We start from the raw sequence: 55,124 nt of genomic DNA, 5'->3' as shown, positions 1-55,124 counted from the left end.
TGGCGCAGCTGCAGGGTAAACTGCGGGTCGGGATTATTGAAGGCGATATTGAGACGCCCCTGGATGCCGAGCGTTTGGGCGGTTACGGCGCCCAGATTTCGCTGTTGAATACCGGTCACGGTTTCGGCGGGGAATGTCACCTGGATGCCCCGATGGTGCATCATGCTCTGGACGACTTGGATCTCAGCCAGCTGGATTTGGTCATTATCGAAAACGTGGGCAACTTGGTATGCCCGGCCGAGTTCGATGTCGGTGAAACCGCGAAAGCTATGCTGTTCTCAATCACGGAGGGCGAGGACAAGCCGTTGAAGTACCCGGTCATGTTCCGCTCGGTGAAAATCGTGGTAGTAAACAAGATGGATTTGGCTCCCTACTTGAACTTCGACATGGACAAATTCCGTAGCTACCTCGAACAGGTCAATCCGGGCGTGAAAGTTATCGAAGTCTCTGCCCAGAATGGCGACGGTGTCGACGCGTGGGTTAAATGGCTGAAAGAACTTTGAATAAGTCATCTGAGCTTTGCGAAAAGGCATGGCACTTTTTGCCCGGTTTTTAGGCTCAACTGCGAAAACGCGGTAGGATAATAGCATGGACGTTGTTGTCCAAGTTCATTACTACTGAGGGACCGCATATGAGCTATGAGATTAAACCTTGGCGGGCGGGTACGCTCGCGGAAAACCTTGCCAGTGCCGGCGTGAGCCGACGTGACTTTGTCAAGTTCTGTGCCGGTTTGGCAGCTATCTTCGCGGTGGGGACTCCCGAACTGGCTCATGCCTCTGCAGCACGGACGGCCGGTGAAGAACTGGCTGACAAGCTGGGAGCCATCACGAAACCCAATGTGGTCTGGCTCCAGCTGCAGGAATGCACCGGATGCATGGAATCTACGCTGCGCTCCGGCGGCACCACAGTGGAAGAAGTCGTCCTGAATCTGCTGTCCGTCAACTACAACGAGCTGGTGATGGCAGCCTCCGGGGAAGCCGCTGAAAAAGCCTTGGATGACACGAACGCCAAGGAACACATCCTGGTCGTCAACGGTTCCATTCCACTCAAGGACGGTGGTATCTATTGCACCATCGGCGGTAAGACCACCGAACAGATACTGCGGGAATCCGCAGAGAACGCCACCATGATTCTGGCAGTCGGAGCTTGCGCGGTCTTTGGTTCAGTGCAGGCTGCCAAGCCCAATCCCACCGGTGCGGTTGGGGTGGATGAAATCATCAAGGACAGGCAGGTCATCAACGTGTCCGGCTGTCCTCCGATTGGCGAGGTCATCACGGCTTCCTTGGCGTACATCTTGACCCACGGCAAAGCTCCCGAACTCGACTCCGAGGGTCGTCCACTCTTTGCCTACGGTCAGCGTATCCATGACTCGTGCCCACGTCGTCCGCACTTCGACGCCGGACAATACGTGCGCAGCTTCGACGATGCCGGAGCCCGCGAAGGCTGGTGTCTCTACGATGTAGGCTGTAAAGGACCTTCTACCTTTAGCCCCTGCCCCATTTTCCAGTGGAACCTCAAGGCCGGTTGGCCTATCGGCGCCGGTCACCCCTGTATCGGCTGTACGGAACGGGATTTCTTTGACCGTTTCACTCCTTTCTACCAGAAACTGCCTACAGTTCCTGGTTTCGGAATCGAAGTTACTGCCGAAAAGGTTGGTCTGGGTCTGACCGGTCTCGTCGCTGCCGGGGTGGCTGCCCACGCTGGCGTGACCGCCGCTCGTGCCGCCGCTGACCGCAAGGCCACCAAGAACTCCCCGATGGCCGCATTCGGCGACACTCCCACCGGTTCCCCGAACCCGTCATCAACCGAGCAAGCTACTGAACAGAACAGCGAGGCTAAGTAATGGCAGAGAAAGTTGTTATTGACCCGTTGACCCGTATTGAGGGTCACCTGCGCATTGAGATGGAAACCGAAGGGAAGCAGATTAAGAAAGCCTGGAGCGTCAGCACGCAGTTCCGCGGTATCGAAACCATCGTCCAAAATCGTGATCCTCGTGATGTGTGGGCATTCGTCCAGCGTATTTGCGGGGTGTGCACCTCGGTACACGCCATCGCTTCCATCACCGCGGTAGAGGATGCGATTGGCTCCAACCCACCGGAAAATGCGCGGTTGATTCGTTCCTTGGTCCTAGGTTCGCAAGAAATCCAAGATCACGTCATTCACTTCTATCACCTGCACGCCCTGGACTTCGTCAACGTGGTGAACGCCGCAAAAGCGGACCCCCAGAAAACCGTGGAGTTCGCTCAATCCATCGGCTCGAAGTGGCGGGGCAACAACCTGAAACGTTTCACGGAAGTTCGAGACACGATTAAACAGATTCTCGAGTCCGGTCAGCTGTCGATTTTCACCGGCGGCTACTGGGATCACCCGGACTACCGACTGCCTCCCGAAGCCGACCTGATGTGCGTGGCGCACTACCTGGACGCTCTGGAGTTCCAGCGGTCCATGATTCGGATTTGCACGGTGTTTGGCGGCAAGAACCCCCACCCCAACTTCCTGGTGGGCGGCATGGCTTGTTCTATCGACCCGAACTCGTCAGAGTCCATCAACCAGGTACAGATGGATCAAATCAAGACCTGGATTGACGAAATCATCGAGTTTGTCAATGACTGCTACTACCCCGATGTATTGGCGATTGCCGGAGTTTACAAGGACTACTTCGATATTGGCGCAACCCACCCGAACTACCTCGCGGTCGGTTTGGCCGGGTCCATTTTTGCTGGTGATCCCAATAAGTCCCGTATCTCCTCTTCGCACACGGCCATTAAGCCGGGGGTCATCATGGACGGAGACATCAGCAAGGTTCTCCCCTTCGATCCACACAAGATTGAAGAGTTCATCAGCTCGGCTTGGTACGAGTACTCGGTGGGGGACGATAAAGGTTTGACCCCGGACAAGGGTGAAACCACCGTCAAGTACACCGGACCCGAGCCGCCTTTTGAATGGCTGGGTGACAACGATAAGTACACCTGGTCGAAAGCGCCCCGCTATGACGGCAAACCGATGCAGGTCGGTCCGATAGCGCGGATGATATTGGCGTATGCGCAGGGGTACGAGCCAGTCAAACAGATACTTGACCAGGCTATGGCAACCCTGGGGATTACCCCGGCACAGCTCAACTCCACGATGGGTCGGACGTTCGCTCGCGCCGCCGAGGCCAGGGTTTCTTCCCAGCTGCTGTTGGAGGACTACAACGCCCTGGTCGACAACATTAAGGAAGGCCGGATTGACGTTTTCGATGCCAGCAAGTGGGAACCGTCCAGTTGGCCGGCAGAATGCCAAGGTTACGGGTTCGTTGAGGTCGCCCGCGGTAACTTGTCCCACTGGGTCTCCATTAAGAACAGCAAGGTCGAGCGGTACCAGGCGGTCGTACCGACCACGTGGCTGGCCGGTGGACGTGATGCCAACGGCGTGACCGGCCCTTATGAAGAATCCTTAATGGGTACCGGCACGCACCCCCTGTTGGATCCGAAAGCGCCGCTGGAACCGATGCGCACCATCCACTCTTATGATCCGTGCATGTCCTGCGGGGTTCACATCCTCGATCCAGACGGTAATCTGGTTGGCGAGGCGGTGACCTCATGAGTACCGAGAGCACTCCTGCCCCGGAGGCGTTGACCGGAGGCACGGCCACGGGAACCGTGCAGGCCAGCCCGGTTTCCGGCACGTCCCCGCAGGGACAAAACCAGATTCAGTTCTTTGCGGCGGACAGCAACCAGGCGAACGGTATCGAGGTTGGCGGCGGATTCAGCTGTTCTGACCTGTCGATGCGTCGTCTCTTGGCGATGGCTGCGGTATCCCCTGAGGGCAGCACCGATCCGGTAGATGTCGCTCTCAAGGAATCTCTGCGCTATCGCTTCCGCCATGGCGCACCGAACGTCGATATTCCCGAAAAGGATTTCGACCCCCCGCGCGATCGCCGCTATTCCCTGGCGCGTATCTCTGACATGAAACGTACCAAGACGGGCGAATCCAAACAGACCGTGATTGTGCGCGGCGACTTGGAATCCGTCATGAACGTGGCGCAGCCCAAACGTGCCCAGCGCACCCTGTTGCGCAAGAACGCCCAGATGGCGGGCTCGCGTGGCTACCGCTGCTTGGGAGTCGCCACCGCTACCGTGGACGAAAACGGTGAGCTAACTCCATTCCAGATGGAAGGTTTCGTCAACGTCCGCCCGGTCGGCACCGGCTTGCAGGGCGACGAACTGACCCCCACCACGGAGGACTGGGTCCGCTTGAGCGTATGGTCTGCAAGTCTGCGTTTCCTGCACTGGCTGAACGTACTGTTGATTGTGTTGCTGTCCATCACCGGGTACTACATCATGGATCCGTTCTTTGGTGACACGTTCTTCCGTGGTGTCGAAATCGGATACCTGATGGGGATTATGCGGTTCATTCACTTCACCGCAGCTTTTACCTGGATGGCGGTCGGCGCGGTTCGGGTCTTTATCGCTTTCGTTTCCAAGGACCGCTATATGCGCTGGGAAACGTTCTGGCCGTTAAAGAAAAAACAAGATTGGAAACACCTGGGCGAGACGTTGGGGTTCTACCTGTTCCTGCGCAAGGAAAGTCCGCTGTACGTGGCACACAACCCGCTGCAGCAGCTCACCTACACGTCCATTTACGTGCTGGGCGCTTTCCAAATGGTAATTGGCCTGGCGCTTTACGCCCTGCCACACCGTAATGAGAACCTGTTCTGGCAATTAATGGCTCTCCCGAATGACTGGATTGGCATTCAACAAATGCGGTTGATTCACGCTGCCATTATGTTCATATTCTGGGCGTTCGTGATTGCGCATATCTACCTGGCTTTCCGCGCGGATTCCCTGGAACGTCACGGTGGTATCTCGGCTATGATTTCCGGCGGCGTGTGGATGCGCCGCACGTCAAAGCCGGTTGACGCCCCCGAACTGTAGAAAGGTTTTGATGGCTCAAAAGCCTGCCGCGATTACTCAAGCGGATCGTTCCGCTGAGTGTTCCCATTCACCAGACGCCCCGGACCAGCTTGATGGTCAGGTTCCGTTGCCGGATATTTCCGACGTCGATGCCACCGGCTGGGCCGGAGCGCGTTTTACCGTCCTGGCGGTGGGTAACCCGATTATGGGTGACGACGGTATCGGCCTACAGATTTTGGCCGGCCTCCAGCAGCTCCTACCGACCCGTCCTGCCTGGCAGGCTGCGCAAAAGGTCGGGGAGTTGGCTCTGCTGGAGGGCGGCACCGGCGGTATGGAGCTGGTGCCGGTGGTGCAGGAATCAGAACAGCTGTTGATTCTGGATTCGGTGGCTCCCGGCAACGGACGCGCTCCCGGTCAAGCCCTGCACCTGAGCGGGGACCACGTCCCGCGCCTGCTGTCCATGAAAATGTCGCCTCACCAGGTCGGTTTGCTCGACATTTTGACTTCGGCCCGCCTGACCGGCAAGGAACCGCGCGTGCTCGAAGTTGTCGGGGTGGTCAGCGAACACGTGGATTTGTGCCTGGGTCTAACCCAGAGCGCCCAAAGCGGTATTCCTCGCGCGGTCGAACTCGCAGCGGAAGTCCTCGATTCCTGGCTCAGCTGAAACCCCTACGCGGACTACGCGAACTACGCGGACGAGGATTCCGCGGCGTGGCTGGCGTCCGCCGGCTCGGTATCCCACTGCACCCAGGCAATTTTGAACTCACGCCCGTGAGTCAAGTTGCCGGTGGGCATCCCACATTCCGGGCAGGCCAGGGCGAAAAACTCATCAATGGGCACATCCCGCGCGCACCGCGAACAGTACACGCTGGCGGGAATCATGGTGACTTCCAGTTCTGCTTCGGCGCAGATACTGTCCTGCCGGGCAATGGGCCAGGAACCGTAGAGAGCCTCTGGAATTGCCTCCGACATGGTGCCCACATCGAGCGCAACTTTTTCAACTCGGGTAACCTGGGAATCAGCCTGAGCGGCCGCATTTTCGACCGCTGCCACCACCGAAGTTAACAGCCCAAGTTCATGCATAAACTAATTGTCTCAGGAGAATCATGAAAATCAATCTTGACGAAATCATCGACCCGATGGAGGGACGCATCGTCGTCACCCACGATTCTTCCGGCCACCCCCACGCCCGCTTTGACCTGCAGGGTTTGCCGCGGGTGGACGCCATGTTGGAGAGCCAGACCGCGCTCGCAGCCCTGAAAATAACCGAGCATCTGTGCGGGATTTGCCCGGTGGCGCATCACCTGGCCGGGACCCGGGCGCTGGACGTCTTGAGCGGTTTGCCTCCGATTGCTCCCGCGGCGCAGCTCACCCGCCGACTGCTGCACTACGGGTCGATTGTGGAGGCCCATTCGCTGCGGTTTTTAATGCAGGACCGTGACGCCGGGGTGACGCTGAAACGGGTGTCGAAAAAGATGCTGGTCGCGGCCGGTTCGCCGGGTCATTTTCCGGCGACGGCAGTACCCGGCGGGGTCAGCGTGTGGCCCACTACCCCGGCCTTGTGCGACCTGTCCGCAGACCTCGCCACCGCACGGGACGCTGCCGCAGCCCTGTGCGATGCGGCTTTAGCATCCTCCCCCGAAGCGGCTGGGACCGGCGACTTTACCGGAGCGGACGTGGCTCTCATTGACGCTGACGGTAACCCTGACGTGTTCGGGACCAAGGTCAGAGTGGTGCGGGGTACCAGCACGGTGGACGAGTTTGATTTTTCGCGGTGGAATGAGCGGGTCACGGAGGAAATTCCGGGCTCCCCCGCCCCGCGGCCATACTTGCGAGCTGACGGACCTGAGAACGGGCGATACCGGGTCGGTCCGGTCGCCCAGCTTTCCATCGGTACTTTGCCCACCCCGCGGGCGGCGGCGGCACAAGCGCGGTGGCTGGCTGGCGCACGCGACGCTGCCGGGGCGCGGGCCATCATTACTTTGCATGTCTTGGAACGGACCGAAGCCTTGACCCAGCAGCTCACTCAACTCGTGGAAAGCTCTGACCTGAGAGAACTCGTGGACCCGACGACCGTGCAGTTCACTCCCGGTAGCGGGACCGGACTGGTGGACGGACCGCGCGGCATCCTTGCCCATACCTATACCATCGGAGCCGACAGCACGATTCAAACGGCCCGTATCCTCACCCCCACCGCTCAAAACGAACCCTGGCTGGCGCAACTGCTGACCCAGGCTTATGCCCTAGACCAGGCACAACAGGCCGGCGCTTGGGAACAATCCATTCGCGAAGCCGACCCCTGCCTACCCATCAGTTCTGCCCCTGCCGGCCAGATGGGACTGAAAGTCGAAAACGTCTAGAATAGGGAGAGCGGGAGCGGTTCGGCTACCGATTCGCGTCCCCCGGCGGAAAGGATCCAGTCATGTGCGTAGGAGTGCCCTGCCAGATTTTGTCGATTACCCCCGGCGTGATGCCGATGGGACGGATCGACGTGGCTGGTCAAGTGCAAGACGCCTGCATGGCCTACGTTCCCGAAGCGCGGGTGGGTGATTATGTCCTGATTCAAAACGGGTTCGCGATGAACCTGCTGACCGCTGAGGAAGCTCAGGAATCCCTGGACACCTGGCGGGAACTGGGCATGATTTCCTAGCGTCTTCCCCCAGTTCACCGATATTTTCCGCTGAGTGGTTCATGTGCCGGTGCAATATGTTCCGATTTTTTATCAAACCTGCGAGACACGCTAGAATGAATGCTAGGTTTTATCCTCATATTGAAAAGGACTCATAATGGCATGTTTTCTTGTTCCCACCGCTGAAGCTGTCGCGGTGACGGCTGTGAAAAAGCATCTCGCTCACAAGGCCGCGACTGGCGAAGCCTCGGAAAAATCCGCCCGTACCCTGGTTTTGGTTCGCAAACTGAACTGGCTGACGAACCTGCTGTGGGGCGGGGCTGTGCTGTTGATGTTTGAACACTTCTGGCATGGCGAAGTCGTGCCGTATTTCCCCTTCCTCACGGCGGCCGCCAACCCTGACGATGCGCGACAAATGCTCTTTGAGATGAGCACTGTCGGAGTCGGAATGGCAGTGCTGGTGACGGTCGTATGGGCAGTCGGACTCGCGGTCATTCGCGCCACCGAGCGCCGCAGCGTCTCCGAGATGAACCCGAAAGCGTAAGGAGCCAGACATGACCCTATTAATTACTCTCTTTGCCGCCATTGCCTCGACCGCGTGGTGGTATTCCCACGCTCCGCAATCCAAAATGCGGGTAGACCTGCTGTGCTGGATGTACTGGGGCGCTTCCCTGATGTGGATTGTGGACTTGATTTCTGAATACATCGCAGACGGTGTTGAGGTGTTCAACCCCGAGCCTCTCGATATGCTCAATGATGCCTACTTGGGCCTGTTTGTGGTGGCCTTGGGCGGCATGATTTGGGCGGTTTACTTGATTGTCAAGGATCCGCGTGGCGTGCGTCCCCCGCTGGATGCCCCGGTCACTACGGAAACCCCCGCAGAAGTTGCGGATTCGGTTTCTGTCGGCTAGTTTTCACTAGAGAGACTTTCCACAAATTCGACATTCTCCCCGGTCAAGCACTTTGACCGGGGAGATTTTTTGTCACAAGGGCGGGGTCGGGGTTTCCACCAGCGTTGTGGTGCTGTGCCCGCGCCGCCGCTAGTTTTCGATGACCTTGTCAGCGTCGCCGCCCACCGCGACTTGAATCTTGCGCGGCTTGTTCTCTTCGGCGACCGGAATAGTCACGGTCAGGACCCCTCCTTCATACGAGGCGGCAATCCGATCGACTGCCAAGCCGTATCCCAAGGTCAGCTGGCGAGCAAAGGTCCCGGCGGGACGCTCGCGGTTCAACCAGTGCAGGTCCTCACCCTCGGTGGGTTTGCGCTGGGCAGAGATAGTCAAGGTGCGGTCCTCGACGTCGATGTCAATAGTCGCGGGGTCCACTCCGGGCAGATCCACGCGGGCGACGAACTTGTCACCCTCCCGGTATAGATCCAAGGGCATCGCCGGGGTCGCCGGCGAGTGCATCGCGGTGTTGAACATGCGATCGATTTCAGCAAACGGGTCACGATAAGTAGCCATGATTTGTATCCTCCAGTTAGTTTTTCAGTTTCTCGTTTTCAGTTTTCGGCTGCGGTTCCGGTTTTTCCGGTTCCATTCAGTACAACAACCAGATTAGCACTCTTATTCCCAGAGTGCCAGCTAAACTTGATACGCCTAGGCTCAACTTTGTATTTTTTGACACGTATGTGCTGGTAGAAGGTATAAATTAAGCTGAGGGAAAATCCGGCAAGGGCCGCCGCAAAACCGTTAAAACCGGTAGTCGTGGATGAAATCGACCAGCCGGTGAACCTCGGCGGGATCCGATTCTGGATCCAACCGGCCCGCCACGTTGAAAACATGAGCAGGCGCACTCAACCCGGATTCCAGCACCTGACGCGCTGCGTCCCGCACCTCATCACCACCGAGCAAAATAAGGTCCGGGTCGAGGTTACCCTGCAGGACTTTGCCCGGCGCGATTCTGGCCGCCTCCGCTAGGGTCAGCTCCTCGCCGATACCCAGCACATCAACGTAAGGGACGACCGATGACAGCAAATGTTCAGCGCCGAGGCTGCAAGAAATCCTGGTGATGTCATCGTCAAACTCATCGAAAATTTCTCGCGCGTAAGATTCCGCTAGGCACGCATACTCCCCCTCGGTCAGCGTGCGCACCCACGGATCGACCATCTGGATGACTTCGGCTCCCCCCCGCACTTGTGCAGCCAGGAAATTCCGCACCAGGCTCGAAGTCCAGCCCATCAACCGCTCCCAGTTGCGGGGCTGGGACTGCATGAAGATGCGGGTCTGCAGGTTTTGCGGGGCGTTGGCGGAGCCTTCCACCAGCAACGACGACAGTACGAAAGGCGCTCCGGCGATGGCGATGAGAACCTTTTCCGGCGCGAGCTCGCTGCGTTGTGCCCGGCTGACAGCCTCGATCCGCGACCAATCGGGGTCGGGCAGAGCCAGAACTCGATCCACGTCCATAGTGGAGCGCAGGGGCCGCAGGGGCTCGCCGTTGGGATCAATCTGGCGCGCCAGGTCAAAACCTACCAGCCGCAAGGGAAACAGCACGTCAGAAGTGCACAGGGCGGCGTCAACATCGAATTGCTGCACCGGGGTCAGCGCGGTGTTGACCCCAATTTCAGGGAGCAGACAATAATCCACCTGTTCGCGTCCGCTCAAATCCTGCCAATTGTCAGGGTGCTGAAACACGGACTGCCCCAAGAACCACACCGGGGTGGAAGCAGGACGTTTTCCGCGGTAAGCCTGGCGGATAGGGGCATCGATTGTTGCCGCCGTGTGAGCTGCTTCTGTCTCGTTCACAAGGTGTTCCTGGTCACTTTCCACGGTCGTTTTTCCCCCTCTTTGTGATTAAGTGTAGCTCTCCGGGCCAAATTCCACGCTCATAATCGAGAATTTATACCCTAAAATGCTGACTCTGTTTGATGGGGATAGTCACGCGATTAAAAACCATTGGCGGGAGCCTCACTGGAGGTTCCCGCCAATGGTTCTACCGCAGAGAGCCAGTCTCTCGGTTTATGCAGTTATGTTCAGCTGATTACTCCTGGTCGAGCTTGCGACTGCGCAGGCTGAACCACGCGCCCAATCCCAACAGCAGAACCGCAAAAGCGATGCTGGAGGGTACCGAGTTCACGCCCGTGCGAGCCAAGGAGCTAGGCATCTTTGGCTGAGACGGAGTACCCGGAACCAGGGACGGTGTCTCGGTTACTCCGGCTACCGGGGGCTGCGGAGCTTGCTCGCCACCGTTTGCATTCGGGGCAGGCTGCGGATGCTCCTGGACACCAGCCACCGGGGGGGTCGGAGTGGTCCCACCAGGACCAGCAGGACCAGCGGGACCCTGGGGGCCAGTCGGGCCAGTCGGGCCAGTCGGTCCCTGCGGGCCGACCGGGCCGGTCGGGCCGGTGGTGCCGCCGGGCGTGGTGATGGTGATCTTGCCGGTCGAAGGTTTCGTCGTCTTCGGATTATCCGGGTCGGTCGGATCGGTGTAGGTTAGGGTGACCTTCACTTCTCCGGTCTTTGACTCAGTCGGGGTTCCCGAGATGACGCAAGCCGTGCCTTCCTTGTTCAACTTGATGGTCAAACCAGCAGCCAGACCCTCCGCGTGGCACACCAGGTTGGTGGTCTTGCCGGGGTTGCTCACCGGAACTTCGACGGGAGCGATAGGCTTCCCGGTTTCTCCAACCACATCCGGGACATTACCCACAGTGGGGACGTTGTCCTTGATGTACTGGTTGCCAGTGCCGGGATCAGCGGTCTTCGGCGTGTTCGGATCGGTCGGATCGGTGTAGGTTAGGGTGACCGTAACCTCGCCGGTCTTGGACTCAGTCGGGGTTCCCGAGATGACGCAAGCCGTGCCTTCCTTGTTCAACTTGATGGTCAAACCAGCAGCCAGCCCCTCCGCGTGGCACACCAGGTTGGTGGTCTTGCCGGGGTTAGCAATCGGCACCTCTATCGGGGTGATGGGCTGGCCTTTCGTTCCATCCACGTCCGGGACAGTCCCGACGGCCGGGGCTACGGAGCAGCCGTTTTCGTCAACCTTGGCGCCAGCCGGGGTGCCCTGGCAGCGATCCTCACCGTTGCCGGGGTTGTTCGGGTTGATTGGATCGTCCACTCCGTCGCCGTCAGAATCCTTACCCTTGATGGTGACATTACCGGTCCTGTCGAAAGAGCCAGCCGGATTATTTTGATCCTGCGGGGTGTAGTTGACAGTCACGGTGTAGGTGGTGCCAGCCGGAACCTTCACGGTCGGGGTGCCTGAAATCACGCACCCACCCTTCGCTTCGTCATAGGCAACGGTCAAGCCCGCCGGCAAATCATTGGATTCGCAGGTGATATTGGCCTTGCCGAGGTTGGTAACCTTCACCACCACCGGGGTGATGGGCTCGTTTACTGTGCCATTGATGTTCGGGGCCGGACCGACGGTCGGGACTACGGAGCAACCGTTGTTGTCAACATAAGCGCCAGCCGGGGTGTCCTGGCAGTGGTCCTCACCGTTGCCGGGATTGTTCGGATCCTCGGGATCGGGCACGCCGTCTCCATCGCTATCGGGTTTGTCAGAGATAACGACGCTGCCATTGCTGGTGGCGGAACCGCCTTTGTACGCAACATCAACCTTCAGGTCGTCCTGGCTGAAAGCACTGTCGGGAACAGTGGCGGTGCTTACCACGCACTTATTGTCTTCCCACTTGGCAGTCAAGCGCAGGGGCAGATCCGTCGAGGTGCAGTCCGTAACAATATTGTCCGGGTCAACGATGGCAATCTGAACAGGGTTGATGACCTTGCCCACAGTGCCGCGCACTGCGAAGTCGCTCACAGTGGGGATGGCACAACCGTCTTCGGTCACCTTGCCCAGGTATCCATTCGGGGTGTTCGGGCACTTGTCCTTGCTATCCTTCACGCCGTCGCCGTCTTTGTCGCCATCGGTAGCGATGAATTTCGCGGGGGTTTTCGCACTGCTCTTATCGCTGTAGGTGACGGTGACCTGCACTATATTTGTGCCTTCCGCAGTGGGAATGAAGGTGATGGCACCGTTCGGGGCAGCTGTACCATCCTCAGGTTCGAAGTCCGTTGCGGAAGCCTTGCCGTCCTTGCCCAGTCCGTTGTACGGCTTGTGTTCTACCTGCGAGGTTGTCACGTCGTCAAACGTGGGAGGCTCTGAGGTAGCGGCCTGGCCAACTTTAGCCCGAGTGTCGGTGTAGTTCGGCTTGTAACGCTGCGCCAAGGTGCAGCCATCCTCGTCCACGACAGAATTAGCCGGGGTATCGGCGCACTTGTCCTTGTCATCAGGCACACCGTCACCGTCGGCATCCTTCGTCTCGGGAAGAGCGGTGAAGGAATCCACCCGCAAAGGCGTTCCCTGGCGGGCTCTGCCATCGGCGCTAAACCCGTAGAGGTTAGCGACGTAAACGGTCTTTTCCGCCAAATCGTCTGGAACAGTGAAGGGGCAGGAACTCAGATTGCCCGTGCTGTCCGGAAGTTCAGACAGGCAGGTCTTGACAACCTGGTTGCCTGTTGTCCACTCGATTTGGTAGCGGGTGCTGGCATTCCAGGCACCGGGCAAACCAGAAGTGGTGGTTTCAGCCGTATCGCCGCGCTTAGCCAGGTTATCGGTGTCATTATACGGGGTCACATCGAATACGATCTGGCCGGGGTACAAGGCAAAGTTGACTTCTTGCAAACCATTTTTGTGCTTATTAAGAGCCCACTTTTCTGTCCAGTAGGTGCTGGGATCGCTCTTGAAGAACGGGCGGTAGTACGGAGAAGTCTGGACAATTCCGTCGTGGTTATCGATGGAGACAAACACCCAATCATCATTGATGTGTTTATGGTCGCACCCGGCACCAAACTTCCCGTCAGCGGCAGAAGCGGCCACGGTATGCAGCAAAGCCTTTTGAGCGGGCTTGCATTTATTGTCTTTGCTGTAGTCGGGGTTGCCCCAGGTGCCGCGGAATTGCAAAGCATAGGTGCCGTCGCCGCGCGTGGTCGTGGTGGCAGTTTCTGCAATCCACTTGTCCGCGCCTTCACTGGCGATTTTCTCTTGGATCCAAGCCTGCATCTCGGCTTCGTCCGCCGGGGTCCATTTCCCCTTCCGAGGGGTCTTCCCCACCGTTTGGTACTTCGCGGTGATTTGCTGCACGGCGTAATCGCTCAGGTAGGAGCCGGTCACCTTGACGCCCATAATGGGAATGTCCTCGTAGCTCTCGTAATGGTAACCATACTGGGCGAGATCCCGCCATTCGCCGCCGCCGTTGAAGAAAAGATTCCAAAAGACACGGCCTTTCACGTTGCCAGAATTCAGGGCTTTGCCGTTGTCGCGCTGGTCGGCGAGGTGAAGCTGGGAGGAATCGAAGCGTTCGGCGTAAACGAAGCGTAGGTTAAATACCTTCGTGTCGAGAACCCGAGCGTGTCCGGCCGCATCCATACCCGGCTCAATCGGGGCAAAATTGTTATGTCCCCAAGACCACAGCAGCTGGTACTTTCCGCTGTCCGGGTTGATGGTCCACACGCGGTACTTTTCGTGATCCTTTCCAGCATGTGGCTTAGCGTCAAACTTAGCGATTTCACCATTAGCTTTGGTGAATTCCTTCATTCCCATGTGGAAACTGCCGTCCGTGCCGGTGGTGGTGGTGTAGATGGGAGAAAGACTGCCATCTCCTTCCATCCACTGACCGTAGACCCTCACACCCGGCATCGGCACGCGAATCGCGTGGGGATCGGTGTAGTTCTTGGTCTTGGCGACGACATTTCGATCCGCAAGATTCGGTACGTCGCCGTCGGCTACGATGTTGCCGACCTTCTGGTTGTAAACCCAACCGGAGATGGTGTGGCCGGCAGAAGCGTCCGTGGTGCTCTCGATAGCCCCACTGATTGGCCCCGGATTGTCCGCATATGCGCCGGCGGTGCCGGCAACCAGAGTCGAGAAAGCCAAAGCAGCTGCGCCAACATAGGCGAGTGCGGCTTTCGTCATTTTTGCTTTACGTATACTATCTTGCCTTCCTGTAGGAACATGAACTCGGAAAACGTTATCCCTGATACGATATTACTCCAGCTATTACTCAGAATAAAAACAGGATTTGATAAGTGTTACCTTACCCCGCATTCACCCTGGTAAACTAGATTTAAACCGTGCTATAATGGCTTTATTTGTATATACAAACCTGTAAAGATACTGGAAAATTCGTTTCTCACCTGAAAATCCCCTGAGAGTTCCGGCCGCGCCCCCACAAAGGGCTTGTGCACCAGCAAACCCCACCACCGCGCTTGTGACCCCGAAAAGCGAAACCCCAGCCAAACCAGGGCGGTCCCCTACCGCACCCTAAAAATCAAAGTCCCCGGCCCGCCACAAACGCGGCGAACCGGGGACATATTCAGTTAATACTCCTGGTCAAACCCGGGGGTCGGGGGTTCCCTCCGCAGCAAACGCCTGAGAGGGAAATCCCGAATCAGCCCTGAGAATACTCAGTGTTTCTTTTCCTCGCGGCGGCTTTGACGAACGAACATCAAACCACCGGCAACCATTACCAGCGCCACCCCAAGGATCACCGGGATTGCAATCGCACCGGTACGCGCCAGAGCCTGCGGCAGACGCGGCTGACTCGTCACCGTCAGCGGAGCAATCGTGCGCGGCGCTTCGTTCACACCCGCCACCGGGGGCCTACCGGGCTGGGCAACACCCGCCTTGGGCTTTTCCGTGACTCCGGCAACCACAGGGCTGTCAGGGTCAGGCAGTCGGTCACCCGGGTCGATGGAGCCGATGCTTCCGCCAAAGCCGCCCGGTCGCGGTGCCGGTTTGATGGTCGCGCTACCCTTGCCCTCCACGGTCGCCGGCTCGTTCTTGCCGTCGTCCTGCGGGTCATAGGTTACGGTCACGGTGTAATCCACCTTTTCGGTCGGCTCGGTGGGAGTGCCGGAGATGACGCACGCCTTCTTCATCGGGTCGTAGGCGATGGTCAAGCCCTTGGGCAAGCCCTTAGCTTTGCAGGACTGGATTTCCGCTCCGCCATCGTTGGTGACGGTAATGACCACCGGGTCGATTTCCTGATTCACCTGACCCTTGATTTCCGGCAGGTCGGCAGGAATGCTCGGCTTCACAGAGCAGCCATTCTGGTCAACTTTCGTACCTCCAGGAGTGCTGGGGCACTTGTCGAGGTCATCGTTGACGCCGTCGCCATCGCTATCCTTCGGTTCAGGTTTCGCGATATTGATGGTGTTCTTTGCCGCCGGAGCCTGCTTGTATTCCTTCTTGCCGTCATCAACCGCGTTGTAGGTCACGGTGACGGCGTATTCCCCGCCCGCTTCCTCAGTCGGAGTACCGGAGATGACACAGGCTGTCTTGTTGTTGACATCGTTCCACTTGACGGTCACGCCCTTCGGCAGGCCGGTTGCCTGGCACTGACCCAGAGCAGCCTTGCCGTCGTTAGTCACCGATACGGTGATTCCCGTAATCGGTTCGCCAACCTTGCCGGTAATAGCGGGAGTATCTCCCAAGCGCGGAGCTACCGAGCAGCCGGTTTGCTTATCGACCTTAGCCCCTGCCGGAGTGTTGCGGCACTGGTCGACACTGTCGTCCACACCGTCCTTATCCTTATCGGAGTCAACAATGCTCACGTCGCCCTCACCCTTGACGGTACCGGTAATGTCGCTGCCGTCATCAACCGGGTCATAGACGACCTCAACAGTAACCTTGTTGGAGGTTTCCTCCGTGGGGGTACCCGAGATGACGCACGCCGTGCCCTCTGCGTTCAGCGCAATCTTCAAACCGTTAGGCAAGCCCGCAGCCTTGCACTCCAGAATCTTGTTTTGGCCCTCATTACTGATGGGAACCACAACGTCCTGGATAGGTTTGTCAATTTCACCATTCACATTAGGAACCGTATCCACCCGAGGTTTCACGGTACAGCCATCTGCGCCGACCTTGGCTTTAGCAGGAGTGTTGGCACACTTATCCTTGCTATTGGGAATGCCATCGTTGTCGTCATCTTTATCGCTGATGGTGACCTTGGCTTCACCAGAGGCGTACAAGTCGCCCTTCTTGCCGTCGTCAACCGGGTTGTAAGCCACGCCTACGGTGTACTTGCCGTCAACCTTTTCGGTAGGCGTACCGGAGATGACGCACGCCGTGTGCTCAGCATTCCACGCCACCCCTAGTCCTGCCGGCAGACCTTTGGCTTTGCAGTTCTTCAGGACAGCCTTACCCGGATTTTCTACCTTCACGGTGACATCGCTGATAGGTTTACCAACCTCACCAGTAATATCGGCAACACCGGAGATAACCGGGGCTACGGAACAACCCTTATTGTCGACCGTGGCGCCAGCGGGAGTTCCCGCACACTTATCCACATCATTGTTGTAGCCATCTCCATCGTCATCTGAGGGAGCCGGCTTCGTGATGTTAATGGTGCCGTCCTGAGAATCGCTGCCGGTCGAGCCGTTATCGACGGGCTCATAGGTCACCGTCACGGTGACTTTCCCGCTAATCGGATCGGTAGGTGTACCGGTGATTTCACAAGACTTGCCATCGGCAGACACCGCGATGCTCAGCCCCTGCGCCAAACCGGTGGCAGAGCAGGCAAACTGGGTGTGGTTCGGGTTATCCACCGGAATCACCACAGGAGTAATAGCCTGATCAGTTTTGCCTTCAATGGCGGGGACGGCTCCCACGGTCGGAGCTACGGCGCAGCCCTTCGCGTCAACCTTGGTACCGGCTGGCGTACCCGGGCAAGCATCGTTGTCATCGTTTACACCGTCACCGTCACTGTCTTTAGGTGCCGGGGGTTCTGTCGGTGTGGAAGGTTCTGCCGGTGTAATCGGATCCGGAATGACCTCACAGCCCGGCTGTTTATTCGGGTCGGTGCTGTCTGCCGGATAGACCAAGGTGCCTTGGGGGGTGCCGGGGCACTTATCAATGTCATCAGTTACGCCGTCGCCGTCCTCGTCACCGGGCTGGGGAGGCACAATGGCGATTTCTCCCTTGACCGGATTAGTGACCTTGCTGTCATTAGTACCGTCATCGACCGGGTTATAGGTTACGGTCACTTCGACCTTGCCCGTAGCTTTCGTGGTGGGGGTGCCTGAGATGACGCAGGCGTGTTCTGACGCCACGTAATCAATCTTTAGCCCTGCCGCCAAGCCCGTGGCGTGGCAAACCAAATCGGTTGCCTGACCGGGGTTAGCCACCGGAACCTTGACCGGGTCGATTTCTTCACCCACAGTGCCAACTACCTTCGGGAAAGAACCGACTTCGGGAGCGACGGTACAACCCGTATCGGGGTTGACTTTGGCTCCGGTAGGAGTCCCCGTACACTTGTCCACATTGTCAGGCGTGCCATCGCCGTCCGTATCGCCATACTTGACGATTTGCTGACCGGAGGTTGAGGCGCTGTCTTTCGGTTCAGACGCCTTGTTATCCGGGGAGTCATACTTCACGCTGACATTGACTTCCACCGGGTCGGTTCCCGCGGTCGGTTCGGTCGGAGTACCGGAAATCACGCACGCCTTGGCGGTTTCGTCCCAAGCAATCGTCAGACCAGCCACCAGACCGGTAGCCTCACACGAGACGATGGTGTTGTTGCCGTCGTTGGCCACCGGAACAGTAATCGGAGTAATTTCCTTGTCTACCGTCCCCTCAATCAGCGGAACCTTGGTGACCACCGGAGCCTTGGCACAACCCTTTTCGTCCACCGCAGTGTCCTTAGGGGTATCCGCGCAGGCATCGTCCTTGTTCAACACACCATCGTTGTCGTCGTCGTCCAGGCCCGGGTCGTGAATAAACACGGTCCCGTCGACCTTAAGTTCTTCTTCAGAAGTGCCTGGGGTCGCGTCAGCACGCTTGTCCGCGTTGTACTTGACATAGACGGTGGCATTGATGGGGGTGTCCAGCGCCACATCGGTGGTTCCGGAGATAACGCAGGCGCTTTGAGCCTGATCCCATTCCACCTTTAAGCCCTTCGGCAGTCCAGCAACTGTGCTTTCCTTAGGTTCAGCGAACACGCCCACACCTTGACCGGACGCCGGAGTCACGGGTTCTACCGCCGGGGCAGGTTCGGGTGCGCTCTGGGTCGTGGTCGAGTTTGGTTCGGCATTGGATTCAGCAGACTCGCTGGACGCAGTACTGCCCGCAGGTTCTTTGCCGGCACTGGTGGGTTCGCTGGTCTTTGTGGTTTCAGTCGGAAGGGTGTCCCCACCGATGTAGGTATCCGCTTCACAGCTGGTGATGGTCAGATTGCCGGTATTATTCACGGGAATAATCACTGGCGTGATGGGTTGACCTTTAATACCGGTTACCGCGAATCCCTTGCCCTGCGGATCGTTGATGGTAGGCGCAATAGCGCACCCATCAGCGTCTACTGTCGCACCTTTCGGGGTGTCAGGGCACTTGTCATCGTGGTTGTTGACACCGTCTTTATCGTCATCACCGGGTTTGGTGATGTTAATCTTGCCCTCAGCCGTGACAGTGGTGTCTTTACCTGCCTTATCCAGCCAAGTGGCGCTGACGGTATAAGTGCTGTCGACGTCTTTCAGTTCCTCAGGCACGCCCGAGATGACACAGCCACCCTTGTCCGCGTTATAGAAAATTTGCAGCCCCTTGGCTAAGCCCGTAGCGGTGCAAGCGACTTTGAAACCATCAGGGTTATTGAGAGGAACGACCTTTTCCGCAATGAGCTCATTAATGACTCCCTTAATTTCCGGCGCCTCTGCGGTGAAGCTCGGCGCGACCTTTTCGGGCTCTACGAACTCAAAAGAGTCCATCGCCATCAACGTGTCGCCCAAGTACAGCGATGCGGTGTAGGCGGTGCCGTCAACCGCATCAGCAGGAACTTCCATGGCACAGCTGCCGGAACCGGGTTCCACGCCGTCACAAGTTTTAACTACTTTACCGGCGGGATCAGTCCACACGACTTTGGAGCCGCCAGGGTGGACAGACTTACCGGTAGCGAAAGCAGTCACGGTTTCTCCGACCTTATTCGCCACGTACTTGTCCAGATTGATACCCACGTTGTAGTACGGTGTGACCGCGAAATGAGTGTTGTACCAGTGAGTGAGGTTGAAGGCCGGCGAAGCTGTTGGAATCGCAGCGGCAAACTCGTTCGGGGCATTCCACGCATTGTCGGTAAACGCAGAGTACGCCGGCATGACGGAACCCTGCGGATCGGTCACGTAGCCATAGACAAAGTTGCGCTGCGCGTCACTAAGTAGGTATGTCTTGCCGTCTACCACTACCTTCTTCTTCGTGAAAGTATCCTTGGAGAACTGGGCGACATAGTATCCGTCTTTGTCTACCGTGGCGGTGGTAGTTTCCTGGATACAGCTCGGATTTGCGGTAACCAATTCTTTCGCGGCTTTCACCCGCGCAATGTTGTCCGAGCCGGCTTCCTTAACACTCTGTTCAGCTTTGATGGCGCATTCCGGGGTCAGCACGGAGAAAACGACCTTGTAGCCAACAGCAAGGGTGTCCTTCCCGTCATAGTCTGGTCCAGAACCTACCGGAGAACCTTGCATTTCCAGCCAGACCCGGCCTTGAATGTAATCCCTGAACTTACCCCGTTCCTTATAAGGCGTGTGGCTGACCGTTTGCCGCTCCAGAGGAGCAATCATATATTCGGCAGGCATCTGGTAGCCGAACAGGGTCACGTTGCTGAAGTACTGCAAATCCACATATTGCGCACCCGCCCCCGTAACGGGCGTTTTCTTGTCATAGTCACCCATCACCCGCGGGTTACCACGAGGACCGGCGCTGGCATCACGAACCAGGACGACCTGTTCGCCAGTAATCGGGTCATTGAAAGGTTCAAACCACACCTTAATCTTGGGTCGCCTCGCCGCACCCGGAAGCATTACGTGATCTTTGCCCGCAGAGTCAGTCCACTTGGGCACGCTGAAAGCATAAGCGCCGTCGGCGGCACTGGTGTAATTGTTGTGAGTGGTGGCGTAGTAAATGGGTGAGACTTGACCATCCGTGTCCTGCCACCGCATATAAATCTTGGTTCCAGCAGGGACGGCGGTGTTTCCACCATTGTTCACCGCATTGGTGGACTTGTCCATAATCACCGCATAGCCAGAAACACGCGCCCCGCCCACACTATCCGTGGTGCCAGAGGTACCTTCTATGCCACCCCAACTCTTTAGGGGCCACGGACCATTGCCTTCAATAGCATCGGCATTGATGGCGGTAGCAACGGTAGTACCTGGTTTGGTGTAATCGGCTTGAGCAGCCATGTTGAGTGCTACTACTGCACCCAGACCGAGAGCGACCGCACTAAATACGGATACGCCCTTCTTTGTGTGTGTCACCCCGCGGGTAACACTTCTCGTAGCTGAACGACCCATTTTTATAACCTCCGTGTTAAATAGGCGACAGATTGAAAATCGCTTTGCTTATATGGTATTTGTTATTTTCAAGAAACTGAATGCCTTTTTTGAGAAAATTTAAATCATTGGTATAGAACATTGAAATAGCGCGGAAGAGTCGGCATTTAGACAAAGTGCAATTGTCCTAACATACTCTCTATGGAGAAAACATTTCAGGTGACAAATAATATCTAACCTGAGTTAATCCAGATAATAGATTTAGAAATGCTGAAATTATTTATGAATAAATGCTGAATGTCTCACAGGATTCATGCTAACGCCGATTGTCTATGAGTAAAGGCTGAGTAAAAAGCTGAGTACTCGCCCCATTTCGGCGTGTCCGGCTACGCAAGGAGAGACACTCTGGCAACCTCACCACCCGGACTTATGCCAAAACAAAACCGCAGCAAAGCCGTGGAGTGCGGCAACCACATTCCCCGCTACGTAAAGGGAAATGTCTGGCCCGGAGTTTGTCGAGCGTAAACTAACGGGGGCCTCCACGTGGAGGCCCCCGCTGGCACGAACCTCACTCCATAGGTTCGCTGCGCATCTGGAATTTCAATGGGCTGGCGCCCAGTTTGAGGTTTTCAATAAACTTTGGTGCCACAACTGCCGCAGAATTGCCCGTCTACCGGGGCATTACAGGCGGGGCAGTTTGTCGGGTGTGCGCCCTGAGCTGGTGCCCCGCCCATCTGGGCACCCATGCCCTGCGGGGGAACTGCCCCCATCTGGGGCTGGGGCATCGGCATAGCGCCAGGCATCCCGGGCTGCATACCCGGCTGCGCCATACCTGGTTGGGGCATACCCATGCCCCCGGCCATCATGCCCCCAGCCATAGGAGCCATGCCCGGCTGACCCATCATGCCCGGCTGCATACCCGGCTGCATCGTCCCAATCGGCTGGCCCATCGGAGCCCCCATGCCGCCAGCACCGGCGCGGAGCTGGGCGAGGGCCTGAATAGTCTGCTGAGCTTCTTGCAACTTTTGCATATCGTTACCCACCCCAAAGAACGAACCGCGCAACCGTACTTCGGGCCAGAACCGGTTGGTGGTGCCCACCACCATGGTGATGTCCGTGACTTCGGAAGGCATTCCCGCATCGTTCATTTGATCGCCGATGGAACGGAAATACTGAGCCATTCCCGAACCGTTGACGAACATATTGGCTGATTGGGAGTTCAGTTCGCCACCCATCGTCCCCATCATTCCCATGCCGCTGCGGAGCGAACCCCGAGAATCGCGATCATACTGGTCGGGGATACCGTCGTTGTCCTCATCGTCCGCGAAAGAATCGTAATGAATTTCCGCATAGAAATTACCCAGTTCGTTAAAGGCAAATACTTGGGCGTTGCCCTGCTGGTAGTCGCGCCCAATCTTAAACCGGAACCAGCCGTGGGTGTCGTCAAGTTCCAGGCAACCGCCGGTCCCAATCGAGCGGGTGACTTGGAACTGGGCGGCACGTTCTTTGTTTGCCTCGCGTAACGCCAGGTGTTCGTTCACGTCCGCAACAGTGCGTTGCTTCCACCCCGAGGACAGGTCGGATAGTTTTTTCTTGCAATCCCCGCACAGGAAGCCGTCTTGTAGCTTTTGTTTGGTGAGCATTCCGGCCTTTTGAGAACACAGCGCGCATTCTTTCGCATCAAATAAACCCATGATTTCCTCCTTGGTATTGACTCCCACTGCGGGATTCTCCACCCCTATGTTTTCAGCGCCACCGCCCAAAACGAACACCCAAATGGGTGAAAACCCGGACGCACCGCCCTTGTGACCGCTCAGACCCCTCCTGAAAAATGCCCGGTCGACACGAAACCGGCTGAGTTTTCACCCTTTTGGGTGTTAAATCGTCTAGATTTTTAGTGAAAGCTGGAGACGAATCAGCCGGGTTGTCAGCGAGGCGACCTGAGCGGACTGTTGAAAACACCGACATTAGGAGGAAAACATGGGCTTGATTCAGGCGGCAGCAGGCGCTATCGGCGGAACACTTGCGGATCAGTGGGTGGATGCCATCGCCGCTCAAGACATGGGGGAAGGTATCGTCTTTACCAAGGGCGTCCAGATGCGCCAAGGCGGGCGCGGGTCTAACAAGCGCGGCTCCGAGGACATCATCACTGACGGCTCTAAGCTGCTGGTTTATGACCGTCAAGCCTTGCTGGTTACTGATTCGGGCAAGATTGTGGACTTTTCCACCGAGCCGGGCGCGTACACGTTTAATTCCGGTTCGGCGCCGTCGCTGTTTACCGGGAGCTTGGGCGATGCGCTGAAAGAGACGTGGAATCGTTTCAAGTTCGGCGGCACTCCTTCCGGGGCACAACAGGCCTTTTACGTCAATCTGCAAGAGATTAAGGGCATCAAGTTCGGCACTCCTAACCCGGTGCAATACTTTGACAACTTCTATAACGCCGAGCTGTTCCTGCGCGCACACGGCACCTATTCCATTCGTATCGTCGACCCGCTGAAGTTCTATGCCGAGGCAATTCCGCGTGATGCCACGCTCGTACACATCGACGACATCAAGGAACAGTACCAAAACGAGTTCCTGGAGGCGTTGCAGGTTTCCATCAACCAGATGAGCGTGGACGGAATCCGCATTTCCCAGGTCACCTCCAAGATGAGCGAGCTGTCGAAGTATATGCGCGACGCTTTGGACGCCGAGTGGCTGCAACAGCGCGGTATCGAGGTTCAGGCCGTTGGTATTGCTTCGATTTCTTACGACGAACAGTCGCGCAAGATGATTGATATGCGCAATCAGGGCGCGATGCTCCAAGATCCCACGATTCGCGAGGGGTTTGTGCAAGGCTCCGTGGCGCGCGGTATCGAGAACGCCGGGTCGAATCCGGCGGGCGCGGGTATGGCCATGATGGGTGTCGGCTTGGGAATGCAGGCCGGCGGCGGTTTCATGGGGGCGGCTTCCGCTTCGAACCAGGCGCAGATGCAGCAGCAGCAGGCGGCGCAGCAGCAGGCGGCGCAGCAGGCTCAGCAGGCCGGGGCGGCGGGTGCTGCGGGTGCGGCCGGCGCGGCTTGGGCTTGCGATTGTGGGACGCAAAACACCGGCAAGTTCTGTTCTAACTGCGGTAAACCGCAGCCGGCGGCCCCGGCTGGGGGCGCCGGAGGCTTTTGCTCGAACTGCGGGGCAAAACTCCCCGACCCGAAACCAAAGTTTTGTGCAAATTGCGGAAACGCATTGGGTTGAGGGTGGAACCCTCAACCCAAAAGAGCGTTTCCGTAACAGCGTGAGACCGGCATAAAAGCAATGTCCAGTGGACATTGCGCCGGTCGAACACCAAACAGAAAACACGCATTGAGCTAACGGCATCCGCCGTTAGCTCAAAAGAGCGTTTCCGTAACAGCGTGAGACCGGCAAGCCGAGCCCTACCGAGCTTCTGCCCCTCCGGCCTTGTGCCAACGCAACAGGCCCTGAACACCGGACTCCACGACCGCCAAAGTGCGATAGAACCCGTCCTGGTTGCCATACCAGGGGTCGGGCACGTCCGCGTGACCTCCGGAAGAATACTGGTCGGAATACCCTGGCGACGTTTGCAGATAATCGCTGATGGAGCCGAAAGGCACGGTGCCGTCGAACTCCCGCCACAGGTGCAGTTTGTCGGCGCTGACCCCGGCGGAGACCATCATGCGCCGCAGAATGCGGGCGTGACCTGTGGTCATTGCTAGCACAAGGTCGGCCTCGCGTAGTTCCGCAGGGGTGGCGCGGTGGGCGAAGTGGCTGGTGGGCAGGGTATAGCCGGCTTCGCGAAGGACTTTTGCCGCACGCCGGTCCAGACCGTGACCGTGCTCTTCGTCTGAGGTTCCTGCTGAATATACGCGCAGGTCAAGCCCTTCTCTGGCGGCGGTTTCGCGCAGGACGATTTCAGCCATCGGGGAGCGACAGATGTTGCCGGTACAAACGACGAGGATATTCACGGGTCGATTGTATCGAAAGCCGCGAACGTGGCACTCTAGGGGCGACTGCGCCACCTGGGCGATGCTTGCCAGTGCATGGCAGTTTCTGGTGGGACTCATGGCGCGACGCGGATTTTCGGACCGGTCGCGATTTCTGATATTTCGGTTCATCTGTATAATTGAGGGGTTGCAAAACGCACGGGGTGTGGCGCAGCTTGGTAGCGTGCTTCGTTCGGGACGAAGAGGCCGCGGGTTCAAATCCCGCCACCCCGACTCCGGTCAAGGTAAGCACCTTGACCGGTTTTGTTTTGCCCGCGAAGCGGGCTAGTTGCGCGACACAGCCGCGTCGCAAGCTTGCTTGCGTAAGTGAGCTGGGCCGCGCAACGTAGCCGCGGACGCAGTCCGCGGCAAAACAAAACCGGAAGGTATTTGCCGCTTCGGCTAAGGGGCATGCAATCGCGCAGCGATTGCGAATACCCCGACAGGGTGTGAGCGGAGCGAACCCCGACGAGAGTACAGAAAGCCCCGGCTAAGGGGCATGCAATCGCGTAGCGATTGCGAATACCCCGACAGGGTGTGAGCGGAGCGAACCCCGGCGGTTAATCATTCGTACTTGTATGCAGGTAGCTTAGCGTTACCCCAGCAAGGCGAGGGGGACGATCACGATGCCGTCAGGGCAGCGGCGATACCGGGGTAGATAGTCCTCGGGAGCGTCAGAAATTTTCGTGAGCATACCGGGGTTTTATCAGCCTATTAGTCGTTTTGCCGAGAACCTATCGGTCGTTTTGCCGGAAACTTATCGGTCGTTTTGCCGAGCTGTTACCCAGTACTTTGCCGAGATAGCGCTGGTCGTTTTGCCGGTTTCATGAGGTGCCATTCGATATCACCGACGCTGTCTCTGAATTTGAGCTTTCTCGCATCTTGTGGACATTTAGCCAGTGAGCCTTTCGGTGCTCAGCAGGGCACAAGCGTGAGGCGGGAGACGAAGCCCGACAGGGGATGGCGAACCCCGAATCGGGAGAAAGCGCAGCAAGCCCTGGCAGCGGGGGGCATCGCCCCCATGTTTTATTGCCGTAACGGCCTAAAACGCCGGTGTACGTGAGAGAATGGACCCGATATCGAAGGTTTCCTTGTCGGTGTAGTTGAGGCACCTTTGCATACAATCCAAGTAGAAAGCCCACTTTCATGAATCGTAAATTTGTCGCAGTAGTATCTTGTCTGGCTTTGGCGGGTACGGGTGTGGGGTTGGCGCAAGCCGCCCCGAAGACGGATCGCATCGGCGGTATCGACCGTTATGATACGGCGGTGCAGATAGCGGCTCGTACTTTTACGGGTCATCAGGACACGGTTTATATCGCCCGTGGTGACTTGCCTGTAGATGCTTTGGTGGCGGGTCAGCTTACCGATGGTCCGGTCTTGTTGTCCCCTCTCGGTCAGGTAAACCCCCGCACCATGCAAGCCCTCCAGGGGTATTCCCCTAAAGAAATCATTTTCTTGGGCAAAGCCTTTCCGGCTTCTACTATCAATGCTTATAAGACTCCAGGCGCCCAGGCGTGGGTTATGGGCGGGAAAGACCGTCAGGAAACTTCGGCTTTGATTGCCGGACGGGCTTTCAATGGTAAGTCGTTGTATCACTTGTATGTGGCTGCCCCTGATGGGGTAGACGCGGTTGCTTCCGGCGCTTTGACTGATGCGCCAATCGTTTTGGCTTACCCTGACGGGCGTGTCCCTAGCGTGGCGGGTCTTCCCGCTGACATGGCACGGGTTTGTATCGGTGCAGCCTGTAACTATGTGTCTGCTAAGGAACGTGTGCAGGGTAAAGACCGTTTCGAGACGGCTGAACTGTTAGCGAAGCGGGCTTTCCCTAACGGTTTCACAAGGGCGTATGTGGGGCGTTCGGATAACTTTATTGACGCCGTGGTCGGCGGCACTTTGACTGACGCCCCGATTCTTTTGGTACACCCCTCTGGGCATGGTAATGACCGTATCAACGCTTTGAACCTCGCCCACGTCACTTTCCTAGGCGGACCTGGAGCGTTACCCGATAACGTCCTTACCCTAAAACCTCAACCCAAACCTACCAACGGTCTCGGCTTACCTTGGGCAGGCAAAATCAACCCGCTTTTCGCCGGTACTGGAGCATTCCAGGGCTGGAATTTCAATGAATACACGGAAGTCTATGATTGGGCTAGCGTAGCAGCGTTTTACGGTGCTCCTCGTGATATTCAGGACAATGCTGTGGTTGACTTTTTCCAAAGTAAAGGGATTATCCTATTTGGCACGAACCTTGTTTCTAGTGATGACTATAGGGTAGCTACAGTCATTTTCAACAAGAACTGGAAATTTCAAGATGATAACGGCACTAAGACCAACGACAATTGTCAAGGTGAGTTGTGTGGTATGACACCTCAACAGAGTGCCTTGTACATTCAGGCGCATATTGATGAGTTTGAAGTAGCTTTGGAGAATGCTATTCAGAGACGTTTACCTGAGTATCGTTTGAACCTTGACCGTAACCCTGAGCTTATTGCTCAGTATCGGGAATGGGCTTCGGGTATGCCTCGTGATGAGCAGGGATGTCGAGATTTGGGACAGGGTTCTTATAATTGTATTCATCATTTCTCAGGTCTTTCTAAAGAAACTATTACTCAAATCATGCCCTCTTATAGAGGTTCGGGTGTTTATGAAGGTATCATAGCTTCTATGAGTACGTCTGCGGGTAATTTCACTACTATTACAGGTAAACAAGAATATATTGCCAGCATTAAAGATATAGCAGATGTTGTCGCTTATCAATTTTTGAATTCTTCTAAAGGGCATTGGGCTTGGGTAGAGAAAGCCGGTCGTTCGGGTAAGTCTTTTGCATGCGGTGCTTCCGCTGTTGCTACACATGGTCCATGGTTCCGTCCTGATACTAACGGGGTTATGGTCGGAGAGGGTGATGTAATGATTTCTTGCGGTTCTTTGGATATGACTCGCGTGACCGTTTACCACTAAAATTTCATACCGTAAAACTCCCCTATCTCCCTATTCGGGTTGATAGGGGAGTTTTATTTGCTTTTTTACTTGTTTGCTCATCACAGTGTTCAAGATAGGAGTAAATGTATGAGTTATTTAAAGTACGTGGCTTCGGCTACGTTATTGTTGTCGTTAGCTGGTTTAGCGGGGGCGTCTCCTGCGCTAGCTAACACCACGGATACCCCACGGGGTACTGCTACCGTTAAGCATTTAGGCAGTGACACTTTTGATGTGGCTCACTCGATAATGCCAGGATATTCCAAAGTTTACTTAGTTGACCGTTCGGAGGTAGCTAAGTCAGCTGCGGTAGGTAGTTTTCAAGATGGCGTCAAGCTGATAGTGGATTCTAAGAATCCTCAGTGGCAGCAAGTCGAGCCATTGCGGCAGGTGATTGCGACATCTCCAAAGACTGCCAAATTTTCGGCAGCCAAGGTTACGGGTCAGGTAGCTGCGGACACTGTTAGTGTAAACGATGCTATCTATCACGGTAAGCAACCTACTGGGGATGTGTATCTTACGTCTGCTGCGGTAGATACTATGCTTACCCAGGCGAACATCAAGGGTAGCCCGATTATCCAGATGAATTCTGATGGTACTATCCCAGCTAATTCGTATACCAGTTCAGCTATTAACCTGTATTGCGTGGGTGCTGCCTGCAATTACAAGTCGGTGCAAGCCCTTTCAGCGATTCCTTTGAAGGGTCTGACTCGGTATCAGACCGCTTTGTACGTGGCTAAGCACGCCTATCCGCAAGGTTTTACCAGTTCTTACCTGGTTAAGGGTAATGATTTGGCGAGTTTGATGGAAGCGACCGCTGTTTCGGGTAAGCCTGTCCTGCTTTATAACTCGACTTTGAAAGACGCGTCTTTCAAAGAACCGCTTTCCAAGGTGGATTCGTTCGTTACAGTAGGTTCGCCGCAACACTTTGAAGAATCTCAAGTACTGTCCATGAAAGAGGGCGGAATTTTCTCCAATTCTGACCTGTTCGTAAAAGGTGTTGACTCGTTAACTGGGTTTACCCTAGACCTTCCGCATACTGCTGAGGGTTCAGTAGGTTTTGATAATTATTCATTGATGCGTGATGGCTGGGTTAATACAGGTCTGTTGCAGATTGCGTCTGACGGTAAAGCTACTTTGCTTTTCTGTGGCTCAGACATATTTGGTAACTGCACTAAGACCGATGCTGACTGGGTACGTTCCATGTTAGCTAAACTGTCTATCCCAGTGACCGTGTTTGGATAAGGGGTATTAACAATGACACAAACGATTTCTAAGAAACTCATTGCTCTTATTATTGCATTATCTGTCGCCCTATCATCTGCTTTGATTGCGAGCGTAGCTATTGTCAATAACCAGTCCACGGCTAATGCCGGTAACGTTATGATGACCCCTAAGATGCGTGTTGGTTGGCATGGGACTACTTACCGTTCCACCGATTGGTCGATAGGTGCAGCGTATTGTTCTCTTATGGACCACCGACCTGGTCCTGGTAATGGTTCTAGCCCCTCAGCTGTTCCTTACACAGCACCAGCTCCAACTAACTCTATTTACTTAGAACCAGACGGGACAGCCCCCAAGACTATTACCGACCCCAACATTATTAAGCAAATTGGGTACGCGATTGCCGCTTTTGGTTATGACCCGCCTGCTAATGACCCCTATCGTGGTTTAGCAATTAAACAAGCGATTTCTGTACTTACCGGAACTCCTTGGCGGTATGCTCAAGGTGGGCAGGTAAAAAATTTTGTTGATACAGGTGTTGTACATAGTGCTAGGCTTTGGGGTACTCAGACTTTGAGAATAAATAAACCCACTCTTAATTGGGATGGAGGTAAAGATAAAGGTGTTGTTGGACAAATGGCTTCTCTTTCCGCCCCTGGTGTTATAGGTGATAAACCTGGGGTTTACTGGATTCCTTGGGTCGGTATGACTACACACCCTCCCGTGGTAAAAATAACTTTAACAGGCGACATGGCAGTTAGCGCCCCAGGTAAACCCAAGGTATGGGAAATGCCGTATAACGAGCATTATCACCCAGATACTCCTATCGGGTTTGTGCGCACGGGTACGGGTCCATGGTCTTATAAGGTTGAGATTTCTAATGTTCCTGACAACACTTTGTTGGAGCAGTACCCCTTGTCTAAGGGTCGCCATTACCAGAATTTGCTTTCTGGTCGCCTAAAGAACCTCTCCACCGACAATCGTGGCGATGTACCCAACATTCCTCCTACTACAGACGTTTCCTTGGAGTTTTCCTCTGACATTTCGTCTAAGGTTATCGAGCCAGGCACTCCTTTCCACGACACTGGTCACGTTACCGCGAAGTCTAACGACCCTGCTGTGCCGGCTACTTGGCCTCAGCGTGAGTTTAACTGGCGAGATTCGGACGGCAATGCGCATACTTCATCGGAGCCGGTGCCTTTCCGTATCAAGTTCCATCTTTGGGGACCTTCGCAGACTCCTATCAAGGAGGGTGAGAACACTGGATTGAACAGGCTTTTTCAATTTGTTTCTCAGCACCCCGCCAGACACCCCAACCCATTTTTTGTCACTGGCTGAGGTATAATTTTGTATGCAATGCAGTCGTTGCATTCAAGGGGGGTGCGATAATGACAATGCTCACAGTGCGAGATTTGAATGAAGAAGACAAACGCCTGTTGCGCATTCGCGCGGCGAGCAATGGACGCTCTATGTCCGCAGAAGTCCGTGCGATTATCCATGACACTGTGCGTAAACCACTTCCGACCCCCACCCCACCACAGAATGAAAGCTGACCAGAGCACATGCTGGAACTGGGTCAATCCGTGGGTGGCGTAGAACTCGACATTCCACCACGAAGTTGACTCTCGAAATCCTGTCCGCCGTAGTAAACGCCGAGAATTTCAACCCTTCGGGCGACTACAGCAAAAGCGACATTGACTCGTCTGCGGAATCCAACTACTCTCAGTCCTGGCCTGAGGTCATTTCGCTGGATACCTACTTGCGGATTATCAGCAAGATTGTCGCAAAAACTCGATGATGGAATCGACAAATGCCTCGGCGCGTTCCGGAAATCCTGACCTCGTCTCAACCCAGGACCATATGTCAGCGAGCTGTCTTTGTGCCTGTGGAGAATACACAACCGCGTTCATTGCGCGGCGGCCATTTTCTGTTCTCTGGCCTCTTTTAATTGTTTTCTCAATTCCGCAGATGTGATGGCTTGGTCGGGATTGGCTCTCAATTCGTCGTAGGCTTCTACCACCTCAGTACGTAGCCACTGCTCCACTGCCGCATCGCGGGCGAACAAGGCGCGCAGTCCGTCTCGGATAACCTCGCTCTCGCTGGCGTATTCCCCGGAATCGACGCGTTGTCGTAAAGCCTCAGCCATGCTGTTTGGCAAGGTGATACTCAGTTGTTTGGTAGTACGCACCGCAACCCCTCCTTCAGTATGATTCAATCATATCAAGAAAGCGTTTTCGTCACATTCAAAACCGCGTACCCCCCGCGTACCCCCACGGCGCAACACGCACAAACCCCTGCAACAAAAACCCAAATCAACAGCCAAAAACGCACCATTTTCAACTGCCACCGACAACCTGAAGCATCCTGGGTTTTGTTCCTACCTGTTTTGAGAGGATTTGGGTATCGCCAAGTGGTATTCGTAGGAGTTTAAGGATCGGGCGGTGCGTATGCTCGTAGATCGCTTGGCTAGAGGGCTAACCCGCGGGGCTCCACTCGTTCTAGGGCGACTTATAGTAGTAATCGACAATATTCGCTAACCACGCGCATATACTGGGCGCGACTTCGAGCTATTTGGAGTCGCGCCCGTTGCGTGTGCGACATCAACGGAGCTAAGCACTATATGGCCGGTAAAGTCCTGCGCTAGTTCAAGGGTCTAGAAAACGCGTGTATCGTGTTTTGTAGGAGAGGAGGACAAGTGAAGCTGTACCGCTACGCCAGCAAGCACCCCTCTTTTTCGCGAATCGTTTTGGCTCTGTTGATCGGAATCACCGGAGCGATTGCCTACCTCGTATCCCAACCTCCTTCAGGCGCAAGTCAGATTCTCGGGCAGATTCTGGTTGGAGGAGCCCTCGTCGCGCTCGCGGCCGGTTACCCAGTAGCGCTGACTGTCAGCCAAATAATCCGTGCGGCCAAAGCGGGGAGTGGTAAGGATCTGCCGGTTCTCGATGCGGGTCTGGACGTTTGGACCCTGTGCGTCTCAGCAGTTTATGAGTTCGGATACCTAGGGTTCTTCAAAGAGGTTGTGCCTACTGCGGACTGGCACGTTCAACTGGTAAACTATCAAACTCATGCGCCGATTTACACGCGGGCATGGCCACACGTGCTGTTCATCTCGTTACTGTTCGTATTCGGGTTCCTCATTTTGCGCTTCAACGAGGCCAAGCAGTTGCCGCCCCTCGTAGTTGTGATTGCGATTGCGGGGCTCTATTTGGGTGTCGCGTTCGGCCTGGCGTGGACTATTCAGATCACAACCTTTGAAAAGGGCCTAGACGCGCTGTTAGTTCTACCTTTGCTGGCTGTGCTTGCGATTGTGGTGAAAATAGTTGCAATCCAAGTTCGAGCCTACGAAGCTGATGAAGACAGACGAGGCCGCATTGATGGCTCCTCTATATTGAGCAAACTGGATGCAATGGTGGCTGATGCGAAACGCTGGCCCCTTCTGGGGTTTGTAGCGACGCTCCCGCTACTTGCCGTGCTGGTCGGGATTCTAGCTTTGTTTGGCCAATCGCCGAGCTTAGTGGTGAGGGCGTTTACAGAGACCAGTGATTGGAACCTGTCACAGCAGGTTGCCCCGCAAAACGTGTATTTTGACGAACACTACCTTTGCACCGTGGCGGCTGGCGGACACCGAACGGTGGTAAAGCCGATTCGCATGGGATTACGTCATGGACGGCCGGTAGTTGTCAATCGCCAGTTGCTTGTGGCAAATGCGTTTGAGCAGATGCTGGAAGAGCGTGTGCCCAGAACCCATCGGGTTATTCGGCGCTTATATGACACGTATGGCTTCCCGATTGCCAAGCTGATCAGATCGCAGTGGGCGGCTGATGCTGTGTGGTTTTTGATGAAACCAGCGGAGTGGTTCTTCCTGGCCGTCCTCTATCTGAATGATCGTCATCCGGAAGATCGCATAGCCCTCCAGTACACGGCCTAACGGAGCCGTACACTTTTAACGCCCGTGTTTCGTGACCCAAGCACGGATTGAGCCAGGTTTCGGTTACTGGCTTTCTATGATCTTCCTGTTGGTTCAGCAATGCTGATCGGTTGTGAACTTCAGTAGGCAAGGCGGTCAGATACGGGTCGCATGACTGTAAAAGAGCTAATGTTTGAAGCCGCCACCCAGTTTTCTGGGAGACGGCTTCAAAGGGTGAAATGCTATTCGCTAGACAGTCCAGTAGGAATCCTTACTGGCGCGCTTTGCGGATACGTGAGCCGATCGCTCCCACCGCAAGGCCTACGAGTGCGATCGCAAGGTAACCCCAAATATTATCGCCACTGGTTTGAATGTTCTCTGGCGGTGCAGGAGTGTTTTCTGCAGTTAGAACGCTTTTGGTGTCGCGGCCAGAGATAATGTTGTCGATCCATTCGGCGGTGCCTGCAACTGTGGTGATTGCAGCACTAGGGGAGGGAAGGTCCGGATCCCCATTGGCAGTTCCAGCGGTAGCAAGTCCCGCAAGCTTTCCGTCGACAAAGAACGGGCCACCAGAGTCACCGCCCTGCATGCCAGCTCTAGAAACTGACTGCACATCCAAGATAGAGGTTTCGATCCTAGGCTGTATGGAGTTGTCGGCGGGGACTTCCGACATCCCCTCAGGATTAGACTCGGTTTGGCCAGTTTCTGTCATTCCAGGTTTTGACTGTGGAGCCTGTGGCGGGGCAGTCTCTGTAGACGCATCAGCGCCGGTAGGTGCCTTGGAATCGGAAGGAGTTTCGGGAGCACTCGGCGTGTCAGAACCGGAAGGTGCGCCACCTAGTAGCTCTTTGACAACCATTTTGGCCATTGGTAGCTGTCCAGATCGTGCCATTGACGAGCTGCTACTCCAACCGTAAAGAGTTCCCGTCTGCCCTGGGGCTGGAATATCGTGGGAGATTTTTGCGGGGGTTGCGTTAGTGACTTTTTCAGTCAGGTGAAGTAACCCTGCGTCAGATGTGGGCGAAAGAGCCCAGGAATCAGCGTTGTAGACCTTTCCAGCGATGCGTGCCTGGGTTCCTTCATTGTTGACCGACTCTAGACAGTGGCGGGCTGTGAGTACCCACTGGTCGGCAACGAGTGTGCCCGTGCAGTCACCAAAGCTACCGATTTTGCCCATTTTGAGCGCAGCAACGGAACTGCTTTCCGCATTATCGGGCGCCGGATCTCCATATTCGAGCGCGAGAGCCGGAGTGGCAGTCATTAGAAGGACGCCGCTGGCAATGGCAGCGACCGAAAAATGTGATTTTTTCACGGTTAATTCCCTTTCCTAGAAGGAACAATGGCCTTGATCGTGGTGGCAACGAGTTTCTCAGCAGGACCCTGTCCTACAAACTTCTTCCAAAGGCTGGCTGCGACGAGGAAGAATACGATGAAACCGATTGCTGACAAAGTGGAATGCAACGCGACATTTTGCTGCCAGTAGAAAGCGGTGAGAATGTGCAGAATGTAAATGGTTAGCGACATTGTTCCCATGGCAGCGAAAGGGTAAACCAAGGTTGAAGAGAGATCGCCTATGAGCACACATAGGTGGATCACTACGGCTGCAACGGCAACGGAGAGGATAATCTCTCCGGCAACACCGGTGTGACCGGTAAAGCTGAGCCAGCTAGGAATGTCTGGGTCAAATCGGAAGTAGATGCCGATACCAGCTATGACAACGCTGATACCGGTTACGATCCAGCTCAGTCGAGTGTTAGGGTTGCTGTTCTCATCGGGGTTGCGCTGTAGTCGGCCGCGCAGGTACACATCGAAAAGAAGCATGCCACCGATGAAGTATGCAATCCATGCCAATAGCGGATAAATCTGTGGCAGTTCGATGGGGGCGTAAACGATTGTTGCGGCGATTGTGGCGGCAATAAATAGACCGAGCCTCCACCACGTTCCCAATGCGGGCATCCAGAAAACTAGGATCATTACCAGGCCCATTACGATGAGGACCACTTGAATCTGTCCACCCACGGGCAGTAGTGCCAGGCCGATGAGGATGATTAAAGCGCCTCGGGCTATCAGCCGCAAGAAAGTGGTGCTGGTGTAGTTTCGTCCAATAATCATCATCGTCGCGCCGGCGATGATGGCAAATAATGATGCGGGTAGGCCAGAGAGTATTACTTTGGTACTCCAAAGTAGCGAGGCCATGTGGATAACTATCATTCCGATGATAGCGAGTGAGCGCGCTACATCAAGCCCCACGATTCGTGAAGGTTTAGACACTCAGTTTCCTCCTTTACTAATACTGAAGCGTACTGGGTTTTGTTTCGTTTCTTATACGGGGGTCAGTGAGCTGACCCGGGTTTGATTATACATATCGATAATGTCGGCTGCAGTGCGGAATCCGAGCGCTTCGTGTAGGCGCTCATTGTTCCACCAGTGCACCCAGTTCAGCGTGGCGAACTCAACCTCTGTCAGTGATGCCCAGGGGTGGGAGTAGATCAACTCAGCCTTGTATAGGCCGTTGATAGCCTCGGCTAGCGCGTTATCGTAGGAATCACCCACCCTCCCCGTGGAGGGCTTGATCCCGTAATCAGCCAGTTTCTCGTTATAGGCAATACTCGTGTACTGCGAGCCATGATCGCAGTGATGCGTAAGATTCACGAGAGTTTCTTTCGCTGCCTGGATGGCTTGCTCGAGCGCCTCCAGCGGTAGAGCCTCGGTTTTCATTGAGGATCGCGTCGCCCAGCCTACAATCTTTCGGCTATAAACATCGGTTACGAACGCTGTATACACGAACAATCAGCAGCCAACCGATCAGAAAGCAACCACACCGCCCGATCATTAAACCCCTGAGAATACCTCTTAGACATATCCCTAATCCTCTCAAAAACAAGTAGGAACAAAACCCAGTACGCTTCAGAACAATGGAGACAAGAAAACACGGTCAACGCTTAAACCACGTGGACCTAATTCTTAGGCCGCCCCAGCGTCAACCCAAACTTTGTCAGAACGGCCTGACACCCCGCTTGCTATTCCGTCACTAGGGTAAACGATCTACTTGTGGCGCTCGACTGCCCCGGACTTACACCGCCCACCGATTCATGCTTCACAGGTTCACGAGGTCTTGCTTGGGGTAGATGATGGCTTTTTCGATAAATTCTGGGGTGGTGTGAATCATGTCCCAGAAGTCTTGGATGGGCGGGGGTGAACCCGCCGTTGCTGGTGGGACGCGAGCAAGTCTTGGCAGATTTCGAGCCAGGCCAGCTCAATGGGGTGGATATGCCGCAACGTTTCAGTGGGTGACATGGTGGAACAGAACCAGGAACGGGGTGGCATATCAGGGTCAAGCACTTCCTCTCCGGCTTAATCACGATTTTGGGCATCAGGACCGGTGCCCAGCACTTCGGTCGGTAGAGTCAAAACACGACCAGGGTTTAATGGTTTCGCACTCTCGGGTCACGGTCGGTGCCAATGACTCCAGTTCTGTTCTCAATTCGGTCCGCTTGTATCACAAAGATTTTGGGTCCCGGGTCCTTACTTCGGCGTTGGATAGCCTCTAGCTGAGATGTCAGAATCCCGGCGAGTTTGGCCATAGTCATGTTCGCGTTTGAGAAAGTAAAATACACCAATCGGTTACGCACTACGGCATCAAATTCCACTGCATTCCGCATAATGCGGGAATCCTTGGTTAATACAACCCAGCCTTTCTGACCACACAGATTCATCCACTCTACGTCGGTAACGGTGGATCCCAATTTTTTACCGTAGTAGTCGGAAAGATACACGACATCAAGCCCTGAGTCACCCAATACATCCCTGATAGTCTTGGCTTCTAAACAGCGGTCTATGAAAAAGGTGGGCATGAGTCAGACATTCTCTTCATGCGCACATAGCGAGCTGTTCAACCAAACCTGGATCAAGGCCGTATTCCGCAGCAACTGAGGCATATGTTTCCCCGGCCTCTAAGAAACCCATGAGAGTTCCCACTGCCAGACCGGAGTCTTTCAATGTTGGGACCCCGCCGTTAACCTGGGGATTTACACTCACGTGCACGCCACCATAGCGCAACGTTAAATCAATCTCTTTCGGGGTGCGGCATTCATCAAAGAATGAGATGCGCTGCAAATATGATTCAATGACTTCCGTCATCACGGTTTGACCATTGCGCGCAACAACGAGCTTCATGGCCTCCCCGTCCGCATGCTCAGCGTATTCGTAGAGAATCTCGGCACCATCGGTATAGAGGCGTTCTGAAAGGAGCGCATGATCATCATTTAGCTTCTGACGCAACGCCTGTACCGCAGGTCGTATTCTCTGCATACTCAGACCGGTTTTACGAAATGCCTTTAACATCGTGGCCTCTGCAATTCCCACAAATGGAATTGAAGGGGATCGGCGCGGCCGATTCAACCGCGTCACAATAGGTTGGGTCTGATCCAAGGGAGAACCCCACCGGACAGTAGTGTTTTCAGGTAATCCCACATAACGGTCGACCTCAATAGGGAGGTACAAGCCCGTTCGATAAACGAGCTCTTCAAGATTCACAGTTTCCATCATTTCCCCCCTTTTCTCACGTTTCTATTGTAACGGTACCAGCCTATGCACACTAGGTTGATTATCAACGCTTCAGCGGGCGAAAATGCGCCGCAGAACCATTTTGAACCCCCTGCAGGAAAACCCCGATCCCCGGGTCGGCATTGCTGGCGCGGCCTAACGGCCCGGTAGTCAAGCGGCACGTGGCTCGGCGGCTCAGGGGGCTAATGTTCTGCGAGTGCAGCCTAGGCGGCGACCAGCTCGACGATGTAGGCCACCGGCGGGCAAAATACGCGCCAGGGGGTGAAAGGCGAGGTCCCCAGGCCGGGGCTGACGCAGACGCTCATGCTCGCCCGGTCCGGTTCCCCAGTTTCGCTTTCGCGTCCGGGGTGTGTATCGGCTTGCCACTCGAACAGGCCGGAGGCGAACTGGGGATCCAAATCACAGTTCGTCACTAGGGCGTGACCGCCCGGCAAACAGACCTGCCCCCCGTGCGTGTGCCCACAAAACACCATGTCAGTGCCATCTGAGAGGAACTCATTGAGCACTCGCGCATAAGGGGCGTGGGACAGTCCCAGGCGGACGCTGCGACCGGTGGCCCGCAAGTATGCATTGGAAAAGCCGCCCTCACCGCCGCTTGTGACCCCGGCTCTACCCGACCCACTAGCGCTCGCCCCGCCCTGGTGCGGTCCGTCACCGCTTGTGACCTCACCACCCGCGACCTCGCCGCCTTGACCGCTCCGGCCCACGGCAACGCTCGAACCTAGTGAACTCGAACCGCCGGCCTCAAAACCAACATAACGGTCGCGGCGCCCGTGCGGGTCGTTGACCCCGCTAAACTCCAGGCGCACCCCGCGCACATCCAAGCTGCCGTTCGCGTTATTGAGGTCCAACCAGCCGGAATCAGCCAACAGTCGGCTGAGCCGATTGCCCTGACCAGGCTCGCCGATTCGTTTGACGCCCGCGGGGCCCGTCCCGGAGGACTCGCTGGTACTCCACAAATACTTCAAAGGATTACCCACGCGGCTAGCAAAGAAATCATGATCGCCGAACACGTAGGCTCCCGGCACTCCCGAATCAATAAACGGCTGGAGCGCCGGAGTCACCAAATATTCATCCCCATAACTCGACGACAGCATATCCCCGGTCAAAACCACCAGGTCAAAGTCCGTTCCTGCCCGTTTAGCCAGTTCCCGCAACCAGCCGACTAAGTCCTCGCGGCCGCGATAAAAATGCGTGTCCGACAGGTGCAAAATCCGCAACCCCGGAAACTGTGGCGTGCCCGCCACCCCGAAACGCGGCGCTGTTGCCTCCGCCTCCGGCGCAGCTACGGAACGCAAAGCCCGTCCGGACACGGGAACCGTCACATGACGCAGCTGGTAGGAGCGGGAAGCACGTGCAGCAGTCCACGCCACGGCTCCTGCCGCCAGCGCCCCGACTTTCATTACGGTCCAGGTCCGCGTCCACGAGGAGGAATCCATAGGGTCTGCCTTCACTTTCCTTGTGCGCCGTTTATTTTGTTAGTTATTGTGCCGGGGGTGCGGGCTGGGCAGGAGGCACCGGCTGGGCGGGCGCTGGAGGCTGCGGGGCAGGTGGCGCCGGAGAGTTGGCGCCCGGATTTGCTCCGGGGTTCGCCCCGCCCTCGCCGGGGGTGGTTCCCGGATTACCTGCGCCGCTTCCGGGGGCCGCCGGGCTGGCCGAATCTGAAGGCGTCGGAGTGGGACTCTCCTCAGTCTTGGGCTTGTAGCCCCCGCCCACAAACACGCCGGTAGAGCCCAGATTCACTTTCGGCAGGGGCTGGACCGGAACTCCCTGCAAGGCGGCCGTCATAAAAGTTCCCCAGGTCGGGGCAGCGATGGAGGAACCGTAGAGGGAACCGTAGTAGCGTCCCCCGATAGTTTGGTAGCCCACCGGGATATTCGCGTTCGCGTGCCCGACCCACACCGCGGCCGCCAGTTGGGGAACGAAGCCCACGAACCAGGTGTTTTCGTTATGGTCGGTCGTGCCGGTCTTGCCCGCGGCCGGGCGGGGAATAGCAGCGGACCGCCCGCCGGCATGCAGAACTCCCTCCAAGGTCGCAGCCACTTTATCGGCCACGTCGGGGGTTAGAACCTGGTGACAGTTCGCGTCTGGCACATCGTAAGATTTCCCGGAGGAATCCGTGACGGAAGTAATGCCGATGGGATCGCAATAGACTCCGTGGGCGGCAAAGGTTGCGTAGGCATCTGCCATCTGCAGCGGGGTAGCGGAGCCGGCACCGATAACGAAAGAGGGGTTTGGCTTGAAGGGCGAACCGTCAGGTTCGTTCACCCCCATCTTGGCGGCAGTTTTCGCGATGTCGCACAAGTCCAGTTTGCTCGCCATGTTCGCGAACACACCGTTAATGGAGTTCGCGGTGCCGGCGGCAATCGTCATCGCGCCTTTCTTGGAGCCGCCGGTTTCGGAGAAGGTCCAGGTGTTGGCCAGTTCCGGAGCGCAGGAAATCTTCCAGTCTTTGGCGGGTATGCTGTAGCGTCCCCCGGCTTGGTCATAGCCGCCGTATCCATCGATATACCACTGGGTCAGGGTAAACACCTTGAAAGTCGATCCGGTCATGAAACCGGCAGAACCGCCGTGAGCGTAGTCGGCATTGTAAGAGTTTTCAGTCACCGCGTTGTTGCCCGGGTCGACACCGTAGTTGGTGTTTTGGACCATGGCTTTGATTTTGCCGGTGCCCGGTTCGACGCTGGACAGGGCAATCTTCACGTCAGAAGGGTCGCCCACCGGGATGCGTCCGGTAATTGTGCTGTAGGCGTCATCTTGAGTTTTCGGGTCGAGGGTAGTTTTGATGTTGAGCCCGCCGCGCAGCAGCAAGCGTTGGCGTTCCGCATAGGTGGCGCCGAACTCTGAGGAAGAGAGGATTTCCCCTACCACCCAGGAGCAAAAGTACGAGGCGTTGCCGGCCAGCCCACACCCCTGCTGCTGGTTCGAGACATGCAGCAGTTCTGAAACTGGTATTGACTTGGCTTTTTTGGCCTGTTCCGGGGTGACGTATCCGTCGCGAGCCATCGCGTCCAGCACCAGTCCCTGGCGTTTGGTGGCGGATTCGGGGTGCGCAATGGGGTCGTGTCCGTTAGGGGACTGGGGAATTCCCGCCAGCAGGGCAGATTCGGCGAGGCTGAGGTCTTTGGCAGGCTTGGAGAAATAGTGTTGGGCGGCCGCTTCTACCCCGTAGACTGAGGGCCCGAACTGGGCGATGTTCAGGTAGCCCTCCAGGATTTCGGACTTGTTCATCTTTTGTTCCAAGCTCATGGCCAGTTTGGCTTCCCGGGCTTTACGTTCCAAGGTTGCTTCACTGGCGGATTCAATCATGTCCGGATTCCCAGCCACACGGCCCTGCTCGATGAGCAGGTTTTTCACGTATTGCTGGGTCAGGGTCGAGGCGCCCTGTAGGTCGTTGCCGGCCAGGTTAGACAGGATAGCTCGGCTCATACCCTCAATGTCGACACCCTGATGTTCCAAGAAACGCCGGTCCTCGATGGCGATAACGCCTTGTTGCAGGGTTTTGGCAACTTGCGCCAGAGGGACGACGATGCGGTTTTCCGCATAGAACTCGGCAATGGGGGTGCCGTCAGCAGCGGTGATGATGGATTTCATGGAGGGTTGCGACGTGGTGAAGTCGGCGGGCAGGTCGTCGAGGGTTTCGGCACCTTTCGCGCTGACGATGGCAGCGGCGCCGACCACGGGCAGGGCCAAACCAGCGGTGAACACGCCCGCGACCGCGCTTGCCGCCACAAAAGCTACCAAAAGGGCGAGTACTCGCGATTTACGGGTCTTGGACAGTGCGGAAGTTGTACTGGCTGCGTCATTTTTCCCCATAGCTCAATTCTAAAGGTCGGGCACGGTTCTTTCTAAATTAAACTCAGGCAGCACGACCTGAAAACGTCACCTGACCGCTTTTGGGCAAAGGTTTTTCACACCCTTGGTGATGGCAGGAGAAAGACTCATTATGCTCAGGGTAAAATGTGTCCCGGAAAATTTACAAAAAATCACCCTTGAAATTCCTTTGACCGGCGGCTAAGGTGTTAAAGGCAAGCTGGCTTTCGAGAAAGAAAGATTCATATGTCAGTCAATGGAGACCAAACATGGGCAGCTAAAGCACTGTGTGCAGATTGCCCTCCGGATCAACTTTTTGTCCAAGGTGCAGCCCAACGTGAAGTCCGTTCTATGTGTTACGGATGCCCCGTCCGCTTGGAATGCCTAGCCGATGCGCTAGATTCCCGCGCTTCTTTCGGGGTTTGGGGCGGTTTGACCGAACGGGAGCGTCGCGCCATGTTGCGCCGTTATCCCGAGGTGCGTTCCTGGGAAACTTGGCTGCGCGAAGCCGATGATGCGCTAGCGGCGGAGCTGCGCACGAAGCACGCCCCCCACGTGCTGGCTCACGTTCGCGCCTCGCGCCGTCCAGCAGCGCTCTCAAAGTAGCTTTCACCAGTGTTTATGTTCCAAGGGTGAGGCGGCCGGTTTCCGGCTCGACCCGCCACGGTTTAGGCTGAGTTCATGACGAAGTGGGAATACTTGACGGCACCGGTGATGGTGCACAATACGAAAGCGATTCTGGACCAATTCGGCGCGGACGGTTGGGAACTGGTGGCGATAGTGCCCGGGCCGGGCGGCGGGGATTCCCTGGTCGCTTACTTCAAACGCCCCTTGGCGTAGCTCGGCGTCGTCTGCGAGGGTGCCGCGTTTGTTCTACGAGGCCCGATACCGCAGCCGCTCCTCATTCATAATGATGATTGACCTGCGCTTTTGAATGATCCAGCCACGGGCGATAAAGTCTGCCAGCACCTTGTTGGCCGTCTCTCGGCTGGCTCCGGCCATTTGTCCTAACTCCAGTTGAGTCAGTCCGTGCGGTAGCCGCACCCCGCCGACAGGGAAGGCGGATCGAGGCGAGTTTCCGCTGCTTGTGACCGCGAAGGAAGGTGCCATTTGTCCTGACATTTGCCCTCCGGCGGGGCTTTCCTCGGTTGGTCGGGGCTGGTTTGCGGTTTCGGCTTCCAACGGTTGTCCGAACCGCTCCATCAGTTCCAGCAGCGCCGCCGCGATACGTCCCGGCACGTCCACGTCCCGCAGAGCCATAGTGCGCTGGTAGAGCAGCTCGGTTTGCCGGTTCAGGGCGCGCAGCAGTTCCAGGTGCAGTCCCTGGTGTTTTGCCAAGTATTCCCGGGCATCCGTCACTAAGACCCAGTCCAGGTGTACCGGTTCCAGGGTGGTCGCGGTGGCAAACCAAGTTCGAGCTGCGGTTTGTCCCGCTGGACGGTGGGTACTGTGAGGATTCTCATTTCCCGATTCCCTGGGCTGTTTTGCTGCGGCGGCAGAGCGCTGGACAGAGTCGGAATCGTCAACGTCCTCCACGGGGTTGTCCGTGAGGGCGTTGAGGCCGAACGTGTCGGTTGGTCCTAGGACTTCCAGCAGGTGATCACGGCCCATCGTAGTCGCGCGGGTCAGCTTAACTTTTCCCGAGTGCAGGTGAAAAATCCGGTCTTGGACGCTGCCCTCGGCGGCCAGGCGAAAACGTGAATCCAAATCGGCCTCACGCGCTCTGGCGCCCAGTCCCGCCACCACCTCGGCCCATACTGCGCCAAGGCCTGCTAAACCGCTGTTTTGTGCCACCGAAGACTTCCTCGTCTAAACTCTGGATTGCCGCCTGGGGCTAGGCGTTTTCGGCGCGAGCCAAAGCCTTGTCGGCGATTTGGTCAACCCGGCCCTTGCGGCGGGCGGTATGTCCCACCACGCCAATCATGATGAGCAGGACGCCAATCACCAAGAATTGTCCCGATGCTCCGGCCGATTCAATGAGGTAACCCAGCACCTTCAACGCCATCACCGGGCTGTCCTGCATTCCCTGCAAACTGGTGCCCACCGCACTTTTCATCGCTCCCGGAACCACCACGAAGGCGCCGCCCAGGAGGGTAAATAAAATTCCCGACACGAACATTCCCAGCGAGGACAGTCGCACAAAGCTCCCGATGACTATGACCGCCGCCAGACCCAGAATCAGGAAGGCGAGCCCTTCCACAGAATATTTGCCCGTGTCCCAAGCAGAATGGTTTGAACCGTAGAGCAGTCCTCCCGCGTGGCGCAGGAATGCCCACGCTAGGGGCACCCCGATGAGGCTAATCAGCAAGGACCAGGCGTGTGCCCCGGCCCGGCTGATTTTCGCCGGTTTGATGGAGGCTCCGGCCAGCATCGTGGATTCATTGAGTTTTTTGTCTTCGTTACCCAAAAGTTCTGGTTGACGTGGTTGCCATTGTGGGTCGACATCTTCCGGGATTTCGTTGGCGGCGTCTGTCGGCGCCGCGCCTGCCAGAGGGGCCGCTTCGGGTTCTGTTCCCAAGAGGGATTTGCGACGCACCACCGTAGTTTCCAGTTCCTCGGCGGGTTGCGCAGGCGCCGTATCTGGAACATCAGAGTCAACCACGTCAGCAGGAGAATCTTTAGTTTCCGCCATAGTTTCTTCGTTCAAGAACGAGGACCAAGCCTGAGTGGAAGTGTCACTAATCGAGTCAGGTTCCGGCTCGGGTTCCGGCGCTGGGGCGTCTCCCTCCGGCGCGGGAGCCTGCGGGGTAACCAAGTTTTCGTTGTTATCTGAACCAACGGTGGTTGACTGACCCTCGGGTTCGCTGTCCTCAACCGAGTCGCTCACTGGTTGCTCGGCAATTGGTTCAGTCTGCGGGTCTGCCTCCGGGTCGATATCGGAGTCTTCGCCGGACTCAGCAAAAGCCTCAGCCCAAGCCTTGGCGGCATCAACTTCCTCGTCCAAGGTTTTATCGGCGTCCTCGGACGCGTCACGCAGGTAGTCAGGCAATTCTGCCGGCTGATTTTCTTCGGTCACGGGAGTCTCCCTTCGTCAGTCACCTCGAAAAACACGTTAGCGCACGAACCCGGCCAATCTCACCAGGCGCGCTGGGGAAAACCGAAGAAAGCAACGAAAAAACCGGGGCAAAACCCCTTGTGAACACCGTGGAAAAACCGGCTAGGACTGGACGGCGAGGTCCGCCTTTTCGTCGCGTTGCCCGGCTTGCCGGCACCACCACAACGTCAAAGCGCACGCAATCAACACAAAACCGAAGGTCGTCAGCGGTCCGCCGGAAACGTGCATGGAGGCGGTGAGGTGATCGGAAAGGAACCTGACCAGGCGTTCGGCCCACCCAGAAGTTGAGGCCTCGCCGAAAGCCAGAATCATACCGGGGATAATACCGCAGGTCACGCCCGCAAACAGTAAGCCGGCGGCGGAGCGGGAACCCGAATAAACCGCTATAAACAGCATGAGGATGCCCAGAATCGGCAGCCCGTAAGTCGCGACCGCCGGTAACTTGGACAAATGTCCGCTGGCTCCGGTGATGATCGCCAAACGGTCATGCAGCGGAATCAGCGCCAGCATCCCCGCAATCGTGCAGATGACAGCTGCTAGAATCGCCAGGATATGGTACTTCAGACGTGACGGCGGGGCAATGGGTGCGCCAGGTTCACGGTCGTTAATTTCGCGGAGCTGATGCTCCTGCAGGGCAAAGTCCCGCCCCTCCAGATAGGCAATCTGAGACGCCAAAGATGCCCCGACCATGACTATTGCCATGGTGGGGAATAATCCAGACGCCGTCAACGTGGAAACCCCATCGAGGAAATCCCACCACAGCGAGTACTGCGAGGCTCCTGTCAAAGTGTCGTTGTGGGTGGCGACCAAGCCGCGAATCGGGCTGGCCAGGACGGTCAGCAACACCGGCCAGAGCGCGGAAATCGCCCAGGATAACGACGAATAGTAGCCCGTGACCACGCCGGTTATTGACAGCAGCGCGGTTCCGGCCAAGATTTCAAAAATCCCCAAAAAGATGGCGACAGCTCCCGCGCCGTAGCTGGCGTCCATTACGGTTTTCGTACCCCAAATCAGGAACATCATCGAGATGGGCGCCACCAGTAGGCCGGTGAGAATCCCGATGAGGTTAGCGCGCAAGGTGCTGGGCGGAGGGTTCGGGGCTCCCGTTTTCGCTAGGGTACGAGACTGATCGCGCAGGTAAGCCAACCGTTTCCAGGTGCCGGGGCGCTTGGCGGGTGCCTCCGGGGGGGCGGGTTCGGGGCTCAAGTCCTCAGGGACCTGTTCGACTTCGTTTTGAGCTGCGGCGGCAGCGAGCTCGGTCCGCCAAGCTGCGGCTTCGGCCTCATCGATTTCTTCTTCCGGCAAGGCGGTTGGGACACCAGCGGCGGTCGGAGTCAGCGAAGTCGGGCGGGGCTGGACGGGTTGAGCCGGCTGGGTTGATTGAGCGGGCTGGGTTGGGGGAACAGTCGAGGGCACCCCGACTGCGGGATTTGCCTGACCGGGTTGAGCGGGCTGGGTCGGGGGCACAGCCGGTCGAGGGGTCGGGGCGTTCTGCCCCGGGGGAGTCACCAATCCGCGCCGCACCGCGGAGCGGGACGGCAACACTCGTGGCTGCACCGTTTTTTGGCTCGAAAGCCGGGAGGGAACAGGCGGATTACCAGATGTTTGCGCAGGCTGCAAGGGATTAGCCGGGACCTGCGGGCGGGCATGAGGAGGCGCCGGTTGCTCCTGGCGGCGGCGCGGCGAGCCGCCGGCCTGCCCGGGAACCGGATTCCTGGGAGGCTGCGGAAGGTTATCGGACACCGAGCCATTGTATAACGCTGGACTACAGCGATACTTAACTTCCCCAAAATTGGGTCAAGTTTTAGCGGTTTTCCCAGCCAGTAGCACATTTCATCAAGTTATCCACAAGGCCGCGATTTCGGGGTTTTCCACAGGTAAAAATTTTTCTGCTTTTGGTCTGCCGTTCGGGGACGAAAACTTAGGGGCATGGTCAAAACCTCCAAAACGGTGACGCTGCTGTGCGAACCGCACGAGAAAGCGTGGCGGGAGCAGCTCGAAATGCTCGCCACGCTGGCGGGCGCCGATTTGCGGGTCACGGGGCCGCAAGACTGGTCCGGGACGCGGCTCGGCCCGGTCTTTTGCTCTACCCAAGCGGCCGCCGCCTGTCCAGGCCGGCTCGCGGGGGGAACCTACCTGGTGCGCCTGCAAGGCGAGACTAGCGGAGGAGCGGAGGCTGGGCCCGCTCTGGTGTTACCCGCTGATGAACGCGAAGTGCTGAGCCTCATGCTCCAGCAATCCGGCAACGCTTTCACCGTGGCGGTTCGCGGCCTGGTGCCCGGAGTCAATACGACGGTCATTGCGGGGTTGCTGGCGCGCGCCCTCGCGGTGGCGGCAGAGGGCGAAACCGGTAGCGAACACACTCGTGAACACACGCGAGAAAGCGGCCGTAGCCGAAACAGAGGGCGCGGGGGCAGCTATGCGACCTGTGGCGACTCTTTTGGCGATAGCGAGGGGCACAGCGGCACTCCCCCGGTTTGTTGGGTGGACTGTAGCGGCTCCTACCTGCCCTTGGACGCTTGGGTGGAGCCGGTCAGCGGGGCGGATTTGGATTGGAACGCTTGGCAGGTTTCGGGTCAAATTCCGGGGTTTCGCGCCGCGGCGGGACTGCCGACGTGGGAAAACGTGGCGTTGCTGGGCGGTTCGGGGTCCCTAGACCGGGCCGAAACTGTTCCGGGTGTGCTGCGCGATTTGGCGGGGATTTTCCCCTGCCTAGTGCTGGATTTGGGTTCCGGAGCGGGGGCGCCGGCGCTGTCCGGGGCGGGGATGTCGCAAGGGACAGTGGGGGCGGATGCTGTCGTGTGGGTCGCGGATTATTCCCGGGCGGCGCTTCTGGCTTGGGAAACGCTACCCCCGGAGTTTCCCTGCCCCGCACACCTCGTCGTGGTTCCGGGCGGAGGTTTGCCCCCGCGTCAGGCCCGCCGGGCGTTGTGCGGAATTCACCCGGAAATCGCTGTTTCTGACTGGTCCTACTCGGCACGGATTTGGGACAGTTTCGGCTGTGACGGGCTCATCGCCCCGCTACCCCGAAAAGTGGCGCACCTCACGGAAAACCTCGCGGCAAGCCTGCTGCATCTGGAACAAAGGACACGACGATGAACATTAGTGAAATGCGACGCCTGGTCGCGGCGGGTTTGGACCCGGCACAGGCCGTTTTACAGACGGCTCCGGCAGCCACCACGACCGGAGAGTTGGCACAGGGCGCCCGCGGGCTGCGTCAATCCTTAGAGGGTGTCGATGAGCCGCTCGGTTCCCTGCTGACCCGACCGGGAGTCACGGATCTGCTGGTCAACGGCCCCGAGGAGGCTTGGATAGATGCCGGTGCGGGTTTGGAAAAAGTTCCGGATTTCTGCATGGGCTCGGCGGTGGCGCTACGCCGGGCGGCAGTGCGCATGGCGGCCGCGGCCGGACAGCGGCTCGACGACGCGACCCCGATTGTCGATGCGACCCTGCCTTCGGGAGTGCGTCTGCACGCCGTGTTACCGCCGCTGTCAGGGGATTCGACCGTGATTTCGTTGCGGGTGCCCAGTCCGGTAGCGCTGCCGTTGGAGGCGGTGGTGGCGTCCGGCATGGTTTCCCCGTGGCTCGCTGAGGTGCTGCGCCGGTTGGTGCAGGTGCGGGCTTCGGGGTTGATAACCGGGGCTACCGGAACGGGAAAGACGACTTTGCTGGCGTGTTTGCTGGGGTTGGCGGCCCCGGATGAGCGCCTCATCTGTATCGAGGAGGTTTCGGAGCTGCGCCCGGCCCATACGCACATGGTCCATTTGCAGGCGCGGGGTGCCAATGTGCAGGGGGCTGGCGGAGTGTCTTTGTCTGATTTGGTGAAGGCCGCGATGCGGATGCGCCCGGATCGTTTGATTTTGGGTGAAGCCAGGGGTGGCGAGGTACGGGAGATGCTTTCCGCGTTGAACACGGGTCACCGCGGTGGTTGGGCGACGGTTCACGCCAACTCGGCGCTGGAGGTGCCGGCGCGTTTGGAGGCTCTGGGAGCTTTAGCGGGCATGAGCCGCGAGGCTTTGTGCGCTCAATCCCTGCCGGCTTTCGATGTCATCGTGCATCTGCGTCGGTTTCGTAATCAGGACGGGCGGGTGCGTCGCGCGGTGGTGCAGTTGGCACGTCTGGCTCGCGGTTCTGATGGGGCTTTGACGGCAAGAGCGGTGTTGGATTTCGATCCTCAGACCGGGGCGGTGCAACGGTTAGAGGGCTGGCGAGATTTTGCCGCCCAGTTTGAGTTGCCCGAGCCACCATTGGACCCCGCGCCGACTGTTTCCCCTGCGGTAGGCTCCCCCGCCACCGGGGCGGACACGCCCAGCCGCAGCACCGACCTTGTGACCCCGAAACCTGAACCCGCGGACCCCGAACTTGTGCATTCAGACCCGGAAATTTTGCACCCAGAACCGGAACTGGTGGAAACGAGTCGGATTGCCGCCCCGACACCGCCACCGAAATGGCAAGTTCCCCACCTGGAATGGAACCCTGTGGGGGCTCGTAATCAGGTGCCAAACCTGTCCGCCCACGAATTTGCGGGTATTCAGGGGGTGCGCTGATGGATTCGACACAGCTGGTGACCGTGGTGGTGGCCGTGGTTCTGCTGGCAGGCGCGGGACTGTTAGCAGGGATGGGTGCGCGCAGCGGGCGTGAACCGCAACCACGCGACCTACCCTCCCGCGCCGCAAGGGGTGTTCGCGGCGCAAAACGTTCGGGAGGCGCAGCGCCCTGGCGTGCAGTGTTCTCCCGGCGAAGCAGGCGCCCGGCACCACAGGGGCTGAGGGATTTGGACGTGGGGCTGCTGTGTGCGGAAATCGCCACCCGTCTCGAGGCGGGAGCCAGTATTGAAAATGCCTGGGCCACCACCTTGCATCGCTTGGATGCGCGCCTGGATTTCGCCGCGATACAAGCCTTTGTGGCTCATCCGCGGCCGGGACTGCGGGAACGCTTCGTTTACTTGCGGGCGGGGCGAGCGGCGGAAACAAACCCGCTGGCTCGGGTGCGCCACCCTCAGGCGACTGCTCAGGCCTTGCGGGGCATGTTGATTGCTACCCAGGTAGCGACCCAGGTCGGAGCCCCTTTGGCCGAGATTTTGAATCGGGTTGCGGACGGGATTGCCGCCACGCTAGAGACCGCGGCGAAACGTCACACCGCGCAGGTCGGCCCCAAAGCTACCGCTCGCCTGCTGGGGGTGTTGCCTTTGGCGGCGCTGGGAATGGCCCAGTTTATCGGGGTGGACGTCATCGATATGGCTTTTCGAGGCGGTATCAATACCTGGGTTTTCGTCGTCGGTCTGGGTCTGATGGTGGCGGGAAACCTGTGGTCAGCAGCCATGATTCGCCAGGCTACCGGCAGCCCCACGCCGGGCCTCGATCCGACCTTGGCGATGGATATTATCGCGGCGTGTCAACAAAACGGGGTGTCTTTAACATCCACCCTGCAAGCTGTGTCCGTCGCCAGCGAGGAGGCGGATTTGGCGGTGGTGGCGCGAATGCTGCTGTTGGGGGCGGACTGGGATGAGGCGTGGGCGCAGGCGGATACCAAGTGGATTGATTTGGCCAGCGTGTTGCAGCCGGCGTGGGAGGAGGGCGCGTCCCCGGTGCCGCTGCTGGTGCGCGGGGCTTCGCGAACTCGGACCGCGGAGATTCACCGGGCTTTGGACGCGGCGGAACGTTTGGGGGTGCGACTGATGATTCCCCTGGGGGTGTGCCTGCTGCCGGCGTTTTTTGCGCTGGGGATTGTGCCGGTGGTGGTGTCCACGATTGAGGACCTCATTTCATGAGGGCCGAATACAGACTTCCCTTTGTCAAAACACAAGGGGGTGCCAGTTCGTCACCGTGACGGCTGGCGGTCACGCGGAAAGTCCGCGAGACAAATTGGAAAAAGGAGAAAGAAAATGAACAAGATTAGCGCACTGCAAACGAAGGCACTGTCTTTTTGGGCTCGTCTCAAGGGCGAGGAGGACGGCATGGCCACCGCGGAATACGCCATCGGTACCTTGGCGGCGGCCGCTTTTGCGGGTCTGTTGCTGATGATTATGAAAGGCGGCGAGTTGAAAGGCGCACTGCAGTCCATCATCGAAGCGGCTTTGCAGGTCTGAACATGATGATGAATGTCGGGAAAGGTTGGCGTCAACAGTTCTGTTGGCGCCTGGTACGCCGCTGGCTGGCTCACGGGCGGCGCCTCAGTTCGGAAAACGGGATGGTTACGACCGAGCTCGCGCTGACCTTTCCCGCAGTCATCATGATTGTGGTGGCGTTGGCTTTGACCGGGGCAGCCGGAATGGCCGGCGTCCAGGTCAACGCGGCGGCGCGAGCGGCTTGCCGGTCGGTGGCGATTGGTGAGGACAGCGCGGCGGCGGTGGCAGCCGGCAATCGGTTGCTGGGGGGAGCCGGAGGTTCGGCTGGTGCGGTGAGCGTCAGCACCACTGGCAAGGACGTGCAGTGCAGCGCTACCAAAAAAATGCCCGCGATGCTCGGAATGCTCGGTATGAGCGCAAAAGCGCAGGCGGTGATTCCTCGTGAAGATTCATGGTGAAACCGCCGGTCAGGAGTCGCTCCGGGAGAGACTGCGTGAGGAGCGTGGCTCGGGAACGATTATGGCCTTGGGGCTGATTCTGTTGGGGCTGGCTTTGACCTTGGGTTTGGCTCAGGTCGGAGTGGCTGCGGCTGGTGCCACTGCCGCTCATCAGGCCAGTGATTTGGCTGCCATTGCGGGGGCTACCGCGGTGTTGACCGGTGGGGACGGTTGCGCGACCGCCGGCGAATACGCCACCAAGAATGGTACTCACCTGGAGTCTTGCACGGTTTCGGGGTGGATGGTGACCGTTCGGGTGGCAAAACCGCTGAAAATCGGGCTGGTGGCGGAGGCGCCATCGACATCCCGGGCCGGTCCAGAATTCTTGGGCTAGCCGGTTGGGCGCGCGGTTCTGGCAGATCTGGCCACTAGCTTGAGGCTCTGGCAGATCTGGCAGGATTGGCACTCGGGCAGAGCTGGGGGACGGGCAAGCCTTGCGAGTTTGCCGGTTCTGCCGGTCATAACAATAGGCGTGGTCCTGGCAGGTCTGGCAGTCTTCGCCGGGCGCGCGCTCAGCTGAGGCTTTGGCGCACCCGCGCGGCGGTGCCGCGCGCCCAGCCGGTCGTGGCCACCACCGCGATGATGGCTACCGCCGCCCCCAGGGCGATGGTGATGTACCAAGCCGGGTGGGCGGCCTCGTGAATGGGCAGGCCGCGCGCCACCCCCAGGTTCATAAACGCGCCGAAGCCCGCAATCCCCAAGGACATGCCGATTTGGCGGGCGGTGGAAGTCGTGGCGGAAGCGACCCCGGCCTGGCTTTCCGGCATGGCTGCCAGCACCCGGTTCGTCACCGGCATATTCGTGAATGCCAACACCACACCTGCCAAAGTTGTGGCCACGAACAGCAACACGACCGGGCCGGTGCTGTTCAGGGGCAGCAGGCAAACACCCAACAGCAGGGTGCCGATGCCGGCTACCAGGAACGCCGCGCGGTAGTTGCCCGCGGCGACGATACGTCCCGCCGCCACGGCCGCGATGGTGTTGGCAAGCGCTAGGGGCAGCATCATCAATCCGGCCTGCAATGGGGTGAAACCGAGGTCTAGCTGCAGGTAGAGGGCAAACACGAACATGAAACCGCCGTGGGTAATGAAAACGAACTCCATGACGGACAGGGACCCGACGAAAGGAACGGAACGGAAGTAACGAAAATCTAGCATCGGCCAGGGCGTGTGGGTTTCTCGCCACACGAAACCGAGGGAGGCCGCCACAAATATCCCCGCCAAAATCCACTCGCGGAGACCAAAAATGCCTTCCCCGAAGCTGATGATGTCATAAGTCAGGGCACCCATGAGTACCGCGGTCAAAATTTGGCCGGGAATATCCAGACGGCGTCCGGTTTCATCACGCGATTCGGGGACTTCCCGGATGATGCCCGCCAGGGTCAACGCCAGCAGCGGGAGCGGCGCCCAAAACACGGCGCGCCAATCGACCCAGGTCACCAAGGCTCCAGCCAACACCGGCCCGGCGGCTAAACCGACTCCGAGCAGCGCATTCCAAAACCCGATGGCTTTCGCGCGTTCCACCGGGTCGCGAAACACGTCGTTTATGACCGCGAGGCTGATAACCGGCAGCATACACGCCCCCAGCCCTTGCAAACCGCGGCCGACTATCAGCACCAGCGGCACCCACGCGGCGGCAGCCAACACGGTGCCGGCCGTGAAAGTCGCCATGCCCACAATCATGGTGCGGCGGCGTCCAAAACGGTCGCCCAAAGCTCCGGTCACCATCAGCATGGCTGCCAAAGCGAGGGCATAAATGTTCAACGACCACTGCAGCTCCCCGGTGCTGGCGTGCAAATCCGCCCGAATTGCCGGTAGAGTCACGTTCATTGCGTTCAGATACAGCTGGGTACACACGACGGTCATCGAGCACACCAACAGCACTCGTTTGCGCCGCGCCGGCGTCAAAGCGTCAGCATCATTCTCAGAAGCCACTTTGCACCGTCCCTTCGCTGGCCTCCCTTAGTCTAGCGTCTTTACGCCCAGCGCTAATCCGCCCAAAAGGTTGAGTGCCGCCCGGTTCGTACCGCGGTGCCGCTCGCCTAAAAATCCGGTGAAATCACAGGTGGACGCGGTTTAGGCGCAGGGAGTTCAGCACCACCAGCACCGAGCTGGACGCCATGAAAGCCCCCGCCAGCCCCGGATTCAACATCCCCGCGGCCGCCAGGGGTATGGCCACAATGTTGTAACCAAAAGCCCAGGCCAGGTTCTCTTTGATGTTTCGCAGGGTGGCTCGAGACACGTTGATGGCCTGGGTGATGGCGCCCAAACTGGGGTTCACCAGGGTGATGTCCGCGGCACCGATAGCCGCATCGGTGCCGGTGGCCAGGGCAATCCCCAGATCGGCAGCGGCCAGAGCGGCCGCATCGTTGACACCGTCCCCGACCATCGCCACGATTTTCCCGGCGTCTTGCAGTTCCCGGATTGCGTCGACCTTGCCTTCCGGGCTGACCCCTGCCACGACCGTTTCGATTCCGGCCTGGTCGGCCGCTAGGCGTGCCGGTTCGCTCTGATCCCCGGTCAGCAGGACGGTTTCGATACCGGCCGCTTTCAGGCCGGCTACCGTGTGTGCGGCTTCGGGTTTGACCGGGTCGCTGAACGTAAACACGGCGAGGGCTCGCGCCTGCACCAGGTCTCCCGCCACCGCCGCGGTACTGTTTTCAGTGCGCCGGCCCGGTTCGGCCGCGGTTCCCGCACTGTCCAGCAAACTGGCCCCGTACCCGGCCTTTTCGATCTGCGCAATCAGGGTTTCAGCCGGGACATCCGCGGTGAGCGTCACGGTGGCGATTTCTAAGGGGAGGTTCACCGAAGCCGAAACCCCGTCAAGTTTATTGAGCCGCTTTTCCACTCGGGCCACGCAAGACGCGCAGGTCATCCCCGTGACTTTCAAGGTCATTTCCGTGCTGGCCCGCTCCGCCGACTCCTGCCCGTTACCGGCGGGCTTGCCTGACAACACCGGGGAGGCGTCCCCGGAAACTTGTGAAGACCAGTCCGCACCCATAGCCAACACCGCCACGGTCCGGCCTTGTGACTGGGCGGCCCCAATCGCCGCACCCACGTCGGGGGGAATGTCCGCGCCCATCGCCGTGAGCCACTCCGGTTTCCCAATCGCATAGGCCACGCCGTCCACGAAACCTCCGGCACCGCGCCCGATGAACGTGGCGAACCCGGTCGGGGCACCGAGTCCGCTCCCGCAGTCTCTCGCTTTTGCGGCTGCGACCAGGGCTTTTCCAATAGGGTGGGGGGATCCGGCCTCCAGGCTGGCCGCCAACGCGAGGGCCTCGGTGTCTCCCAGCGACTCCATCCCCGCGGGTCTCGAAGCGGACACCGTCACGTCCTCCAGGCGCATTTCCCCGCTGGTCAGCGTGCCGGTTTTGTCCATGACCAGGGTGTTGATGCGCCGGGTTTCCTCCAGAATCTGGGGGCCTTTCAGCAGGATGCCTGCCCGGGAGGCCCGGGTGGACCCCACCAGCAAAGCCATCGGGGTCGCCAACCCCAACGCGCACGGACAGGCGATGACCAGCACTGATACCCCGGCGGTGAAAGCAGCAGGGAACGGCTGTCCGTGTCCCAGCCACAGCGCGAAAGTCAGGACAGCCAGGACGATTACCACCGGAACGAACACTGCCGACACTCGGTCCGCTAGGCGGGAAACCGGGGCTTTCTCGGCTTGAGCGCGGGTCACCAGTCGGGTGATTTGGGCCAGTTTCGTCTCTGCACCAACTTTGGTGGCCTGAACGACCAGCAGGCCTTGGACGTTGATGGTGGCCCCGGTCACACTATCGCCCACGGACTTTTCGACCGGGATGGGCTCGCCGGTCAGCATGGATTCGTCAACAGTGGAGTGTCCTTCAAACACGATGCCGTCGGTGGCGATTTTTTCCCCGGCCGGTACCAAAAAGTAGTCCCCCGGCTGTAGCGCGGCGACGTCGACAGTTTCAGTTTCCCAAGGCGTGGTCGTGTCACGAGGGTCGCCGGGGCGGGTGACGCGCAGGGCCTGTTTTGCCCCTAGGGACAGCAAAGCGCGTAGCGCCGAGGTAGCCGAGGACTTCGCCCGAGCCTCCAAATACCGTCCGGTCAGCAAGAATACGGTAATCATCACGGCGGTTTCGAAAAAGATTTCGCCCCCGGAGCCTGTTTCGTGCGCTGCGGCGAGCGGGTTCAGGCTCATGTTCATGGTCATGCCGATACGGCCGGCGGGAGTAAAAATCAGCGCCCCCCAGGAGTACAGCGTCGCCACGCTCACCCCCAACGCGACCAGGGTGTCCA

43 protein-coding genes, 1 tRNA gene and 1 pseudogene are annotated in these 55,124 nt (G+C 57.8%); 25 read left to right on the top strand and 20 right to left on the bottom strand.

The genetic code is table 11. The features are described 5' to 3' along the window. The 5 genes from hypB to Q0X47_RS06195 form a co-directional block, all read left to right on the top strand. A partial coding sequence (gene hypB, locus Q0X47_RS06215) for a hydrogenase nickel incorporation protein HypB (protein WP_297723954.1) occupies window positions 1-503 on the top strand: 503 nt, incomplete at its 5' end. 128 nt (window positions 504-631) lie between these two features. Further along, the gene (locus Q0X47_RS06210) at window positions 632-1,843 is read left to right on the top strand and encodes a hydrogenase small subunit (protein WP_297723952.1); all 1,212 of its coding nucleotides are present in this window, start codon (window positions 632-634) and stop codon (window positions 1,841-1,843) included. Further along, window positions 1,843-3,585: a nickel-dependent hydrogenase large subunit gene (locus Q0X47_RS06205; protein WP_297723950.1), complete on the top strand. Its 1,743-nt coding sequence runs from the start codon at window positions 1,843-1,845 to the stop codon at window positions 3,583-3,585. The genes Q0X47_RS06210 and Q0X47_RS06205 overlap by 1 nt, the downstream gene beginning before the upstream one ends. Next, window positions 3,582-4,916, top strand: coding sequence for a Ni/Fe-hydrogenase, b-type cytochrome subunit (gene cybH / locus Q0X47_RS06200; protein WP_297723948.1), 1,335 nt, complete (start codon window positions 3,582-3,584; stop codon window positions 4,914-4,916). The genes Q0X47_RS06205 and cybH overlap by 4 nt, the downstream gene beginning before the upstream one ends. A 10-nt stretch (window positions 4,917-4,926) precedes the next feature. Then, a complete protein-coding gene (locus Q0X47_RS06195) occupies window positions 4,927-5,559 on the top strand; it encodes a hydrogenase maturation protease (protein WP_297723946.1) in 633 nt (210 codons plus the stop codon). A gap of 23 nt (window positions 5,560-5,582) precedes the next feature. Here Q0X47_RS06195 and Q0X47_RS06190 read toward each other — a convergent pair whose 3' ends face one another. Beyond that, entirely contained in the window at window positions 5,583-5,978 is a 396-nt protein-coding gene (locus tag Q0X47_RS06190; protein ID WP_297723944.1) for a hydrogenase maturation nickel metallochaperone HypA, read from the bottom strand. 23 nt (window positions 5,979-6,001) lie between these two features. On the opposite strand from Q0X47_RS06190, the gene Q0X47_RS06185 reads away from it, so the two are divergent. From Q0X47_RS06185 to Q0X47_RS06170, 4 genes are all read left to right on the top strand, one after another. Next, on the top strand, window positions 6,002-7,255 hold the full coding sequence (locus Q0X47_RS06185) for a reducing hydrogenase subunit alpha (RefSeq protein ID WP_297723942.1): 1,254 nt from the start codon (window positions 6,002-6,004) through the stop codon (window positions 7,253-7,255). Between the two features lie 62 nt (window positions 7,256-7,317). Continuing rightward, window positions 7,318-7,545: a HypC/HybG/HupF family hydrogenase formation chaperone gene (locus tag Q0X47_RS06180; protein WP_295027885.1), complete on the top strand. Its 228-nt coding sequence runs from the start codon at window positions 7,318-7,320 to the stop codon at window positions 7,543-7,545. 136 nt (window positions 7,546-7,681) lie between these two features. After that, window positions 7,682-8,068 carry a hypothetical protein gene (locus tag Q0X47_RS06175; RefSeq protein WP_297723940.1) on the top strand — a complete coding sequence of 129 codons (387 nt, stop codon included), beginning with the start codon at window positions 7,682-7,684 and terminating at the stop codon, window positions 8,066-8,068. Between the two features lie 10 nt (window positions 8,069-8,078). After that, on the top strand, window positions 8,079-8,435 hold the full coding sequence (locus Q0X47_RS06170) for a hypothetical protein (RefSeq protein WP_297723938.1): 357 nt from the start codon (window positions 8,079-8,081) through the stop codon (window positions 8,433-8,435). 129 nt (window positions 8,436-8,564) lie between these two features. Here the strand turns inward: Q0X47_RS06170 and Q0X47_RS06165 are convergent, their stop codons facing one another. The 5 genes from Q0X47_RS06165 to Q0X47_RS06145 form a co-directional block, all read right to left on the bottom strand. After that, window positions 8,565-8,987: an Hsp20/alpha crystallin family protein gene (locus Q0X47_RS06165; protein WP_295027891.1), complete on the bottom strand. Its 423-nt coding sequence runs from the start codon at window positions 8,985-8,987 to the stop codon at window positions 8,565-8,567. A 228-nt stretch (window positions 8,988-9,215) separates the two neighbouring features. After that, a complete protein-coding gene (locus Q0X47_RS06160; RefSeq protein WP_297723935.1) occupies window positions 9,216-10,268 on the bottom strand; it encodes a uroporphyrinogen decarboxylase family protein in 1,053 nt (350 codons plus the stop codon). A 235-nt stretch (window positions 10,269-10,503) separates the two neighbouring features. Then, a complete protein-coding gene (locus Q0X47_RS06155; RefSeq protein ID WP_297723933.1) occupies window positions 10,504-14,433 on the bottom strand; it encodes a putative Ig domain-containing protein in 3,930 nt (1,309 codons plus the stop codon). 491 nt (window positions 14,434-14,924) lie between these two features. Further along, window positions 14,925-20,756 (bottom strand): thrombospondin type 3 repeat-containing protein, encoded by a 5,832-nt coding sequence (locus Q0X47_RS06150; protein ID WP_297723932.1) that lies wholly within the window; start codon window positions 20,754-20,756, stop codon window positions 14,925-14,927. 644 nt (window positions 20,757-21,400) lie between these two features. Further along, window positions 21,401-22,465: a DUF4428 domain-containing protein gene (locus Q0X47_RS06145; protein ID WP_297723930.1), complete on the bottom strand. Its 1,065-nt coding sequence runs from the start codon at window positions 22,463-22,465 to the stop codon at window positions 21,401-21,403. Window positions 22,466-22,751: 286 nt separating this feature from the next. Between Q0X47_RS06145 and Q0X47_RS06140 the strand changes: the two genes are divergently transcribed. Next, window positions 22,752-24,002, top strand: a complete 1,251-nt coding sequence (locus tag Q0X47_RS06140; RefSeq protein ID WP_297723928.1) for an SPFH domain-containing protein — start codon at window positions 22,752-22,754, stop codon at window positions 24,000-24,002. 179 nt (window positions 24,003-24,181) lie between these two features. Here the strand turns inward: Q0X47_RS06140 and Q0X47_RS06135 are convergent, their stop codons facing one another. Next, window positions 24,182-24,730: a low molecular weight protein-tyrosine-phosphatase gene (locus Q0X47_RS06135; protein ID WP_297723926.1), complete on the bottom strand. Its 549-nt coding sequence runs from the start codon at window positions 24,728-24,730 to the stop codon at window positions 24,182-24,184. A 178-nt stretch (window positions 24,731-24,908) separates the two neighbouring features. Between Q0X47_RS06135 and Q0X47_RS06130 the strand changes: the two genes are divergently transcribed. The 6 genes from Q0X47_RS06130 to Q0X47_RS06105 all read left to right on the top strand — a co-directional run bounded on the left by Q0X47_RS06130 (window position 24,909) and on the right by Q0X47_RS06105 (window position 30,746). After that, window positions 24,909-24,982, top strand: a tRNA-Pro gene (locus Q0X47_RS06130). Window positions 24,983-25,948: 966 nt separating this feature from the next. Beyond that, window positions 25,949-27,706: a cell wall-binding repeat-containing protein gene (locus Q0X47_RS06125; protein ID WP_297723958.1), complete on the top strand. Its 1,758-nt coding sequence runs from the start codon at window positions 25,949-25,951 to the stop codon at window positions 27,704-27,706. A 108-nt stretch (window positions 27,707-27,814) separates the two neighbouring features. Next, window positions 27,815-28,969: a hypothetical protein gene (locus tag Q0X47_RS06120; protein ID WP_297723924.1), complete on the top strand. Its 1,155-nt coding sequence runs from the start codon at window positions 27,815-27,817 to the stop codon at window positions 28,967-28,969. A 12-nt stretch (window positions 28,970-28,981) separates the two neighbouring features. Continuing rightward, window positions 28,982-30,286, top strand: coding sequence for a hypothetical protein (locus Q0X47_RS06115; RefSeq protein ID WP_297723922.1), 1,305 nt, complete (start codon window positions 28,982-28,984; stop codon window positions 30,284-30,286). A gap of 50 nt (window positions 30,287-30,336) precedes the next feature. Further along, window positions 30,337-30,501 (top strand): FitA-like ribbon-helix-helix domain-containing protein, encoded by a 165-nt coding sequence (locus Q0X47_RS06110; RefSeq protein WP_297723920.1) that lies wholly within the window; start codon window positions 30,337-30,339, stop codon window positions 30,499-30,501. Between the two features lie 65 nt (window positions 30,502-30,566). Beyond that, window positions 30,567-30,746 carry a hypothetical protein gene (locus Q0X47_RS06105; RefSeq protein WP_297723918.1) on the top strand — a complete coding sequence of 60 codons (180 nt, stop codon included), beginning with the start codon at window positions 30,567-30,569 and terminating at the stop codon, window positions 30,744-30,746. A gap of 108 nt (window positions 30,747-30,854) precedes the next feature. Here Q0X47_RS06105 and Q0X47_RS06100 read toward each other — a convergent pair whose 3' ends face one another. Beyond that, complete coding sequence (locus Q0X47_RS06100; RefSeq protein ID WP_297723916.1) at window positions 30,855-31,136, bottom strand: type II toxin-antitoxin system ParD family antitoxin; 282 nt, start codon at window positions 31,134-31,136, stop codon at window positions 30,855-30,857. A 507-nt stretch (window positions 31,137-31,643) separates the two neighbouring features. Here Q0X47_RS06100 and Q0X47_RS06095 point away from each other — a divergent pair. Next, on the top strand, window positions 31,644-32,879 hold the full coding sequence (locus Q0X47_RS06095) for a DUF6688 family protein (protein ID WP_297723914.1): 1,236 nt from the start codon (window positions 31,644-31,646) through the stop codon (window positions 32,877-32,879). A 250-nt stretch (window positions 32,880-33,129) separates the two neighbouring features. On the opposite strand, the gene Q0X47_RS06090 is transcribed toward Q0X47_RS06095, so the two are convergent. From Q0X47_RS06090 to Q0X47_RS06065, 7 genes and pseudogenes are all read right to left on the bottom strand, one after another. Continuing rightward, a complete protein-coding gene (locus Q0X47_RS06090) occupies window positions 33,130-34,170 on the bottom strand; it encodes a trypsin-like serine protease (RefSeq protein ID WP_297723913.1) in 1,041 nt (346 codons plus the stop codon). 2 nt (window positions 34,171-34,172) lie between these two features. Further along, the gene (locus tag Q0X47_RS06085) at window positions 34,173-35,129 is read right to left on the bottom strand and encodes a DUF418 domain-containing protein (RefSeq protein WP_297723911.1); all 957 of its coding nucleotides are present in this window, start codon (window positions 35,127-35,129) and stop codon (window positions 34,173-34,175) included. 51 nt (window positions 35,130-35,180) lie between these two features. Further along, window positions 35,181-35,645 (bottom strand): annotated as a pseudogene (locus Q0X47_RS06080) (transposase); the annotation flags it as partial. 638 nt (window positions 35,646-36,283) lie between these two features. Then, on the bottom strand, window positions 36,284-36,712 hold the full coding sequence (locus tag Q0X47_RS08675; protein ID WP_367178286.1) for a hypothetical protein: 429 nt from the start codon (window positions 36,710-36,712) through the stop codon (window positions 36,284-36,286). A 16-nt stretch (window positions 36,713-36,728) separates the two neighbouring features. Next, entirely contained in the window at window positions 36,729-37,406 is a 678-nt protein-coding gene (locus tag Q0X47_RS06075) for a DUF433 domain-containing protein (protein ID WP_297723909.1), read from the bottom strand. Window positions 37,407-37,627: 221 nt separating this feature from the next. Then, window positions 37,628-38,863, bottom strand: a complete 1,236-nt coding sequence (locus tag Q0X47_RS06070; RefSeq protein ID WP_297723956.1) for a metallophosphoesterase — start codon at window positions 38,861-38,863, stop codon at window positions 37,628-37,630. Between the two features lie 43 nt (window positions 38,864-38,906). Then, window positions 38,907-41,240: a transglycosylase domain-containing protein gene (locus Q0X47_RS06065; RefSeq protein WP_297723907.1), complete on the bottom strand. Its 2,334-nt coding sequence runs from the start codon at window positions 41,238-41,240 to the stop codon at window positions 38,907-38,909. A gap of 243 nt (window positions 41,241-41,483) precedes the next feature. Between Q0X47_RS06065 and Q0X47_RS06060 the strand changes: the two genes are divergently transcribed. Further along, complete coding sequence (locus Q0X47_RS06060) at window positions 41,484-41,843, top strand: WhiB family transcriptional regulator (RefSeq protein WP_297723905.1); 360 nt, start codon at window positions 41,484-41,486, stop codon at window positions 41,841-41,843. 75 nt (window positions 41,844-41,918) lie between these two features. After that, on the top strand, window positions 41,919-42,077 hold the full coding sequence (locus Q0X47_RS06055) for a DUF4177 domain-containing protein (RefSeq protein WP_282922509.1): 159 nt from the start codon (window positions 41,919-41,921) through the stop codon (window positions 42,075-42,077). Between the two features lie 33 nt (window positions 42,078-42,110). On the opposite strand, the gene Q0X47_RS06050 is transcribed toward Q0X47_RS06055, so the two are convergent. The 3 genes from Q0X47_RS06050 to Q0X47_RS06040 all read right to left on the bottom strand — a co-directional run bounded on the left by Q0X47_RS06050 (window position 42,111) and on the right by Q0X47_RS06040 (window position 46,035). Continuing rightward, complete coding sequence (locus Q0X47_RS06050) at window positions 42,111-43,031, bottom strand: Crp/Fnr family transcriptional regulator (protein WP_297723903.1); 921 nt, start codon at window positions 43,029-43,031, stop codon at window positions 42,111-42,113. Window positions 43,032-43,071: 40 nt separating this feature from the next. Continuing rightward, complete coding sequence (locus Q0X47_RS06045; protein WP_297723901.1) at window positions 43,072-44,253, bottom strand: hypothetical protein; 1,182 nt, start codon at window positions 44,251-44,253, stop codon at window positions 43,072-43,074. A gap of 141 nt (window positions 44,254-44,394) precedes the next feature. Beyond that, the gene (locus Q0X47_RS06040) at window positions 44,395-46,035 is read right to left on the bottom strand and encodes a hypothetical protein (RefSeq protein WP_297723899.1); all 1,641 of its coding nucleotides are present in this window, start codon (window positions 46,033-46,035) and stop codon (window positions 44,395-44,397) included. Window positions 46,036-46,221: 186 nt separating this feature from the next. On the opposite strand from Q0X47_RS06040, the gene Q0X47_RS06035 reads away from it, so the two are divergent. The 6 genes from Q0X47_RS06035 (at window position 46,222) to Q0X47_RS06010 (ending at window position 51,190) form a co-directional block, all read left to right on the top strand. Then, complete coding sequence (locus tag Q0X47_RS06035; RefSeq protein ID WP_297723897.1) at window positions 46,222-47,391, top strand: hypothetical protein; 1,170 nt, start codon at window positions 46,222-46,224, stop codon at window positions 47,389-47,391. Beyond that, a complete protein-coding gene (locus Q0X47_RS06030) occupies window positions 47,388-48,839 on the top strand; it encodes a TadA family conjugal transfer-associated ATPase (protein WP_297723895.1) in 1,452 nt (483 codons plus the stop codon). Before Q0X47_RS06035 ends, Q0X47_RS06030 begins: the two co-directional genes overlap by 4 nt. Further along, window positions 48,839-50,062: a type II secretion system protein gene (locus tag Q0X47_RS06025; RefSeq protein ID WP_297723893.1), complete on the top strand. Its 1,224-nt coding sequence runs from the start codon at window positions 48,839-48,841 to the stop codon at window positions 50,060-50,062. The genes Q0X47_RS06030 and Q0X47_RS06025 overlap by 1 nt, the downstream gene beginning before the upstream one ends. 114 nt (window positions 50,063-50,176) lie before the next feature. Further along, the gene (locus tag Q0X47_RS06020; protein WP_296181372.1) at window positions 50,177-50,380 is read left to right on the top strand and encodes a DUF4244 domain-containing protein; all 204 of its coding nucleotides are present in this window, start codon (window positions 50,177-50,179) and stop codon (window positions 50,378-50,380) included. A 2-nt stretch (window positions 50,381-50,382) separates the two neighbouring features. Beyond that, the gene (locus Q0X47_RS06015; RefSeq protein WP_297723891.1) at window positions 50,383-50,817 is read left to right on the top strand and encodes a TadE family protein; all 435 of its coding nucleotides are present in this window, start codon (window positions 50,383-50,385) and stop codon (window positions 50,815-50,817) included. Then, entirely contained in the window at window positions 50,801-51,190 is a 390-nt protein-coding gene (locus Q0X47_RS06010) for an Rv3654c family TadE-like protein (RefSeq protein ID WP_297723889.1), read from the top strand. Before Q0X47_RS06015 ends, Q0X47_RS06010 begins: the two co-directional genes overlap by 17 nt. A gap of 178 nt (window positions 51,191-51,368) precedes the next feature. Here the strand turns inward: Q0X47_RS06010 and Q0X47_RS06005 are convergent, their stop codons facing one another. Then, complete coding sequence (locus Q0X47_RS06005) at window positions 51,369-52,790, bottom strand: MFS transporter (RefSeq protein ID WP_297723887.1); 1,422 nt, start codon at window positions 52,788-52,790, stop codon at window positions 51,369-51,371. A 124-nt stretch (window positions 52,791-52,914) separates the two neighbouring features. Then, window positions 52,915-55,124, bottom strand: a 2,210-nt coding sequence (locus tag Q0X47_RS06000; RefSeq protein ID WP_297723884.1) for a heavy metal translocating P-type ATPase, incomplete at its 5' end; no start/stop codon positions are given.

Source organism: uncultured Mobiluncus sp., from assembly GCF_947254095.1.
In the GTDB taxonomy this organism is placed as follows: domain Bacteria; phylum Actinomycetota; class Actinomycetes; order Actinomycetales; family Actinomycetaceae; genus Mobiluncus.
This window is presented reverse-complemented; position numbering and strand designations above follow the sequence as displayed.

Excerpts from the sequence above, each read along its gene's own strand:
- Q0X47_RS06210 (WP_297723952.1), top strand. The coding sequence starts at position 632 with ATGAGCTATGAGATTAAACCTTGGCGGGCGGGTACGCTCGCGGAAAAC.
- Q0X47_RS06205 (WP_297723950.1), top strand. The coding sequence starts at position 1,843 with ATGGCAGAGAAAGTTGTTATTGACCCGTTGACCCGTATTGAGGGTCAC.
- cybH (WP_297723948.1), top strand. The coding sequence starts at position 3,582 with ATGAGTACCGAGAGCACTCCTGCCCCGGAGGCGTTGACCGGAGGCACG.
- Q0X47_RS06195 (WP_297723946.1), top strand. The coding sequence starts at position 4,927 with ATGGCTCAAAAGCCTGCCGCGATTACTCAAGCGGATCGTTCCGCTGAG.
- Q0X47_RS06190 (WP_297723944.1), bottom strand. The coding sequence starts at position 5,978 with ATGCATGAACTTGGGCTGTTAACTTCGGTGGTGGCAGCGGTCGAAAAT.
- Q0X47_RS06185 (WP_297723942.1), top strand. The coding sequence starts at position 6,002 with ATGAAAATCAATCTTGACGAAATCATCGACCCGATGGAGGGACGCATC.
- Q0X47_RS06180 (WP_295027885.1), top strand. The coding sequence starts at position 7,318 with ATGTGCGTAGGAGTGCCCTGCCAGATTTTGTCGATTACCCCCGGCGTG.
- Q0X47_RS06175 (WP_297723940.1), top strand. The coding sequence starts at position 7,682 with ATGGCATGTTTTCTTGTTCCCACCGCTGAAGCTGTCGCGGTGACGGCT.
- Q0X47_RS06170 (WP_297723938.1), top strand. The coding sequence starts at position 8,079 with ATGACCCTATTAATTACTCTCTTTGCCGCCATTGCCTCGACCGCGTGG.
- Q0X47_RS06165 (WP_295027891.1), bottom strand. The coding sequence starts at position 8,987 with ATGGCTACTTATCGTGACCCGTTTGCTGAAATCGATCGCATGTTCAAC.
- Q0X47_RS06155 (WP_297723933.1), bottom strand. The coding sequence starts at position 14,433 with ATGACGAAAGCCGCACTCGCCTATGTTGGCGCAGCTGCTTTGGCTTTC.
- Q0X47_RS06145 (WP_297723930.1), bottom strand. The coding sequence starts at position 22,465 with ATGGGTTTATTTGATGCGAAAGAATGCGCGCTGTGTTCTCAAAAGGCC.
- Q0X47_RS06140 (WP_297723928.1), top strand. The coding sequence starts at position 22,752 with ATGGGCTTGATTCAGGCGGCAGCAGGCGCTATCGGCGGAACACTTGCG.
- Q0X47_RS06120 (WP_297723924.1), top strand. The coding sequence starts at position 27,815 with ATGAGTTATTTAAAGTACGTGGCTTCGGCTACGTTATTGTTGTCGTTA.
- Q0X47_RS06115 (WP_297723922.1), top strand. The coding sequence starts at position 28,982 with ATGACACAAACGATTTCTAAGAAACTCATTGCTCTTATTATTGCATTA.
- Q0X47_RS06110 (WP_297723920.1), top strand. The coding sequence starts at position 30,337 with ATGACAATGCTCACAGTGCGAGATTTGAATGAAGAAGACAAACGCCTG.
- Q0X47_RS08675 (WP_367178286.1), bottom strand. The coding sequence starts at position 36,712 with ATGCCCACCTTTTTCATAGACCGCTGTTTAGAAGCCAAGACTATCAGG.
- Q0X47_RS06075 (WP_297723909.1), bottom strand. The coding sequence starts at position 37,406 with ATGATGGAAACTGTGAATCTTGAAGAGCTCGTTTATCGAACGGGCTTG.
- Q0X47_RS06070 (WP_297723956.1), bottom strand. The coding sequence starts at position 38,863 with ATGGATTCCTCCTCGTGGACGCGGACCTGGACCGTAATGAAAGTCGGG.
- Q0X47_RS06065 (WP_297723907.1), bottom strand. The coding sequence starts at position 41,240 with ATGGGGAAAAATGACGCAGCCAGTACAACTTCCGCACTGTCCAAGACC.
- Q0X47_RS06060 (WP_297723905.1), top strand. The coding sequence starts at position 41,484 with ATGTCAGTCAATGGAGACCAAACATGGGCAGCTAAAGCACTGTGTGCA.
- Q0X47_RS06055 (WP_282922509.1), top strand. The coding sequence starts at position 41,919 with ATGACGAAGTGGGAATACTTGACGGCACCGGTGATGGTGCACAATACG.
- Q0X47_RS06035 (WP_297723897.1), top strand. The coding sequence starts at position 46,222 with ATGGTCAAAACCTCCAAAACGGTGACGCTGCTGTGCGAACCGCACGAG.
- Q0X47_RS06030 (WP_297723895.1), top strand. The coding sequence starts at position 47,388 with ATGAACATTAGTGAAATGCGACGCCTGGTCGCGGCGGGTTTGGACCCG.
- Q0X47_RS06025 (WP_297723893.1), top strand. The coding sequence starts at position 48,839 with ATGGATTCGACACAGCTGGTGACCGTGGTGGTGGCCGTGGTTCTGCTG.
- Q0X47_RS06020 (WP_296181372.1), top strand. The coding sequence starts at position 50,177 with ATGAACAAGATTAGCGCACTGCAAACGAAGGCACTGTCTTTTTGGGCT.
- Q0X47_RS06015 (WP_297723891.1), top strand. The coding sequence starts at position 50,383 with ATGATGATGAATGTCGGGAAAGGTTGGCGTCAACAGTTCTGTTGGCGC.